General features: G+C 57.0%; 56 protein-coding genes (2 of these 56 cut by a window edge). 35 read left to right on the top strand and 21 right to left on the bottom strand.

The genetic code is table 11. The features are described 5' to 3' along the window. The 10 genes from BLV47_RS33550 to BLV47_RS36330 form a co-directional block, all read left to right on the top strand. A protein-coding gene (locus BLV47_RS33550) for a hypothetical protein (RefSeq protein WP_092320765.1) crosses the window boundary here: on the top strand, positions 1-377 show its 3' portion. The gene continues 43 nt to the left of window position 1, outside the view; the window shows 377 of its 420 coding nt (coding positions 44-420); its start codon lies off the left edge, out of view; it ends in the stop codon at positions 375-377. Next, complete coding sequence (locus tag BLV47_RS33545) at positions 364-903, top strand: hypothetical protein (protein WP_143038360.1); 540 nt, start codon at positions 364-366, stop codon at positions 901-903. The genes BLV47_RS33550 and BLV47_RS33545 overlap by 14 nt, the downstream gene beginning before the upstream one ends. Before the next feature lie 646 nt (positions 904-1,549). Then, on the top strand, positions 1,550-1,873 hold the full coding sequence (locus BLV47_RS35970; RefSeq protein ID WP_143038359.1) for a hypothetical protein: 324 nt from the start codon (positions 1,550-1,552) through the stop codon (positions 1,871-1,873). Positions 1,874-1,959: 86 nt separating this feature from the next. Further along, on the top strand, positions 1,960-2,550 hold the full coding sequence (locus BLV47_RS33535; RefSeq protein ID WP_092320762.1) for a hypothetical protein: 591 nt from the start codon (positions 1,960-1,962) through the stop codon (positions 2,548-2,550). 169 nt (positions 2,551-2,719) lie between these two features. Beyond that, positions 2,720-3,838: an AAA family ATPase gene (locus tag BLV47_RS33530; RefSeq protein WP_092320761.1), complete on the top strand. Its 1,119-nt coding sequence runs from the start codon at positions 2,720-2,722 to the stop codon at positions 3,836-3,838. An 11-nt stretch (positions 3,839-3,849) separates the two neighbouring features. Further along, entirely contained in the window at positions 3,850-4,668 is an 819-nt protein-coding gene (locus tag BLV47_RS33525) for a hypothetical protein (protein ID WP_092320760.1), read from the top strand. A 167-nt stretch (positions 4,669-4,835) separates the two neighbouring features. After that, positions 4,836-5,090: a hypothetical protein gene (locus BLV47_RS33520; RefSeq protein ID WP_092320759.1), complete on the top strand. Its 255-nt coding sequence runs from the start codon at positions 4,836-4,838 to the stop codon at positions 5,088-5,090. Further along, positions 5,087-7,048 (top strand): hypothetical protein, encoded by a 1,962-nt coding sequence (locus BLV47_RS33515; protein ID WP_092320758.1) that lies wholly within the window; start codon positions 5,087-5,089, stop codon positions 7,046-7,048. Before BLV47_RS33520 ends, BLV47_RS33515 begins: the two co-directional genes overlap by 4 nt. Before the next feature lie 167 nt (positions 7,049-7,215). Beyond that, on the top strand, positions 7,216-8,412 hold the full coding sequence (locus BLV47_RS33510; protein WP_092320757.1) for a DUF3150 domain-containing protein: 1,197 nt from the start codon (positions 7,216-7,218) through the stop codon (positions 8,410-8,412). A 67-nt stretch (positions 8,413-8,479) separates the two neighbouring features. Continuing rightward, the gene (locus BLV47_RS36330) at positions 8,480-8,623 is read left to right on the top strand and encodes a hypothetical protein (RefSeq protein ID WP_167365743.1); all 144 of its coding nucleotides are present in this window, start codon (positions 8,480-8,482) and stop codon (positions 8,621-8,623) included. 56 nt (positions 8,624-8,679) lie between these two features. Here the strand turns inward: BLV47_RS36330 and istB (BLV47_RS33505) are convergent, their stop codons facing one another. After that, positions 8,680-9,429 carry an IS21-like element IS1474 family helper ATPase IstB gene (gene istB, locus BLV47_RS33505; protein ID WP_062838242.1) on the bottom strand — a complete coding sequence of 250 codons (750 nt, stop codon included), beginning with the start codon at positions 9,427-9,429 and terminating at the stop codon, positions 8,680-8,682. Further along, positions 9,317-11,002, bottom strand: coding sequence for an IS21 family transposase (istA, locus tag BLV47_RS33500; RefSeq protein ID WP_062838241.1), 1,686 nt, complete (start codon positions 11,000-11,002; stop codon positions 9,317-9,319). The genes istB (BLV47_RS33505) and istA (BLV47_RS33500) overlap by 113 nt, the downstream gene beginning before the upstream one ends. 271 nt (positions 11,003-11,273) lie before the next feature. On the opposite strand from istA (BLV47_RS33500), the gene BLV47_RS33495 reads away from it, so the two are divergent. The 18 genes from BLV47_RS33495 (at position 11,274) to BLV47_RS33415 (ending at position 30,767) form a co-directional block, all read left to right on the top strand. Continuing rightward, positions 11,274-12,005 carry a hypothetical protein gene (locus BLV47_RS33495; RefSeq protein WP_092320756.1) on the top strand — a complete coding sequence of 244 codons (732 nt, stop codon included), beginning with the start codon at positions 11,274-11,276 and terminating at the stop codon, positions 12,003-12,005. A 128-nt stretch (positions 12,006-12,133) separates the two neighbouring features. Further along, positions 12,134-15,265: a PEP-utilizing enzyme gene (locus tag BLV47_RS33490; protein ID WP_143038358.1), complete on the top strand. Its 3,132-nt coding sequence runs from the start codon at positions 12,134-12,136 to the stop codon at positions 15,263-15,265. Then, positions 15,258-16,877 carry a radical SAM protein gene (locus BLV47_RS33485; RefSeq protein WP_092320754.1) on the top strand — a complete coding sequence of 540 codons (1,620 nt, stop codon included), beginning with the start codon at positions 15,258-15,260 and terminating at the stop codon, positions 16,875-16,877. Before BLV47_RS33490 ends, BLV47_RS33485 begins: the two co-directional genes overlap by 8 nt. After that, complete coding sequence (locus tag BLV47_RS33480) at positions 16,874-18,073, top strand: SPASM domain-containing protein (protein WP_092320753.1); 1,200 nt, start codon at positions 16,874-16,876, stop codon at positions 18,071-18,073. The genes BLV47_RS33485 and BLV47_RS33480 overlap by 4 nt, the downstream gene beginning before the upstream one ends. Continuing rightward, positions 18,066-18,704, top strand: coding sequence for a 2OG-Fe(II) oxygenase (locus BLV47_RS33475; RefSeq protein WP_092320752.1), 639 nt, complete (start codon positions 18,066-18,068; stop codon positions 18,702-18,704). Before BLV47_RS33480 ends, BLV47_RS33475 begins: the two co-directional genes overlap by 8 nt. Continuing rightward, positions 18,701-19,465: a hypothetical protein gene (locus tag BLV47_RS33470; RefSeq protein WP_143038357.1), complete on the top strand. Its 765-nt coding sequence runs from the start codon at positions 18,701-18,703 to the stop codon at positions 19,463-19,465. Before BLV47_RS33475 ends, BLV47_RS33470 begins: the two co-directional genes overlap by 4 nt. After that, positions 19,462-20,703, top strand: a complete 1,242-nt coding sequence (locus BLV47_RS33465) for a radical SAM protein (RefSeq protein WP_244169000.1) — start codon at positions 19,462-19,464, stop codon at positions 20,701-20,703. Before BLV47_RS33470 ends, BLV47_RS33465 begins: the two co-directional genes overlap by 4 nt. After that, complete coding sequence (locus BLV47_RS33460) at positions 20,678-21,004, top strand: hypothetical protein (protein WP_143038356.1); 327 nt, start codon at positions 20,678-20,680, stop codon at positions 21,002-21,004. Before BLV47_RS33465 ends, BLV47_RS33460 begins: the two co-directional genes overlap by 26 nt. Next, positions 21,001-22,152 carry a radical SAM protein gene (locus BLV47_RS33455; RefSeq protein WP_092320749.1) on the top strand — a complete coding sequence of 384 codons (1,152 nt, stop codon included), beginning with the start codon at positions 21,001-21,003 and terminating at the stop codon, positions 22,150-22,152. Before BLV47_RS33460 ends, BLV47_RS33455 begins: the two co-directional genes overlap by 4 nt. A gap of 22 nt (positions 22,153-22,174) precedes the next feature. Continuing rightward, complete coding sequence (locus BLV47_RS33450) at positions 22,175-23,161, top strand: ATPase, T2SS/T4P/T4SS family (protein WP_092320748.1); 987 nt, start codon at positions 22,175-22,177, stop codon at positions 23,159-23,161. Between the two features lie 3,282 nt (positions 23,162-26,443). Further along, entirely contained in the window at positions 26,444-27,571 is a 1,128-nt protein-coding gene (gene trfA / locus BLV47_RS33445) for a plasmid replication initiator TrfA (RefSeq protein ID WP_092320747.1), read from the top strand. Positions 27,572-27,936: 365 nt separating this feature from the next. Next, positions 27,937-28,272 (top strand): hypothetical protein, encoded by a 336-nt coding sequence (locus tag BLV47_RS33440; protein WP_092320746.1) that lies wholly within the window; start codon positions 27,937-27,939, stop codon positions 28,270-28,272. A gap of 17 nt (positions 28,273-28,289) precedes the next feature. After that, positions 28,290-28,955: a hypothetical protein gene (locus BLV47_RS36435; RefSeq protein WP_208605344.1), complete on the top strand. Its 666-nt coding sequence runs from the start codon at positions 28,290-28,292 to the stop codon at positions 28,953-28,955. A 76-nt stretch (positions 28,956-29,031) separates the two neighbouring features. After that, a complete protein-coding gene (locus BLV47_RS33430) occupies positions 29,032-29,262 on the top strand; it encodes a hypothetical protein (RefSeq protein WP_092320745.1) in 231 nt (76 codons plus the stop codon). Positions 29,263-29,303: 41 nt separating this feature from the next. Beyond that, on the top strand, positions 29,304-29,519 hold the full coding sequence (locus BLV47_RS35965; RefSeq protein ID WP_143038355.1) for a hypothetical protein: 216 nt from the start codon (positions 29,304-29,306) through the stop codon (positions 29,517-29,519). Between the two features lie 326 nt (positions 29,520-29,845). Next, on the top strand, positions 29,846-30,055 hold the full coding sequence (locus BLV47_RS35960; protein WP_143038354.1) for a hypothetical protein: 210 nt from the start codon (positions 29,846-29,848) through the stop codon (positions 30,053-30,055). A gap of 8 nt (positions 30,056-30,063) precedes the next feature. Further along, on the top strand, positions 30,064-30,324 hold the full coding sequence (locus tag BLV47_RS33420; RefSeq protein WP_092320743.1) for a hypothetical protein: 261 nt from the start codon (positions 30,064-30,066) through the stop codon (positions 30,322-30,324). A gap of 179 nt (positions 30,325-30,503) precedes the next feature. After that, the gene (locus BLV47_RS33415; protein WP_092320742.1) at positions 30,504-30,767 is read left to right on the top strand and encodes a hypothetical protein; all 264 of its coding nucleotides are present in this window, start codon (positions 30,504-30,506) and stop codon (positions 30,765-30,767) included. A 36-nt stretch (positions 30,768-30,803) separates the two neighbouring features. Here BLV47_RS33415 and BLV47_RS36325 read toward each other — a convergent pair whose 3' ends face one another. Both BLV47_RS36325 and BLV47_RS33405 read right to left on the bottom strand, forming a co-directional pair. After that, positions 30,804-31,736, bottom strand: a complete 933-nt coding sequence (locus BLV47_RS36325) for an EAL domain-containing protein (protein ID WP_167365742.1) — start codon at positions 31,734-31,736, stop codon at positions 30,804-30,806. A gap of 13 nt (positions 31,737-31,749) precedes the next feature. After that, the gene (locus tag BLV47_RS33405) at positions 31,750-32,583 is read right to left on the bottom strand and encodes an AraC family transcriptional regulator (protein ID WP_092320741.1); all 834 of its coding nucleotides are present in this window, start codon (positions 32,581-32,583) and stop codon (positions 31,750-31,752) included. Positions 32,584-32,814: 231 nt separating this feature from the next. Here BLV47_RS33405 and istA (BLV47_RS33400) point away from each other — a divergent pair, with 231 nt between their 5' ends. Continuing rightward, positions 32,815-34,500: an IS21 family transposase gene (gene istA, locus BLV47_RS33400; RefSeq protein WP_062838241.1), complete on the top strand. Its 1,686-nt coding sequence runs from the start codon at positions 32,815-32,817 to the stop codon at positions 34,498-34,500. Further along, positions 34,388-35,137, top strand: coding sequence for an IS21-like element IS1474 family helper ATPase IstB (gene istB / locus BLV47_RS33395; protein ID WP_062838242.1), 750 nt, complete (start codon positions 34,388-34,390; stop codon positions 35,135-35,137). Before istA (BLV47_RS33400) ends, istB (BLV47_RS33395) begins: the two co-directional genes overlap by 113 nt. Positions 35,138-35,260: 123 nt before the next feature. On the opposite strand, the gene BLV47_RS33390 is transcribed toward istB (BLV47_RS33395), so the two are convergent. The 3 genes from BLV47_RS33390 to BLV47_RS33380 form a co-directional block, all read right to left on the bottom strand. Then, positions 35,261-35,671: a TraR/DksA family transcriptional regulator gene (locus BLV47_RS33390; RefSeq protein WP_092320740.1), complete on the bottom strand. Its 411-nt coding sequence runs from the start codon at positions 35,669-35,671 to the stop codon at positions 35,261-35,263. 478 nt (positions 35,672-36,149) lie between these two features. Beyond that, positions 36,150-36,605 carry an ankyrin repeat domain-containing protein gene (locus BLV47_RS33385; RefSeq protein WP_092320739.1) on the bottom strand — a complete coding sequence of 152 codons (456 nt, stop codon included), beginning with the start codon at positions 36,603-36,605 and terminating at the stop codon, positions 36,150-36,152. Beyond that, complete coding sequence (locus tag BLV47_RS33380; RefSeq protein ID WP_167365741.1) at positions 36,602-40,882, bottom strand: RHS repeat-associated core domain-containing protein; 4,281 nt, start codon at positions 40,880-40,882, stop codon at positions 36,602-36,604. Before BLV47_RS33380 ends, BLV47_RS33385 begins: the two co-directional genes overlap by 4 nt. 310 nt (positions 40,883-41,192) lie before the next feature. Here BLV47_RS33380 and BLV47_RS33375 point away from each other — a divergent pair, with 310 nt between their 5' ends. Next, positions 41,193-41,564: a hypothetical protein gene (locus tag BLV47_RS33375; RefSeq protein WP_143038353.1), complete on the top strand. Its 372-nt coding sequence runs from the start codon at positions 41,193-41,195 to the stop codon at positions 41,562-41,564. A 306-nt stretch (positions 41,565-41,870) separates the two neighbouring features. Here BLV47_RS33375 and BLV47_RS33370 read toward each other — a convergent pair whose 3' ends face one another. Further along, positions 41,871-43,013 (bottom strand): extracellular solute-binding protein, encoded by a 1,143-nt coding sequence (locus tag BLV47_RS33370; protein ID WP_092320736.1) that lies wholly within the window; start codon positions 43,011-43,013, stop codon positions 41,871-41,873. 500 nt (positions 43,014-43,513) lie between these two features. Between BLV47_RS33370 and BLV47_RS33365 the strand changes: the two genes are divergently transcribed. Continuing rightward, a complete protein-coding gene (locus tag BLV47_RS33365; protein WP_092320735.1) occupies positions 43,514-44,158 on the top strand; it encodes a Fic/DOC family protein in 645 nt (214 codons plus the stop codon). A gap of 44 nt (positions 44,159-44,202) precedes the next feature. Here BLV47_RS33365 and BLV47_RS33360 read toward each other — a convergent pair whose 3' ends face one another. The 13 genes from BLV47_RS33360 to BLV47_RS33300 all read right to left on the bottom strand — a co-directional run bounded on the left by BLV47_RS33360 (position 44,203) and on the right by BLV47_RS33300 (position 54,965). Next, positions 44,203-45,279 (bottom strand): COG3904 family protein, encoded by a 1,077-nt coding sequence (locus BLV47_RS33360; protein WP_092320734.1) that lies wholly within the window; start codon positions 45,277-45,279, stop codon positions 44,203-44,205. Between the two features lie 95 nt (positions 45,280-45,374). Then, on the bottom strand, positions 45,375-46,532 hold the full coding sequence (locus tag BLV47_RS33355) for a glutathionylspermidine synthase family protein (protein WP_092320733.1): 1,158 nt from the start codon (positions 46,530-46,532) through the stop codon (positions 45,375-45,377). Between the two features lie 10 nt (positions 46,533-46,542). Next, a complete protein-coding gene (locus BLV47_RS33350) occupies positions 46,543-47,328 on the bottom strand; it encodes a DUF1190 domain-containing protein (RefSeq protein WP_092320732.1) in 786 nt (261 codons plus the stop codon). 21 nt (positions 47,329-47,349) lie between these two features. Then, positions 47,350-47,778: a DUF350 domain-containing protein gene (locus BLV47_RS33345; protein WP_092320731.1), complete on the bottom strand. Its 429-nt coding sequence runs from the start codon at positions 47,776-47,778 to the stop codon at positions 47,350-47,352. 11 nt (positions 47,779-47,789) lie between these two features. Beyond that, the gene (locus tag BLV47_RS33340) at positions 47,790-48,449 is read right to left on the bottom strand and encodes a DUF2491 family protein (RefSeq protein ID WP_092320730.1); all 660 of its coding nucleotides are present in this window, start codon (positions 48,447-48,449) and stop codon (positions 47,790-47,792) included. After that, positions 48,446-49,474, bottom strand: coding sequence for an ion channel (locus tag BLV47_RS33335; RefSeq protein ID WP_092320729.1), 1,029 nt, complete (start codon positions 49,472-49,474; stop codon positions 48,446-48,448). Before BLV47_RS33335 ends, BLV47_RS33340 begins: the two co-directional genes overlap by 4 nt. 60 nt (positions 49,475-49,534) lie before the next feature. Further along, positions 49,535-50,041 (bottom strand): rhomboid family intramembrane serine protease, encoded by a 507-nt coding sequence (locus tag BLV47_RS33330; protein WP_244169011.1) that lies wholly within the window; start codon positions 50,039-50,041, stop codon positions 49,535-49,537. Positions 50,042-50,133: 92 nt separating this feature from the next. Further along, entirely contained in the window at positions 50,134-50,838 is a 705-nt protein-coding gene (locus BLV47_RS33325) for a PspA/IM30 family protein (protein ID WP_092320727.1), read from the bottom strand. Then, the gene (locus BLV47_RS33320) at positions 50,839-51,453 is read right to left on the bottom strand and encodes a YjfI family protein (protein ID WP_092320726.1); all 615 of its coding nucleotides are present in this window, start codon (positions 51,451-51,453) and stop codon (positions 50,839-50,841) included. A 162-nt stretch (positions 51,454-51,615) separates the two neighbouring features. Further along, positions 51,616-51,927 carry a hypothetical protein gene (locus tag BLV47_RS33315; protein ID WP_092320725.1) on the bottom strand — a complete coding sequence of 104 codons (312 nt, stop codon included), beginning with the start codon at positions 51,925-51,927 and terminating at the stop codon, positions 51,616-51,618. A 185-nt stretch (positions 51,928-52,112) separates the two neighbouring features. After that, positions 52,113-52,601, bottom strand: coding sequence for an RDD family protein (locus BLV47_RS33310; RefSeq protein ID WP_167365739.1), 489 nt, complete (start codon positions 52,599-52,601; stop codon positions 52,113-52,115). Between the two features lie 131 nt (positions 52,602-52,732). Further along, positions 52,733-53,311 carry a DUF922 domain-containing protein gene (locus BLV47_RS33305; RefSeq protein ID WP_092320723.1) on the bottom strand — a complete coding sequence of 193 codons (579 nt, stop codon included), beginning with the start codon at positions 53,309-53,311 and terminating at the stop codon, positions 52,733-52,735. A 28-nt stretch (positions 53,312-53,339) separates the two neighbouring features. Then, complete coding sequence (locus tag BLV47_RS33300) at positions 53,340-54,965, bottom strand: SEL1-like repeat protein (protein ID WP_092320722.1); 1,626 nt, start codon at positions 54,963-54,965, stop codon at positions 53,340-53,342. Between the two features lie 185 nt (positions 54,966-55,150). Between BLV47_RS33300 and BLV47_RS33295 the strand changes: the two genes are divergently transcribed. The 3 genes in view from BLV47_RS33295 to BLV47_RS33285 are tightly spaced (at most 10 nt apart) and all read left to right on the top strand, a layout consistent with a single transcriptional unit that may run on beyond the window. Beyond that, a complete protein-coding gene (locus BLV47_RS33295; RefSeq protein WP_092320721.1) occupies positions 55,151-56,113 on the top strand; it encodes a DNA replication terminus site-binding protein in 963 nt (320 codons plus the stop codon). A 10-nt stretch (positions 56,114-56,123) separates the two neighbouring features. Then, positions 56,124-56,663 (top strand): tetratricopeptide repeat protein, encoded by a 540-nt coding sequence (locus BLV47_RS33290; protein ID WP_208605343.1) that lies wholly within the window; start codon positions 56,124-56,126, stop codon positions 56,661-56,663. Position 56,664: 1 nt separating this feature from the next. Beyond that, on the top strand, positions 56,665-57,269 hold the 5' portion of the coding sequence (locus BLV47_RS33285) for a hypothetical protein (protein WP_092320720.1). It continues 523 nt past the right edge of the window; 605 of the gene's 1,128 nt are visible here — the first part of the coding sequence; its start codon is at positions 56,665-56,667; its stop codon lies off the right edge, out of view.

Here is a 57,269-nt window from a genome sequence, read left to right as displayed (position 1 = left end):
CCAACGAGAGCCGCATCGCGGCGATCAGAGGTCGCTTGATGGATGCTGGGGCAGCCTTCATGCGTACTTCGATAGCGAGCCAGCTGCCTGCAATGGTGGCGAGGAAGGCCAACGAGTGCCTCGAAAAGCATGATCCGGCAATGTTCGGTTCGTGGTTACGACAAGCACCTGTTGGAAGTCCTGGCACGCAAGAGGGGGGCATGTATTGGTCATTGGTCGATGCATGCATCTTCTTCGGAGACGCAATCGGTACCCGCTGGACATATCTCACTCAAGAGGGGAGGTCGCAATACCTCGCCTGGGTAGAGATGTTCCTGGAGGAAATCAGCTCAATCGTGGATGTTGCAACTGCGGAGGTGTGTGATGCGAAGCTCTGAAATCGCTGAGCGTTATGCGCAGCGTGCCGTCAACAAACGTCGGCAACTTGAAGAGAAGCAACGCCAAGAACGACGCATGGGTGACTTTGCGCTCGTTGGATACCTTTCCGAAGGTGCCCACTTGGAGTCCGCACTTCGGAGCTTGTCTCATGAAGAGCGGATTGGTTACATCCTGAAGAACAGCGAGATGATCGCCAGTTCAGATGGAGCAGAAGGGATACATATTGTATGGGGTCCAAACCGTGCAGTATTAACCCACCGTTTGCTTACTCTGGAAATGCGTCGGCAATTCAACAATAAACACTACCTGAAGAGTTGGTGGCGAGACACCATTTTCAATGGCCGTCATGCTATTCGACACTCCATGGTAGAGCTACTTGAGAAACGGGTTAATGCCCGTCGTGAGCAAGCAAAGCAAGGCGTCTTGGGAATCGATCTAACAGTCGAGGAAATTGAAGCCGAAGCACCGCAATTCCTAGTCGATGGCGACATTGGCAAGGAGGAAAAAGCTCATTGGGAATTCTGATGTAGCTATAGCAGGTCCCTAATCTCCAGAATCCTCTGGGGATGCCGGAAAACAACTTCCGGCGGGACGCCTCGGATGTTGTCAAACCTAAAGCGCGACGGCGTAACGAGGAAATGCGATGAACTTAGTTCAACAATTGATGGTTGCGATCATCAGCGTTGTGTTAGGCGCAACTTCCGCAGAGGCTTTCAAGCCGCTTACTGGCCAAGAGCAGCAAATACTGTTCTGGGTTAGCATGGGTATGCTGGTACTGATATTCATAATGGCTGGTCTGGAGTCTCGAAAGAAGAAGCCAACCTTACGACGCAAACTGAAGACGCGAAAGCGTAAGAAGGGTAAGCGTCGTGCACGTGGTCCGTAGTCGGTGATTGATTCGCAAGAGTTAATCATTATCTATAATCCCAGGAGGGAAAACCATGTCCATCAACTTCGTTTGCACATTGATACTGCTTCTCGGCGCTTTTGGCGTTTGGATGTATGTGGAGTGCAAAAAGGGTCAGGTGTAATGGTTGTGCATTAGCGCCTTAAAACGCTAAATCTGTAGATACACCCGCCAGGGCAGTCATTGCCCTGGGCAATGATTGTTCTTGGCGGCTTCCGACTTGTCGGAAAACAATAAGAAAACAATCTCACGGGGTATATCACTATGAAACAATTAGAATCTTTTAAAAAATCAGTAAAAGCGCAATTAAATGCAATTTTACTAAGTAGCTACATCATGTTCGGTGGCGACAAGCCACTTCCTAAGCCATTGGTTAAGCCGTTGTACTTAGTGAGCATGGTTGGTTACAACGCATTCGGTGTTCTTTCCAATCTCGCAAGGGTTCTCAAGGTCTTAGGCCTTGTACGTTTGACGGGTCTGTTTGTTCCATTCAGTTTATTGGTAAGTGCAACTGCCTTTAGCTATCGAGTCGCGTATGCGGCTTTGGTTGTTGAGGTAAAACACCACAAATTAGCAATCAACGTGTAATCCACCCTTCCGGGTGAACTCGCCCGGACTACAGCCGGGCGTTTATGAAAAAACATCTCCCGATCTGTAGCGGGTAGGAGAGTCACATGAAAAACGTATTTATGGATGGTAAGAAAGCAGCAATCCAAGGCGTAAGCCACATGGATAACCCACACCAGTTTGGTTCCGAAGCCTACGATGAGTGGGCAAAGGGCTGGTTGGTAGGGGATGACCCGATCGTCTACGGACATCTGGGTCCGGTACCGGAGTATGTGGAGCAGCACGGCGCACTTGTGGCGCTGGTTTGCGAAGCAATGAAGGTCGACCCCTATGAAACACCATGGGAAGCTGGCCGCCTGGCCAGTCACAATGGTGCATCGCTTGCTGACAATCCCTATGAGCCGGAAACGGTTGATGGGGAAGAATGGGATCGCGGCTTCGGTCACGGCTCCCTGGAAAATGTCAGCAAGTCCGCACTGGTTGAAGCGATGGATCTTCCTGGCCTTCCAACCGTGCAAATCCGCCCCCATCGGTCCTTCTGGGCCGTGCTTAACAATCTCCAGATTGCGCGCTCGCTTTCCGTAGGGGAGCTTGCTCAATACATCGGGATTGGTCAGGACCGCCTCGTGGCGGCGATGACTGAGTACGGCTTTTATGACTCGGACGGCATCCCGCTGAACGAAGTTGTAGCTGCCTAAACCTGGCCCCCATCTGGGGGCCACTTCCTCCCTCCTAGTGAGCTGGACCAAACATCCGGCTCACGCCGGGTGTTTGTTCGAGGTCACTGATCTCAACCACACCTGGCCTGCGCCCAGGTGTTCAAACCTAAAAATTTGCACTGCGCGCAGCAGTAGCGAGGAAATACCCATGACTAACGTAAACACCACCACCAACATCACCGTTGAAGAAGTACAAGCTGCACTGGTTCAGGAGTACACCTCTCAGAAGTTTGAGAAGGTGATGGTTCACGAACTCTTTGGTCTGTCTCAACCGCTTCCGGGCTTAGAGCAGCCGATTCCTGTTCCTGTTGAGCGTCATCCGCTGGCCCCCAAGGTTCAAGATGGCTACGTCTTCAATGAGAAGCTGCTGCGTCGCACCCTGCTGTCCATGCGTACCCGTGACTCGATCATGTACGTTGGCGACAAGGGCACCGGCAAGTCGTCGTTCGTTCAGCAACTGAATGCCCGCCTGAATCGCCCGGTAATCAACATCAACGCCGGCCCCGGTGTTGACGAGTCCTACCTGGTTGGTTGCAAGACCATCGAGAACGGCAGCGTAAAAGCTGTAGACGGCGTGTTGAGCTATGCCTACCGGCATGGTCTGACCTGCCTGATCGACGAAATCTGCACGCTGCGTCCTGGCGTGCTGGTGAGCATCAACGACCTGATCCAAGGTGACGAAGTGGTAACACTGAAGCACCACGGTATCGACCCGAGCCTTGATCCCAAGATGCTGATGGGGCTCAACAACGGTATGACCCTCGTTCGCCACCCGGCCTTCCGCCTCTTCGCTACCGATAACACCGGTGGCAAGCAGCAGAAAGATCCGCGGTTCTCTGGTGTAAACAACCAGAACAGTGCCGTTCGCAGCCGTTTCACCTCGATGAAAGTGGGCTTCATGCCTGCTGACAAAGAGTTGGCTGCACTGACCAATACCCTGAAAGGTGGTGTGGTCGAAAACGTGCATCTGGCGATGATGGTTGAGTTTGCCTTCCGCTTCCGTAGTGCTTTCGAAATCGGCGAAGCCTTCGACAACATCTCGTTCCGCGAGCTGCGTCGTTGGGCTCTGAAGATGGAAGTCTACGGCTGCATTCATGAGTCATTCATGGATGCGATCTACGGCAACATGGAGCAGTCCGATCAACTGCTGGCTGAGCATCTTTTCGAAGAGACCTTTGGCCAACGCCTGATCCTGGACGATGTGTACACGATGTCCTGTGCTGACCAACTCGATGCAATCAAAGCCATCACGGCCGCGGCTGCCTAAGGGAGGTTGGTATGTTCTATCTGGAAAACGCATCACGGAGGTTCTTTCTCGGCTTCATCGAGAAAGATTCCTCCGTCTTCACGGCTGTTGAAGGCACTCGCGAAAAAGGTGTGTGCAGCAAAGAAGAAATGCTGTGCGCCTCACCTGAAGATGCTTGGTATCAGCTCAGTGCTCTGGTGTGCCGGAAGCGGGCAGAGGGGTTCATCCCCGCTACCGTAACCAGCATCAGCAACTACGTCCCACCAACCGACGTGTTCATGGATGCGTTCGTTATGGAGTTCACCGGGGTGTATGTGCAGTTCAGTGAACTGTCTGATGAGCAGCTCGCTGCTGGTATTCGACGCTTGCAGGAAGTCCATGCCGCTTTAGGGCGCAAGGATGTCCGTTTGGCTGTAACCGACAACTCGTTCGAGCTCGCTTCGAACGGGGCGTCGGTGAAGGTCTGCAAGCTGACCCAGCAAGAGTGGGATTCGATGCCCGCAAGGGCTAAGGACCTCTTCGGTGACCGGAAGTCGATCGATTCCTCCACCCTGCTTCCTTCGGGGGCTGGGAATTGGTGGTTTGGTACTCAAAGTGGGGTTCTGGATATCTACCTTCGCGCTTTCTTGGGCGAGGTGTGGAATGCCGGTGCCCGTTTCACCGCTAGCGGTGATTTCAACTGGGAGTTCCAACACAAGAAGCCATTCGACGTGGACGCTGTTTCACGCATGAACTGGTATCAGGATGATCCTTCGCTTCTCAACCTACTGAATCAAAGCGGCCTCTTGGGCGGCGTCACCCTCGTGGTGAAGCCCGCCCCGGTGGCAACTGGGTTCGAGCTGTTCCTGTAATCCGTACCCCCTTCGGGGGGTACACCCTCCCTCCTAGTGAGCTGGACCAAACATCCGGCTTACGCCGGGTGTTTGTTCGAGGTCACTGATCTCAACCACACCTGGCCTGCGCCCAGGTGTTCAAACCTAAAAATTTGCACTGCGCGCAGCAGTAGCGAGGTAACACCATGAAAGCTCTGACCAATTTCGCAAAGAACCTGATCGCAAAGATTGACGCTGCCCTGGACTACTTCTGGGTGGGGATCGTTCTGTATCGCATTGAGCGCAAAGTTTCCGAGCTGTACTGGAAGCGGGCTGCTTATGTTCAGGACTATCACGTCCATGTCTTCTTCAAGGTTCCGACCCAAAAACTGGAAAAGCTGCGCCACCAGGCAAAGCGTCACGCGCTTCAAGCTCAACTGATCAAGGAGTCCTTCAAATGAATGCTGTCGTAAAACATCGGCCGCGTTCGGCCAAAGAGCAACAAGACGGTTGGGCCAGCTTCCTTCGGGTGCTGGCGCGTAACTCAAAGCTGAAGTTCCGCATCGGCAAGAATGTGGGGCCAAGCACTGATGGCAAGACGATCAACCTGCCGGCACTGCCGGCAAACCTGACCCCGGAAGACCTGGTGCTGTTCAAGCGCTTTGGTTATCACGAGGTTGGTCATTGCATGCACAGCGACATTGAACACTTCATGGCCTTTAGCAAGGAGCACGGCAGAAATGCTCAGTTCATGCTGAATGCCCTGGACGACGTGTTCATGGAGGAAGCGCAAGCGCGATTCTCCAAAGTTGCTGAACGGACTTTCCGTGAAGGCATTGCACTGATGGTCGAACGCAAGATTTTCCGCGACGGTAGCGCCTCCCCATTCGAAGCCATTTGCTGCTATGTGCGTACTGCACTGGGCGCTCGCAAGTGGCCTGAGTTTGTGGGCATGCGTGACATCGTTAAAGAGAACTTCGATAAGCACTTCGGCGAGCACGCAGATGACCTGCGCGCGACCCTGGATGAAATCCTGTTCCGTGAGTTCCCGAACGTCCGCAGCACTAAAGACGCCGGCATGCTCACCCTTCGCATCCTCGCGATGCTGAAGCAGCAGAGTCAGCAACAGGAAGAGCCCAAAGACAAAGAAGAGCCAGAGGAAGATCAGGATCAGTCGAAAGACGATTCTGAAGATTCCGAAAGTGATTCGGACAGTTCAGAGGGTGACGATGAATCTGAAAGCGATGAAGGCGGTGATGCTGGCGACGAAGAGCAATCTGAAGGCGACAGCGACGACGATTCGAATGAGGGTTCTGGTGAGTCCGACGACCAAGACGGCGACGATAGCCAAACTGGCAGCGGAAGCGGCTCCAATGGGGACGAAGATGCTGATGGCGAAGAGGGTGATGATGCTGGGAACGGGAAACCGTCTCTGGCTCAGATCCTCTCCGAGGCACTCGAAGAAGAAGTCGAGGAAGGCGAAGTGTGTGATGTACGCAAGTACATCGAGCAACTGGCTGAGGACGTGCGGTATGGCGATCATCCTGATTATCAGGGTGAGATGCCGGTTCCGGACTTCGAGATTGATGGTGAGCCCGTAAGTCAGCAATCGACTCGCGGGGCTGGGAAGACCGATCTTGTTGAGGGGATGCTTGTTTGCCCTATCGACAAGGAGATCTCGAACGAAGTTAGCAAGGGCATGGACCGCAAGTTCCAAGTCCTGGCGACCAAGCTCCAATGCCTGCTGATGTGCCAAGACGAAGCGGATGTGCAAGTAACTCGCCGCGGTCGCATTGGGGAAAGCAACCTCTATCGCTTTGCTCTTGGGGACACCCGTTTCTTCGAGCAGGTTGATGAGGTAGAGCGGGTGGCTGCTGCGGTTTCGATCGTAGCTGACCTTTCCGGCTCGACCTGCACCGCCGATGCCAATGGCGTAACAGCGTTCAGCTCTATCCAGAAGTCGCTGATGATTATGGAGAAGATGCTGGATCAACTGGGCAACCCGCGAGAAATCATCGGGTTTGCGCCGTGTACCGGTCAGTTGTCTACGGTTGTTCGTACCTTCGGGGACGATCACCTGACGGCGATGGGTCGTATCGGCGGTCTGAGCCACGTAGTAGGGGGTGGTCACACCCCTATCGGCGAAGCTGTGTTCAGCGCAACCAATCGCATCCTGTCTCACCAGGCTCAACGGAAAGTCATGTTCGTAATGACTGACGGTGCGCCGAGCAATGTCGATCTGGCTGTTGAACATACTCAGGCTGCGCAAGCAGCCGGAGTGACGGTGGTGTATCTGCTCATTGGCTCGGCCGTTCGTTCGGACTGGCTTCATGATGCAGGCATCCCGTTTGCCCATGCTGTAAATGCTGACGAGCTCTGCCCAGTCCTGCTGGAGCAAGCACAAGCGTTGCTTATGTAAGTCAAACCCACCCCCTTCGGGGGGTGGTTCCCTCCTAGTGAGCTGGACCAAACATCCGGCTCACGCCGGGTGTTTGTTCGAGGTCACTGATCTCAACCACACCTGGCCTGCGCCCAGGTGTTCAAACCAAAAAATGCACTGTGCGCAGCAGTAGCGAGGCAACAACCATGACTAACAAAGTAATTTCCGCAAACACCAACGAAGACCGCGTAGTAATCATCAACCTGGCTATCAGCGCTTTGGCGACTGAGCGTCAAATCGATCTCGATCACCTCGGGATCAAGGTTGAAGAACTGCCGGAAGCAAGCAAGAAACTGCTGCGGGAGAAAATCTTCTCTCAGGAGTTTCTCCGCAACTACAGCTACATCCGTGAGCTGGCAGAGGCGGCTGTTTCTGCTGGCGGGTCGACCAAAACCGAGCTGGGTGCCGTAACAAGCTTCAGCGAGGCAATTGGTAAGGTCCGCGTACTGCGCGATCTGAAACAACAGTGGGAGGAACGTGTTCGACTCGATGAGTCGCGCTACGACGCCATGTGTGCTGAGCACACCCTGGCTACCTCCCAAGCAGCTATTGCGGCTGGTGCTGATCCCGTCCAGGTGAACATCCTGGTAACGGCGATTCAGGAAAAGCAGCCGCGTTGGGAAGAGGTAAAGAGCAAGCTCAAGTTCAACTACACCGCCACTCCGGTGTCGCTGGATGAAAGTGAGTTTGACGCTGATCTGTTCGAAGCGCAGCGCGACAGCGTTGTAGCGATCAGAGATGGCGTCCTCGGAAGCCTTGTGCAGTTCGTCTGCAAGGAGGCCAAAGAGATGCTGGAGAACCTGCAAAAGCAAGAAGCGAAGAAGGGCTCGATCAACCTGCGTGTAAACCCGCGCACCGTTGCTCGCGCTCGGATGATGCAAGAGAAGCTCAAGTCTCTGGCGTTCATTCACCCGCTGATTCGCCCGCTGCACACCGAGATCGCCGCGGTCTTGGATAAGGTCAGTGACACCGACGCCCTCATGGGTCGGGATTACCTGAACTTCAAGGAAATCTGCGTTGCCCTGTGCGATCAGACCTTGGTGCATGAGCGTCTTCAGAAGGGTATCCCGCTGATCAGTGTGGCCACTCCCTCGGCTTCACAAATCGCAGCTAATGCAGTCGCCGCTGCTATGCAAAACATCCAGTCGGGTGTCGCGCAGAGCACCGCTGTAACAGTGGCTCCGGCAGTGCAGGCAACTGCATCTGCTCCGGTCGCTGCTGTTGCTGCAACCCCGGTTGCGGCTCAAGCAGCTGTACAGCCCGTTGCCCAAGCTCCCGTTGTCGCGCAAGCGGCCCCGGTCCAGCAGAAGGCTCCGGAAGTGCAGGCTGGGTTCTTCCTCTAACTAAATCTCAACAAACCCTTACGGGCCACCACGCCCGTAGGGGAGTGGTGCGCTCAAGGAGTGCATCATGCAAAAGCAAGTTGATCTTTTTGGCTTCGACACTGTTGGGCTGAGCTTCAATGAGCAACAGGAAGTGAGGGCCGTAACTCGGAAACCATCGGTAACGGTGGTGATTGCGGATTTCGGTGAACGTGACCGAGCGTTTCGCTAATACGTGACCGGTGCTTCCACCCCGGTTGCGCGGGTTCTGGATTGTAATCGCATCGGTCACGATGCGGCTTGTTCCTCGGCTTTTTTTCGGCGCAGCGACTCGCCTTTCATCGTCAGTCGGTAGGCGTTGTGCACCAGGCGGTCGAGGATGGCATCGGCCAGGGTCGGGTCGTTGATCCAGCCGTGCCAGTGCTCGATGGGCAGTTGGCTCGTCAGGATGGTGGAGCGGCTGCCAGCGCGGTCGTCGATCACCTCCAGCAGGTCATGCCGGGCTCCTTCCTCCAGCGGGGCTAGCGCCCAGTCGTCCAGCACCAGGACGTCGACCTTTGCCAGCTGTTGCAGGGTACGGCCGAAGCTGCCGTCGCCATGAGCGATGCGCAGTTGTTCCAGCAGGCGCGGGGTGCGCAGGTACAGGGTGCTATAGCCCTGGCGGCAGGCCTGGTTGCCCAGGGCGCAGGCCAGCCAGGTTTTGCCGGCACCGGTCGGGCCGGTCAGCAGCAGGTTGTGCTGCTGGCGGATCCAGTCGCCACTGGCCAGGGTGGCGATCAGACGCTCGTCCAGGGCGCGTCCGGTGCGGCGGTCGAGATCTTCCAGGCAGGCGTTGGCGTACTTGAGCTTGGCCTTCTTGCGCAGCCGTACCAGGCGCTGGTTGTCACGCCAGGCCAGTTCGCGGTCGAGCAGTAGGCCGAGGCGTTCATCGAAGCTCAGGCTGTGGCTGGCCGGCAGCGTCCATTGCTCTTCCAGGGCGCGGGCCATGCCGTCCAGGCGTAGCTGGTGCAGTTGATTCAGGGTGTGTTGCGGCATCATCGAACAGCTCCTGTTGCGGGGGTTGGTAGTAGTCGGCGCCACGGACGTTCTCGTGGTCGCCGGGTAAGGTCGTTTCGGCGGCACGCTGGGGCAGCGGCTGTTGATCCAGGCCTTGCTGGAGCAGGTTGCGCACGCTGCGCCCGGTGAAGGCGCGCAGGTGTACGGCACGTTCGGCAGCGGCTTCCAGGCGTGCATTGCCATAGCGCCGGGCCAGCGAGAGCAGGCCGAGGCAGGCGCGGTAGCCCATCTCCGGGTGCGGCTTGTGGGTCAGTTGGTGATCGATCAGTTGGCGCGTGTAGGGGCCGATCCGCGCGCCCCAGTCGAGCAGGCGTTGTGGCGTCCATTCGCGATGCGCCTGGTGCGCCGCGGGCATGTGCTCGCGCTGGGTACTGTAAGCGCCGCGTCGCCCCAGCAGCAGGTGGCTGGCCACCCGCCGGTTGCCATGCAGCACTTCCAGGGTGTGTGCCGTCAGTCGCACGTCCACGTTCTGCCGGGCCAGGGCGGAGGGCACGCTGTAGAAGCTGCCATTGACCTCGATGTGGTAGTCGATGCTGACCTTGCAGCGCTTGAAGGTGGCGACCTCGTAGGGATGCACCGGCAGCGCTCGCAAGGCCGGGCGATCCAGGCGCTCGAACCAGTCGCGCCGGCAGCCATCGAGCCGCTTGAACGGGCGCCGATTCAGATCCTCCAGCAGCTCGGCGATGGCCTGGTTAAGCGCATGCAGGCTGAAGAACTGCCGATGGCGCAGCCGCGCCATGATCCAGCGCTCGACCACCTGCACCGCCACCTCGGCCTTGGCCTTGTCCTGAGGCTTGCGTGGCCGTGCCGGCAGGATCACCGTCTGGTAATGACGCGCGCACTCCAGCGTGGCCCGGTTCAGGCCCGGCTCGTAGCGATCCGGCTGGGCGACCAGGGCGCGCGGATTGTCCGGCACAACCATTTCCGGCACGCCGCCAAAGTAGGTCAGAGCCTGGCCCAGCGAGGTCAGCCAGTCCACCTGGGTTTCGCCTGGCGTCGCGCAGGCATAGGTGTAATTCGAGGCGCCCAGGGCGGCGACGAAGATGTGCGCCCGGCGCACTTCGCCGGTGGCCGGGTCGACCACCGGCAGCGTCGGCCCGGCATAGTCGATGAATAGCTTCTCGCCCGCACGGTGCAGCTGACGCATCGAACGTTTGAGCGTCTGGGCGTAGCGCCGGTAGTGCTCGACGAACTGGGTGTAGCGGTAGGTCGGCTGGCCCGCATGCGCGGCGAGATATTCCTCCCACAGCAGCTGCAAGGTCACGCCCTTGCGTCGCAACTCGCGGTGGATGCTCAGCACATCGGGCAGCACTCGCTCACCGCGCGGCTTGTTCGTCGACGTCGGTGCAAACAAGGCGGCCGCCAGCGCGGCCTCGTCCATGGCCACCAGCGCCGGCCAGTCCAGCCCGGCCACCCGCGCCGCCGCGATGTACTTGCTAACCACGCCCTTGGACAGCTGCAAGGCACGGGCAATCTTCTCGTGGGACAAGCCGGCCTCAAACTTGAGGCGCAGACATTCTTTGATGTTTCGCATGGCTACTCGCGGCGCCGCCATCTTCCTCTCCCGAAATCGGTCGAGGATGGCGGCGCATCAGGTCATGCGCAACGAAGGGGAAGGCTTTCGCTAAGTCGTGACCGGCGATTTCGGTAAGCCGTGACCACCTGTTTCGGAACAGGCGGAGAATCGGTCACGTTGCTACCGAAATGAGCGGTCACGATCAACCGAAACGGCCGGTCACGGTGCTCCGAAATCCGCATACCTACAGGCCTGCAATTCTGGCTGGTACCCACACAAGGGGCTCCATCCTGAGGTCATTGCACGCTACATGGGAGAGGGGAGTGGCGCTCCCAGCTGCCCAGGGTTCAAAGAGCTATGGGCAGAGCAAGCCAAGGTATCCTTCGACGAGGATGGGGTTACCCGATATGCGAATAACCGCCGACTCAAGCGGCTGACTCGCGCGAAAGCCAAGGCCGCCGGAGAGGTTGTCCTGCTGGATGAAGAGCTGTACGCGACCAACTATGAAGGCTTCTTCGATGCGGTCAAGACGGCAACGCATGTCCGCGTAGCAGAGGGGAACCTATTCGGGTGCTCGGTGCGTCAGCGCTTGTGGTTCTACGACCGGCTGGACTTGCAGCCGGTATTCGCGGAAGGCCTGGACCGTCACGACTGCGAGGCCTCGATCATTGCTCACTCGCTGGCCGGCAATTACCACTCGCTGCGGATCAGTGACAAGGACATCTGGTCATTCGTCCGGCGCAATCCAGGTCACCAGCTCACCCTCAAGATCATCGATGCGCTGACGGCTGTCCGTACCGATAGGTCGGTTTCACGCGGTCAGGGATTTTCCATCCTTGAGTCAGGACTTGAAGTCTCCTTCAAGTATGAAGACCTGATTTTCTGGGCATTGGCTGCTGACCTGCCGGATGACATTGAGCGACTGGTTCTGGCGACACCACAGCTCACTCTGACGCTTAACTCAGCGGTATTCCTTGATCGCATTACCCCTAGTGCAATGGCCTTTCAGCGGATATCGAGATCCCTTGAGGCGAAAGCGTGAAGCCCCGAGGGTCACATGCACTTGCGGCAGGCCTGGCGCTTTCTGTATGCCTGCCGGCCCATGCGTTTCCAATTCTGATCGCGGGGGTAGGCACTGGCTTGCTTGGAGCTGTATTCCTCCCGCTCGCATTGCTGCTTGCACTGGTGCTGGCGCTGCTCTGGAGCCGGCCGGCGAAGAACGGGGCGGCGTTTCATCCGCGACTGGTCACACCTGTTGCTTGCGGGCTGGCGGTATTTGCCACCCTGGCGGTCGTAACGCCGAGCTGGAAGGAGAAGGCTGTTGAAGCCCTAGCTGTAGAGGCAGAGCCCTCTTCGGCGGCAATTACGGTTCGATTCGAGTATCTGGGGAAGGAAGAGCAATCCCAGCTTTCCCAAGCGATGGATGCTGACTCTTTCATCCAAGGCGTGATCGATCGTCGGCTAGAGGTTTTCTGGCTCGACAAGAGCAGAGTGAGCCAGTTCAGGGATATGCCTAATCGGTTCTCTATCGAGGACGTTAGCGAAGACCCAACAGCACTCACGCAGGCTATTGAAGGCTCGACCAAGCAGGTTGTCCTGATCGATGACTCTGGTGCTCTTGCCGGTTCAATTGCGCGCGATATCGCGCAGCACTTTGATGTTGATGTGAGATTTCTCGCCGGCGGCACGAATGGCTTGAATGAGGCGCTTTGGGCTAGTTGGCAGCTGTCCGATACCCAAGGTTCATTGGAGTTTGGAGAGTGGCAGCAACACCTTCGCGGCAACCCGGACACCGCAGTGCTGTCGGTTGTGGTTCCAGATGAGTTTCAGGTCGACGGCTGGATTCATGGCGACTACGGACTCCCGATAGGAGCCTACCTGGCTGGCTTCGACTATCTGACCAAGCAGCTTGAGGGGCGATCAGTCCTCATCTCCGGGGCAGAAAATACGTTTACCGGCCATACCTGGCTGCTCGTAAGAGCGATGCGGGCCGCTGGGCTGGATGTTAAGTACATCAGGCCAGAGCCAGGCGAGCGTCTGGTAAAACCGCCTTACGTGAGCCCATATCAAGGCTCAGACACAATCATGCCCCTGGACGAAGCGCTGCTCATTGGCGAGATGGTTGGAGGGGTAACCTTTCTCGACTTTCAGGGCGCAGGCCATGCAAACGACGATTCGCTGTCCTCCGCCACGGTCGTGCGTATCGGCGCAGATCGGGTGGCTAAGGGCGAGCTTGGCCCGGCAATTCAGGCCCTAAACCCGGATGGCGCGAGATTCATCGGGGTGGCCTATGACAAAGCAAGCCTGTACCACGCTGTCATGGCCGGCGAGATGGTTTCGCGAAGCGGTGGAGTGTGGCTTGGTGTGGCCGTGCACCCTGATGCTCTTGACGGCGACTACCACCCACTCACCCTCGATTCCTCGGCGTTCAGATTCCTACTGACGGGCTCGACGGTTGTCATAGCGCAGGTAGGGGCTGCTCTCATTTCTATCGCGGGCGATAGCCCTGAACCCGCGCTGTTCTTTGCCTGCATGTTGGCAGGGCTTGCCCTTGGCATCAGGGCGACGTTCCTTCGGTGGGCGGCAACCGGGCTTGCAATGCTCGCTGCCCATTCAACTCTGCTGGCAGATAGCTGGATTCTATCCAGTGCCCTATCAGCCAGCCGGGCCGTTGGCATTTGCCTGGTGGCATTTTCAATCGGTGCGCTTATTTCCAGGGAGATGAGATGGCATGTGCGTCAGCCAGATCAAGCTCTCCCACCGAAGATCGCCCTTCTGCTGGAAGCGCGGAAACTAGGTTTCAGGATTCCCAAGACGACGGTCATCAGTCGGCAATCAATCTCTACCGGGAAGCTCCCCCTGATCAGCACAAGAAGACGGCTGATCGTACGGTCAGCAGCCCGCTCGGAGTCTTCTTCATACCGATCAGCTGGCCTTTATGAGTCAATCAGGCTTCCTGTTGGAGGGGACCTCTGGGCGGCGGTAGATCGTGTGCTGGCTGCCGAAGAACAAGAAGATGCGAATCCAAGCTGCTTTGTTCAGCCCCTGATCTCGGAGGGGATTTTTGGTGTGCTGATGTTCGGGAGTGGTCCGGACGCGCACATGGTCTTGGGTGAGTACGGGCTCTCGGACAGTGTTACAGCCGGCCGCGGGCGGGCGCGCAAGTTGTCTCTGCCGATCTGGTCTGCTCGAACCGCAGACGGCTACTGGTCTGCTCCTGTGAATGCCTTGCTAAGACTCAACGAGAGCCTAGGAGCGACAGGAATTGAATTTGCCATCACTGAGTCGGGCGATCTGACGCTGCTGCAAGTGGTGGTCGACACCAATGGGCGCGAGTCACTGGGCCGTATCAAGCGAATGGCCAAGAAGCGTGTCGCCTTGGCGGCATCTCATGCTGACCCGCTCACTGCGGCAGCCATGGCGGCGATGGCAATGGGAGGCGAGCAAATCGCGGTCGGGAAATGCCGTTTCGTGCTTGAGCAACCGCTGCGCCGAGTCATGCACGCCTTTGCCGATGATTCAAAGCACCTACTTGGTTGGTTCTCGCCGGCGATGTTCTTTAGTCTGCCGGCAGATCAACTTGAGGCATTGTTTGATGAGCTTGACGCTGCCCGCGCAAGGTATCGCCGCGTATCCACATTCGACCTTACTGCTGGAGACACGGAGCTGATGGAGCACCTCCGAGCAGAGCTGGCCAATGCACAGGCGATTTACGGACGCTTCAGCCGCCTTACAACCCTGGCTGTCGAGATAACAGGGGTGAGGCTTGCTCGCAAGATCGGTGAGCCTATCACCCGCGTCAAGGCGCGCTGCTCGGAAGCGTTCGATGCTGAGCTGAACTGGATGGCCCCTCTGTTTGCTGAGTTGCTGGTGCGCGGTCTTTGCGAGCCAGCCTGCCGAACCATAGGCACTTCACTTGGGCAGGTGCCCCCTAAAGGGGCGCTTGAGATCGGCAGCGCGAACGGGGTCGTTACGATCAAGGAGCTGTTCGAAGGAGTAACGCTCGAATCCGCTTCAGTTTGGAATGTCCCGGCATCTGGCTTCAGGGCAACCCTTAGTTCGTCCAGCAACTTCATGCCTGGTGACGCGCTGCTGATCGAAGACACAGACATCATGTACCTGCCGCAATTGGAGCAGTGTTCTGCCGTCGTTTCGATCAATGGTTCCGCGTTATCTCACCTGATGCAGCATGCCCGCCGGCTTCACATCCCCTACGTTGTTGGCGCTGGCATTAAAGGTGGTGGCCAGTTCAAGCAACGAGAGGTGGTTATCAAGCCCACCGGGGAAGTGCAGCATGCATAACGCCCTCGACATGCTGAATGTGTGCATAGCTCCAACAAGGCTGTGCAACCTCAGCTGTACGCACTGCTATGTCGACCCGGCTCTGCTTCGCGACAAGAGCATGATGAGTGAGGAACACTTCCGCGCCTCGTTTGATCGCATAGAGGAACTGTTCCGGCGAGACGCTAAGGTCAGCAAGATCAACATCGAGCTGCTAGGCGGTGAGCTAACCATGATGCCGCTCGAATACTGGCGCAGAAACCTCCCATGGGCTCTCGACAGAATGGCTTCATGGGCAAACATCTATGACGCAGAAGCAGCGCTGATTTGGTGCACCAACCTGATCTTCAAGGATGAAGGGTATGTCGATCTGCTCAATGACATGGGCAGGGCCTATGGGTATGGCTTCGATGTGTTCGTTCCCTGGGAGCCTGACACCAATCGTTTCCTCAAGAACGACAAGCTGTTGCCCCGGTACTTCAAGACCCTCGAAGCCCTGACAGAGATCAGCCGCAAGACGCTCTGCATTACGATGAGCCGGGGCGTCATCGAGCGCGGCCCTCAATTTATCGTCGATGAGTTCGTGAGCCGCGGCATCACTGACATCACCTGCGACATGCTCTATCCGGCAGGCAGCGGCAAGGCGTACTTCCTGAAGACATGCACCTACGGTGAGGTGTCGCAGTACATCCTGGAACTCAAGGATCTGCTCCCGGCGCACTGCACGATATCGCCGTTTTTGGAAATGGAAGAATCGTTCCGGTCCTTGACCCACTTCCACTATCCAGGGAACGACACCTATGACCTGGAAATCGAGCCTGACGGGCTGGTGACGTTCAATTCCTCCTACACGGCGGATGAGGCGGTTTTCCCAACGGAGCCGCTTTCGGTGACTGATCCGGGGTTTGCCCTCAAGGCAATCTTCAACAACTCACCTGAGTTAGTCCTACGGCACACCATGCCCTACAAGGAGTGTGAGGGGTGCCGCTATGCAGTCGTCTGCTCTGGAGGCTGGGCATGGCACAAGGGGCTAGATCACAACATGTCGAGCCTCATTGCGCACGGCGATTGCGCGGGGCTGCGTAAGGTATGGGATGCCGCCACCGCGGGCACGCCTGAGGCAGACCGAAGCGTCTACCTGGAATCGAAGCGCCGCATGTACCAGCGCGGCTCAGCAATCAAAAAGGTATCAGCGCGCAACGAGCCGATCCGGGAGTCGGATTTCGTCGATGACTATGAAACCTACTTCAGTCAATTCGACGGCTACCGGGAAGTGGTCATGTCCACCGGGAAGCTCTTTGGTAAGTCCTGGGTCGAAAGGCTTTTCTTCTACGACGCAATTGGTTGCCAGGTCCGGGCGGATTCAGCTTGGTACGCGCTTGCCGTTGCCGAAGGCGGGCAGGAGCTATTCAGGCATATCTGCTACCGGAACTTCCAGCAACTCAACTTCGACGATTCCCTCGTGGTTGACGTGCTTCGATCAAACCCCGAGTGGAAGCTTGCCAGGCAGATCCTCAAGGCCATTGAACTTGCAGCAGCCGGCGAAGATCCGGGGGCTGCATTTGGGGCCGGGCATCACGAAGAAGCCATCGAGCTGGCGATCAGATCCGCAGTACAAGGGGGTGCACAATGAGCCCGAGACCTTTCACCCTGCATATCCGGATGACGAAGCACTGCAACGCCGACTGCTCGTATTGCAGTAGCTTTGAGCAGGTAGACACCGGGCGCATGTCTCCGGAGAGCTTTGAGAAGGCAGTCCAGTTCATCTTTGGTACCGCCATGAAGCGTTTGGGGGTCTCGCCCACTCACATGACTGCCCAGTATCTGGGTGGAGAGATTCTCACCTATCCGATTGCCGACCTCACCAGGTGTGTCTCCTACTTGCGTGATACTGCCGCCCAGCATGGCATGGGGTTCATGGATGGATGCCAGAGCAACCTCATTGGCTCAGTTGCGAAGGTCGACGGCCTATACCGGCTGTTCAATGGGCGAGTCGGCACCTCGGTGGACTCCCGTGGGCAGAGCAGAACTGTCCAAGGCTCGGCGGAGAAGTACCGCCTGATCTGGCAGGAATCGGATAGCTTCCTTCGAAATAACCGAAGCACCCCCGGCGCGGTTTTCGTCCTCGATAAGGATGGCCTCGAAAATGCTGAGCACGAGGTAAAGCGGGCTCTACTACAGGGCCGCGCAATAACCCTCCGGCCGGTTTTCCAAGGAGGAACCCCCGGTCAGCAACTGCTCGGCGCGGAAGATGCCAGGGCCGTATTCATGGCTGCCTTTGAAAAATGGTTCATGGCCAGCCCGATCATCATTGAGCCGTTCTTCAGCATGGCTCAGCACCGACTAGAAGAGTTGTCTGGGAACGCTTCCAGTATTGGCACGGCCTGCGCTTTTCAGTCCGATTGCACGAAGAAATCGCTTTCCCTTGAGCCGAACGGCGACCTCTACCTCTGCCAGGAGATGGCGGATGCGGGCCTTTTCCGAATCGGGAACGCGGTCACCGGCGAATGCGATCTCGACACTGTTGAGGCTCTCGGTAGTCGTAGCTCAAATCTGCACGAGGATTGCCGGCAATGCCCCTACCTTGCCACCTGCCAGGGAGGGTGCATGTTTGAGGCTGTGCAGCAGGGAAGGGGGCTGTCCGGCAAGAGTTATCACTGCCTTAGCTGGAAGGCCCTTTTTGCGAGCATTGACGATGGCATCAAGACGTTCGGTGCTGGCGCAGTTAGAGAGTGGCTGCATCGCCTCGACGTGCGGAACCGTAATGCCCTGAACGACGGGCTTGCAAAGCTCAATCAAGTGTCGCTGGAGGAATGCGCGGATGCTTAATGAAATCTACCGGGACGGTTTCTACGTCACGAGCATCCCCAGAGAAGAAGCTGATCGGCTTTTGGCCCTGGTGAAGGCGGATACATTCCTGCCGGATAGACCCGGCAACCCTGCCATTGCCGCGTGGGAGTCAGACAACCCCTCCCACAACAACAACGTGCCTGTTGAATACATGGCCTTCATGGAGGCCCTTGGGTCTGGCCCAGACATGGAGCACTTGCGGTGCCATATGGGCGCTTTCTCACGAATCAATGTGATGCTTCAGCGCGGCAAAATTGGCGACTCGATGAGCTGGCACCACGACTCTTACGATCCGATGCACGTCGTTTGCATGCTGTATCTCAGCGAAGACACATGGGCTCCTGACGACGGCGGTGAGCTTTGGATAGGGCATGGCGACGTGGACGAGAAGGGGTTTCTTCTTGATCCAGGCGCGGTCGAGGTAAAGGGCCGGGTTCAGCCAAACCATGGCACCCTGGTTTGGTGCCTCAACACGAATCCGCGATGGGTTCATTCAGTGTCGAAGATCGTTGCTGACAAGTGTCGCTACTCCCTCATCGGCCAATTTGGCTACCGGGAGAACGTACTGCGATCAAACATTCGTTCGCGATACGGAGACACTTGGCGTTGAGTTCGTCGACGGTAATCCCACTGAAGCGGTTTGAATTCAGTGCAGCCATAGCGAGCGCCCCGTCAGGCATATCTGCCTGGGATCTGCTGATGAGGGTTCTCGGAACCCTGCATGACTCCCTATATGCGGTGTTGAAGCCGGACGTGCTGATCATTGGTGATGACCCGGTAATTGGACTCCTGATTGCCCTACGGGTATCCAGCGAAGGTGGGACCGCCATTCTGACCCCGAGCGGGTTATGCAAAGAGGACTGGCCTTCTGCTGATTACGGTGCCATTTCAAATTCCGAGGCTACTTGCTGGACTCCAGAGATCGCCTTGGAACTGTCCAAGTGGCTCGGGCCTGGGTTTCGCGAGGCCACTTTGGCTCGCGCTGTAACAGGTCTAACGGCAGCATGTGCTCGCACTGAGCGCGTACATCTCATAGCTGACGCGATGATTCAGACCAGTTCAGACCACTGTCGAGGGATATGGGGCAAGAAGCCGTTGTTCCCCGTTGCTCTGAATGAGATCCAAGGCCCTGTCCATCCACTGTGGACATTCATTCGCCGAGACTTGCCTGTATTGAGGTTCAACCGCCGAGAGATGGAGTTGCTGATGCCATCGAAGGTGATCCTCACCACGCACCCAAGCAAGTTTGTTGAGCAGTCATCGGCAATGACGAAAGCAGGGCTTTTCAGGGAGGGGCGGAATTATCGCGACAACTGGGAGGCTGAACGACTTGAAGACTTTCGCCATGCGGGGCTTATGACACTCCAATGATGCCGGGTATCTCCACTAGCGGTGTTGCAGGCCGCACAACCTTCCTGTTCCAGATCAACGTGACTCGCCGTTGCCAGTTGAGATGTTCGCACTGCTACATCCTGAGCGACAAAAAGGACACATCCCCGGACATGACCGAGGAAGAGTTCCTTCATGTGGTGTCAGGCATCGTCGAGCACATGAAGGCCGACTACAACTTCTCAATGCGGTACACCTACGTGGACATCCACGTCATCGGTGGCGAACCGTCGATGCTCGGTGTGGATTTCTTCAAGTCTGCGCTGCCCAAAGCCAAGGCGATGCTTGCTGAGCTCCCCCAGGAATTTTCATTCTCCATCGTTACGAACCTGGTCACCCGTGAGGCTTTGGAGGTTGCACGCCTCTTCGATAAGGTGTCGACCTCGTACGAACGGTCCACCCGCTTCAATAAGCGGAAGCAGGAAGAAATCTGGCGCTCAAACGTCCAGACGCTGATGGCCGAGTCCAAGGATCTTGCCATCCCAGGCCCTAAAGACTTCAGCGTGACTACTGCTCTGGTTCGCCCAGTGGTCGAGGCCGGTACGGGAATCATCGAAGAACTGACAGAACTTGGTTTCACCAAGATGCACTTCGGGTTCTTCATCCCAAGTGGTGATGGGGACATCAACGCCAAGCTGGTTCAGCCCAAGCATTCGGAGACTGCGGCGTTCTACATCAAGGCACTGGACTGGTACTTGGAGCACCGCAGCAACGAAGAGCTCTGGATCAATCCCTGCGAGTCGTGGCTTGAGGCCGTTTACCGGAATGTCCCGCTCGATGACGTTGTTTGCCCTATCGTCCACGGTGCCTTGGATATCGATTCTGACGGCAGGACTGTCAGTTGCATTGAGAAGGGTGGCACCAACGACTACGTGAGCCACGGGAACATCTTTGAGAAAGCCGAGAAGCAGAACTCTGACGGGACTGTGACCATGGAGTTCGTCCGCGGCATTCCGGAAGTGCTGACCTCCCAGAGCTACCTGAAAGAGGTTGCAAGTGCTCGCCGCCTCCCACTGCCATGCAAAACCTGCGACGAGCGCCATCTCTGCCAGGCCAACTGCCATGTTCTCCATGGCCAGTGGAACGGCGAGGGGGAATGTCCAGGCTTCAAGACCTTCATCAAGTACGCACGAAACCTGGTCGAGAACCATGGCGTGCTGCCCCGATCGGCGATGAAGGAAAAGGAGTCAGAGGTTGGGAACATCATTGCAATTGGCTGACGAATCTAACAAAGGGCCTGGCTTCTTCTCGATCTTCCCCATTCTCTGGAGGCTGGTATCGAGGGCAGCCAAACGCCTGTCGAACCCGAGCACCATCGTCGCTACTGAGCGAGGGGCAGGCCCTAGCGGCGAGAAAGATGAGGCTCTTGTCGAACTCGAAGAGCGCCTGATCAGAAACCCTCATCAGGCTCAACTTGATGGCAACTCAGCCGCGGCGAAATCCCTCAGCGATGGCGACCTAATTGATCAGGTGGCCCGCGGGAGCATTTATCTGCCGGCGAAGGATAAGGCGAAATCATGACCATCCTAAGAGCCCCGGCCGGGGCCCCTCAGACCATCGAGAATGGCTATTTCGTCTTCACGCTGATGCCGTCGCTGTTCTGCCAGTACAACTGCAAGCACTGCTACCTGTCGAAGGAGCAGCGCGCTGATCCCACCACTATGAGTCTTGATGACTTCCGGACAGCGTGCCTGAAGATCCATGACTTTTACGAAGAACAACGCCCTGAGCGACGGGTCATCATCGCCTACAACTACGGCGGCGAACCCACATCGACCGGGGTGGACTACTTCAAGGGCTATGTCTCCGTCATGGCCGAGGTTTTCCGCCCTGAGTTCGGGTATGAAGTGCGGCACGTAATGCTGACTTCGCTGCTCGGGGTTGACCTGGATGTGTGGGCTCCGGTTTGGCACGACCTCTGTGATGGGTATATCCAGACCTCCTACGACGGGGAAATGCGTTCCTCCAACTACGTGAGGAAGTGGGAATCGAAGGTGCGCGAGGCAATCTCGCGTGGACTGAAGGTCGCCACCATTTCAGTCGTCAACTCGGACATGCTCCGGATGGGGCCAAAATCCACCTTGGAATACCTGGCCGATCTTGGGGTGACTGAGACTGGCTGGCTGCCCTTCATGCTGAATGAGCAGAACGATGTTAGGGGTAAGTACGATGTTCTTGCCCCGACCCTATCAGCGTTCAATGACTTCATGATCGAGCTGCTGGATCACTGGTACGACATGAAGCACCGAGGCCTCGATGTGCCCGAGATCGGCGAAGCGCACTTTGCTGTTGATCGGTACCGGGGATCTGCTCAGGCCAACATGGCCGGCCAGACACTCTTCATGCTGCCTGATGGGGAAATGGTGCTCCCCAACTACAAGGACGGCTGGAAGGAGTATCTGTACTCCTTCGGTAACATCCTGAACGCGGAAAGTTCGTTCCGCGACATTCTCTGCTCCCCGCAGCGGCTTTCCTATCAGCGCCGCCAAAGTACCCGTAATGGGAACCCCGAATGCCTTCACTGCGAGTACAAGAACGCCTGTCTCTTGGAGTTCGCAAAGCCCAATAAGCCCGACGACGAGTGCTTTGGGGCCAAACGATTCATCGCCCACGCCATTAGCCGGAACTCGGTAGATCCGCTGCTTAATGACGAAGTGGCTCTTTACTAACTAGGGATGTGATTGATCAGCCATGACCGATATTCCAGCCAAGCCCACCAACCTGTACCTCACTTCCAACTTCGTTGAGACCACTGACAACAACGGTGTTTATAGCCGTATCGCGTGCGAAGGTACCTGGAAGGACCTGTTCGAAACCACGGTGGCCGAGAAGAAGAAGGCTGACCGGAAGAAGTCGTCTGACTTTACGATCGAATGGAACGGGTCACGCTATCGTTGCAACTTGGCTGACTCCTATCACGGCTACGGGCTGACCATGCGTATTCTGCCGGCCGGCGCACCGTCGTTCCGCGAGGATCTGAAACTGGATGCGAACATCGTCCTGAGCCTCCTGAAGGGGACCGGCTTGACTCTGTTCGCCGGCCAGATGGGCTCCGGTAAGTCCACGACGATGTTTGCCGCTCTGGAGCGGATGGACAAGAAGGAGCGCGGCCCGATCGGCACCGTTGAAGACCCCATCGAGGGCTTGTTGACCGGGCCTGGCGTCATCCAGCGCGAGGTTGGCACCCACGTTGACTCTTTCGCGCAGGCGATTAAGGACTTCGTTCGTCAGAACCGGCACACCATTGCCGTCAGTGAGATTCGCGACCCTGAGACAGCCAACGCAGCCTTGATGGCCGCCTCGACCGGCCACTCCGTTGTTGCAACCATCCACGCGGATAGCGCTCTGGACGTATTCCCTCGAATGCTGGCGCTGGTCGATGACAAGCTCGCGAAAATCCTTCCACGCACCATGCGTGGGATCTGGTGGCAGCATGTCGTGCGATTCGGCGATTCAGATCGAAAACCTCTGCCAGTCTACGAGTCGCTTGAGGTGACCAACGCGGTTCGGCAGATTCTTGAAGCCGGCGTCGATAAGCTCCCGCAGCTCGGGAATGAAATGCAGCGGCAGAGCAGGAAGTCTATGGCTGAGACCGCTATGCAGTTGGTGGCTCAGCGTCTTGCGACTCGTGACGAGGTGGCTGAGTTCATCAACCGCCGCGGCCGGATCAATGAATGATCATGCCAAGGTTTTCTGGGTAGTAAGTGTGGTTCCCAGGCCCAAGGACTTCAGGCTGTATTAGCGGTTCTGAAGCTGATGCAGGAGGGCAGGGCAACGGGCTGATTGATCTGACGCGTGGCACCCGGCTGGTGGATGCCCCGCGTGCCTATTGCTTATCACACCTGTACCTGAGACTTCGATAAAGCGGCCCGGCGCTCCGGCCGCAGGGTCGCCATCGAGCGTGTATCGAAGTTTTGGGTACACCTGGCTGATGCTGGCCGAGCCTGTACCTGAGACTTCGATAAAGCGGCCCGGCGCACTGCCCTCATGGCTTCCCAGCGAGCCTGAATCGAAGTTTGGGGTACACCTGGCCGCGGCTGATCACACCTGTACCTGAGACTTCGATAAAGCGGCCCGGCGCACTGCCTTCATGGCTTCCCAGCGAGCCTGGATCGAAGTTTGAGGTACACCAGCCTGCTGCCGATCACGGCTGTACCTGAGACTTCGATAAAGCGGCCCGGCGCACTGCCCTCATGGCTTCCCAGCGAGCCTGAATCGAAGTTTGGGGTACACCTGGCCGCGGCTGATCACACCTGTACCTGAGACTTCGATAAAGCGGCCCGGCGCACTGCCTTCATGGCTTCCCAGCGAGCCTGGATCGAAGTTTGAGGTACGGCGGCCGGCTGCCGTTCATAGCTGTACCTCAGACTTCGATATATCGCCCCAGCGCACCCCCCGCTGGGCCTCCAGCGCCATGGATCGAAGTTTGAGGTACACCGTCCATTCTGCCGATCACGGCCGTACCTGAGACTTCGATAAAGCGGCCCGGCGCTCCGGCCGCAGGGTCGCCATCGAGCGTGTATCGAAGTTTTGGGTACACCTGGCTGATGCTGGCCGAGCCTGTACCTGAGACTTCGATAAAGCGGCCCGGCGCTCCGGCCGCAGGGTCGCCATCGAGCGTGTATCGAAGTTTTGGGTACACCTGGCTGATGCTGGCCGAGCCTGTACCTGAGACTTCGACAAAGCGGCCCGGCGCACCGGCCGCAGCGCCGCCATCGAGCCTGTATCGAAGTTGTGGGTACACCTGGCTACTGCTGATCACACCTGTACCTGAGACTTCGATATAGCGGCGCGGTGCACTGCCCGCAGGGCTTACCAGCTGGGCTGGATCGAAGTTTGAGGTACGCCGGCCGGCTGCTGATCAGAGCTGTACCTGAGACTTCGATAAATCGCCCCAGCGCACCAGCCCGCTTGGCCTCCAGCGCAATGGATCGAAGTTTGAGGTACACCGGCCATGCTGCCGATCACGGCCGTACCTGAGACTTCGATAATGCGGCCCGACGCACCGCCCGCTTGGTCGCTATCGAGCCTATATCGAAGTTTGAGGTACGCCACCATAGCGCAGGCCACGCCGTACCTGAGACTTCGTTAAATCAGTCCAGCGCACCGCACGCAGGGCCGGCAGCGACCCTGCATCGAAGTTTGAGGTACAGCGGCCTGATGCCGAACAAGGCTGTACCCGAGACTTCGATAAACCAGCCCAGCGCACAGCCCGCTGGGCCTCCAGCTCCCTGTATCGAAGTCTGAGGTACAGCGGCCGGCTACCGATCAGAGCTGTACCTGAGACTTCGATAAACCAGCCCAGCGCACCGCCCACTGGGCCTCCAGCGCAATGGATCGAAGTTTGAGGTACACCGGCCATGCTGCCGATCACGGCCGTACCTGAGACTTCGGTATATCAGTCCAACGCACCGCCCGCTGGGCCTCCAGTCCCCTGCATCGAAGTTTGAGGTACAGCGGCAGGCTACCGATCAGAGCTGTACCCGAGACTTCGATAATTCGGGGCAGCGCACCGCCGGCTGGGCCTTCAGCTCCCTGTATCGAAGTTTGAGGTACACCGTCCGGCTGCCGATCAGAGCTGTACCCGAGACTTCGATAATTCGGGCCAGCGCACCGCCGGCTGGGCCTTCAGCTCCCTGTATCGAAGTTTGAGGTACACCGTCCGGCTGCCGATCAGAGCTGTACCCGAGACTTCGATAATTCGGGCCAGCGCAACGCCCGCTGGGCCTTCAGCGCCCTGGATCGAAGTTTGAGGTACACCGTCCGGCTGCCGATCAGAGCTGTACCCGAGACTTCGATAATTCGGGCCAGCGCAACGCCCGCTGGGCCTTCAGCGCCCTGGATCGAAGTTTGAGGTACAGCGGCCGGCTACCGATCAGAGCTGTACCCGAGACTTCGATAATTCGCGCCAGCGCACCGCCCGCTGGGCCTTCAGCGCCCTGGATCGAAGTTTGAGGTACAGCGGCAGGCCACCGATCAGAGCTGTACCCGAGACTTCGATAATTCGGGGCAGCGCACCGCCGGCTGGGCCTTCAGCTCCCTGTATCGAAGTTTGAGGTACACCGTCCGACTGCCGATCACGGCTGTACCCGAGACTTCGATAAACCAGCCAAGCGCATCGCCCGCTGGGCCTCCAGCGCCCTGTATCGAAGTTGTAGGTACACCTCCCTTGTGCTCGCCGCGCCGTACCTGAGACTTCGATAAATCAGTCCAGCGCACCGCACGCATGGCCGGCAGCAACCCTGTATCGAAGTTTGAGGTACGCCGATCTGCTGCTGAGCGCGCCTAAACAATAAACCTTATTTAAATCAGCAAGCTACGAGGCGGCGGAGAAAAGTAGACACAGCTTTCACACAGGCTGCACACAGCTTATCAACAGAAATAAGTGGCTTTACACACAGAAAATCGAAGGCCTAGGTACAGGCTCGAAGAATGGGGTACGCCTGACGTAGGCCTGGGTACACAAATCGAAGGATAAGGTACAGCTTTCGAAGGCCTAGGTACGTGAAACGTCGATCTGGGTACAGGATATCGAACGCTCAGGTACAGGCATCATGAGCGCAACCCAGGCGGGCCGCAGCCTGCAAGCGGGTGATAAGACCCTCTAACCAGTGCACTAACCCGATCTATAACCTGCTTTTGATTCACCTGCTCTAGAACCAGAAAATAAAACCTGTTTGTAAAGCTCTTAACCCACGCGTCGCGAGAGGCGAAGCGTTGGATGGTGTGTATAACTGAGAAGCGTCAATCCTGACGGGCTATACAGCGCTGTTGTACCTCAAACTTCGATGCCTGTACCTGAGAGTTCGATGGTCGTACCTTGAACTTCGCAGATCCAGCCTATCTGGATGGATGCTGAGCCCCATTTAGAAGAATACGTTCCTAAACCTACATTGAACGTGGTGGTATGGACATATAACCTTCGTGGTCAGGAATTGACCAACCTTCTGAGACGAAATCATGACAGCCACCGCAGAGCTGAGCAAAGAAGGAGAAAGGAAGCTACGCACCACAAAAGAGCTGGAACAACTCCAGGTCCAGGGCGTTCTGCCCTACTTCAACCCGACCATCTATGAGATGGCTAACCCAATTGTGCGTTCCGCACTTTTCGGGCTCTCAAAAACCAAAGAGTACCACCAGGACTGGGTAACCACGTTCTCTGTTGGTGGAGGTTCCATTGAGCAACGGGGGCCGTCACTAAACACCGAGCACGAAGAGTTGTGGGCCAGGCTGCTGACCTACGCCAGAGGCACTTCGCTGACCAAAGGCATTCATGTCCGAATTATCGACCTGATCCGCGACCTGAACTACAGCACGGGCGGACCTAACTTCGCTCGCGTTTCAAGGATGCTCAGTGATCTTGAGGCCGCTACGGTACGTATCTCGAACAAACAGGCACTCAAGCGGCTTTATGAGTTGCTGACGGACAAGAACCTCAGCAAACGCGCTGATGGAAAGTTTCTTGTCGATCTTATCCGCAACCGCTATAGCGAGCACCTGAAGGCTATTCAGGCTGCGTTGGCAAGTGATAGCACTGAACCAGTCTTCATTACCCTGCGCTTCATCGAAAGGAAAACGACACACCCAGCCTCAGGGCGAGAAGTCATCAGTCTCGATCCAATGACTTGCCTGTTCTTCGATGGTGTCAATACGACTCTCATCCCGTACAAGGTGCGCGAGAAACTCAATCCGATATCTAGGCGGTTGCTGACGTTCATCGGGTCTCACCGCGCTGGTGTGTTCCGGATGCGCCTGCACTACTACTTCTTGCTGGTTGGCTACGGCAGCGACTACTCGAAGATGGAGCGGAAGTTCAAATCTGCGTTCATCAAGACCTGCACTGCCCTTGAAGAAAAGGGATACATCAAGCCAGGCTGGGGCGTCGAGCGCAATGAAGATCACGACTGGATGGTGTTCGGGCTCCAGATCGGTGATGCCGCCCGCGTGAAAGAGGCGATGGAAGAGTACCTTTCTGATGATCAAGGTGAGGAATCTGCCCCCTTTGATCTGTCAGGCGAGGAAATCACCGATGTCGTGTTGGAGAGCGGTGACCTCTTCGAAGCCGTTGTACCTGAATCTTCGATGTAGATCTCCAGGGAAATTAAGGCCGAAAGCTTGTGGCCGTCATCATGTTGATGTTGCTTCTGGATTCATAAATATCATTCCCCTGAACAACAACCTCGACTACCTAACCCTATCGTTACTCAGTTGTACCTGAGACTTCGATTTAGATAGCCATCGGTATCACTGCATCTCGGTCATCAAGCCTATAGCGACCAACTCTGCTGGGTTCTGGGAATTGCTAGACGGTTCGTCGCACCATCACAAAATAACTCCCCTACGGAAATTGATGGAGCCGGGATGGTGGCACGCGACGGTACCATCGATGATGGGCTTGATTTCTCGCGGGCAATGATTGGCTGTCCCGAGTTCGCTGCTATAGGAAACCCAAAGTGAGCAAGTTGTTTGCGGACACCCAGGATCTCGCAGATGCGCTAGTGGCGCATGGTGTCACCGTAGTCGAAATTCAACCGCACAATCCGGAAGACCCTGAGCAACCTGATCTCATTTGGCTGAAGCGCTATACGGATGGTGGCATGTGCGAAGGGGAATATCTCTTCGTCGGTGAGTCTCGTTATAAGGACTCAGACAGGGTAGATCTTTGGGTGAGACACAAAAGTGCAGACGTTTGCGGTGGCCATCCTACTTATTGGGCAAATCTCATTCCGGCTGGTAATGCCGAAGCCATCCAGACGCTCATCAATGAGCACTGGCCGAAGGGCAATTAGTTCAAGGAGAGGCATGCATGAATAGCAACTCAGATAAGGAAATATCATTCCAGCCGCGAGTTGCGGACTGGCTAAATGACTGCTTTGGTCAGGAGATTGCCGCGGATGTAATTGAGCGCAATCATCGGTTCCTGGAAGAAGCCCTTGAGCTTGTGCAGGCTTGCAACTGTTCGGCAGATGAGGCGCACAAGTTAGTAGACTATGTTTTTGGTCGCGATGTCGGGGATAAGCCTCAGGAAGTCGGTGGTGTTCTCGTGACTCTGGCTGCTCTTTGTGCTGCTCAAGGCGTGGATATGCACCAGGCAGGTGAGGTTGAGCTGGCGCGAATATCGCAGCCTGAAACGGTCGTGCGTATTCGTGAAAAACAAAAACGTAAACCGGCCATGTCGCCCTTGCCTGGCAGTTACCCTGACCGCGAGAGTATGAGCCAGCCCTCTACGCTGCGATATGTCGTGGCCAAGACCATCGGTGGCTATACCCGTGGGAGCAAGGACGAGATCGAAGTCATAGGCGTTTACGATGACGAAGAGGTCGCAGCCAAGGTTCGCCTCATCTCTTCCGCCCAGATTTTCGAGGTGGAGATGAACACTCTCGCAGCTGGATTGCTTGCTAATGCTGGCCAGTTGTTTGGAAGCGACAGCATCGGTTTCCAGCTGATGGCGTCAAAGCTGACGGCCAAGTAATGGGCTGAGTCGCAAGCTGGTCAAGGGCATTGGCTCGAACACCGCGGCAGTCAAGAGTTAGGGATAACGTCACGCCATGAACAAAGCACGTCGCAAGCAGCTGGCTGAGATTGCCGAGCTCCTGCAAGAACTTCGTGACCGCATCGAGCAGTTGCAGGATGAAGAGCAGGAAAGCTTCGACAACCTCCCTGAAGGTCTGCAACAAGGCGAGCGCGGCCAGGCAATGGAGCAAGCCGCCGAGCAGATGGGCACAGCCCTAGACTCGATAGACGAAGCAGTGCAGGCTCTGGAAGAAGCCCAGGCATGACCTGACACCGCTTCAAGGTGATAGACAGGAAGCCGATCCTCATGAGCGTAAAGAGCTTGAAACAAGTCGCTCCCTGCCCGCGCTGCCGGGGCATGGGTGGCTGGTACGAAAAGCGTGTGTGCAAGTACACGCAGATTTTCGAGGCTGACGGCAAACCTTTCGATGCTGGGGATATGACCCGTGTGCGCGGAGGCGATCGCCGCTACTGCAACGAATGCAATCGTGACATAACCGAACAGGTTCAGATGGTCGAGTAAAATGCCAGTGCCGCCGAAACGTATGGCGGTCAGATCGACTTCATAGGAAATACAGCGTGAATATCGTCTCTGGTTTTGCCTTTCTATTGTTCCTGTTGGGCCTCGCACTCGCAGTCGTGTATCTGGTTGATGAGCACATGGGCGCTTTGTGGTCGGCCTACTGGGGTGCGATCGGGCTATTTAGCGGCTATGCACTCTTTCTCGCAGGATGGCTAATCACAAAGCACATACGGTTGCGATTACGGAGGAACCTAAGTGCCTAGCCGATTGAACCAGTCCGCCAGTGGCAATACTGGCATCTGTAGTAACTGATACAGGAAATCCTCGTGGACGAAAACATTGCCCAGGCAATTAGCGTTTTGCCATTCTGGCTAGCAGTAGCAATCATTGTGCTTGGTTTGATGCCCACAGTGGCGATTGCTGCCCGCGCCCCACAGGTCAAACCAAAGCTGATGTTGCGGATTGGGGCGGGCTTGGGTTTTCTGGCTTCGGCATACGCTTCGCTCAATGCAGCTTCGCCATTACTGATCGGATAGATAAAGAAATGACAGGTACCGGCGGTACGTTCTACTTCGTGATCCATCCACGAGGTGATCGCTCAGAAGTACAAGTGATCGACCTGGCGAGTTGCGCTAGAACCGAACGCATTGAGTGGCTTGCGGTAAATGATCAGGACTTCTACGAGCGCGATTTAGCAATCGCTCATGCTCGTGGTTTAGCTCAGAAGTTTGGGCTCCGTTATGTGCCGTTTGAGTCTCGTTACGACACGGAACTGAACGAGTCTCACAGCCTTACCCTGGATTAACGACAGTAGTAAATCCCGCGATTATCCCGGCATACATCGCCGTTTGACTTGGGTCTGCCTAAAAGCGCAGTGAGAGCTGCACCGCTTCGGCGACACTGAAGTCATCGAGCCCAACCAATTCAGCAACGATCTTTTTTCCGTCATCCAATCGGCGGGATCAAGTAATAGGGACGCACTGCATGACCGAGCTTGAACAAACCATCATTGAGAGCGCTCAGAAGGAACTGGTTGCAGTCCTAGCCTTCTACAAGGAAAAAGCCAGTGGTATTGCGGCCCAAGATTTTGATGAGGCATGGCAATCCTACCTGGGGCACTTCCATGGCATGAATGCTCTGGTTGCCATTGCGCATCAAGCCCATAGCGGTCTTAGCCCGGAAGCTCGGACAGTGCTTCTCAAGATTGAGGAAGAACACGGCACCGCATATCGCGCATTAGCAAACTGATATAGGTGACCACCGATGGCTGCCGATATGCGCGGATCAGAGATGAACGGGTTTTCCGAACAACCAACCCTGAAATAGATCAAACCCGAGTTGGCGAGCCATCGTGAGGTTCTCAGCGCTCTCGATACCCTCGATCACGACGAGCTTGTTCGACGATTTACAGCTGGCTACCAGGTTGGAAACCTTCTGCCGGGTCTGCTCGCACATCAGGAGGCGTTCGAGTGTGGTGCAACTGAACTTGCAGCCCCGGACGTAGCTCGCCTCAAGCATTTCATCCTGGTTGAAGCCATCGCCGAGATCATCGATCACGATCTCTACGCCGGCGTCACACAGCCGGTGGAGTGATGCATCGAGGTCACCCGAATCGACCTCACCAGATTCTGTGACTTCCAGCGTGATTCGCCCGTAGTACGGGCCCATGCTGACCACTCGGAGGACATCATCAACGTAGTCGCTGTTACACAGGGACACGCGAGAGGCATTGAGCCAGACCTTGCTGCCGGGCGAAGAGGCCAAGAACAGGTTGGCCTGCTCAAGCACCCAGCGATCAATTGTTGTGATGCTCCCCAGGCCTAGTTCTCCGACCCGGTAGCTGAGGATTGTAGTGTCTCCGTCGCTGTCGAGACCTATATCTGCCGCGCCATCGTACAGCGCGTAGTTGCCGCGCAACTCGCCGAGGGCGTCACCTACCGTACGCGCGTTGCGAATCAGATAGAGCAGCTCGCCAAATACATCGAGCCCCTGAAAGCCCCCGAACTGCAGGCCGAATAAAGGGTTGCCTGAATGGCGTTGACAGATATCCAGGAGCGCGCAGTAGCGACGGAAGGCAAAGATGCCTTCGGGGTGCTGCAGGCTGTCTTGGGGCAGTTCTGCAAGTCGCAGCATCTGCACTGGATTGAGCCCCTGCATTATGGCGAACTCGGCAAAGCCAATAAGTCCTAGCGCGCGGACGAAGGGATTAACGGACATGGTTATACGCCCCTTAGGTGGACGAGTCGGCGGCTGGCACGGATAGCAATGAGCGCTGCCACTGTTGTGGGCTGATGCCGTTCCAGCGCCTGAAGGCGCGTGAGAAGGTGCTGAGATCTGCATAGCCCAGAAGCGCGGCCAACTGAGTCAGGTTCAGCGATGAGTCACGCAGGTAGCGCGTCGCCAGGGCCTGTCGCGTGTCGTCCAGCAAGGCCTGAAAGCTCGTGTCCTCTGTCTGCAGATAGCGCTGCAGGGTGCGTGGGCTGACCTGCAGATGCTCGGCGACCCGCTCGATGGTGACCTGGCCAGCGGGCAGCCAAGTGCGAAGAAGCTTCTGCACGTAATCGGGCAATTCCCGCAGGGTAATTCGTGCCAGTACATCGAGATGCTCCCTGGCCAGCTGGCAGAGCCGCTCGTCTGCAGTGCTAAGCGAAATATCCAGCAGCGCCTCGTCGAACACCCAGGCATTGTCCGGGCTGTCGAAGCGGGGCGTAATGCCCAGCAGGTGGCGGTATGCGCTTAGCTCGGCGCCGGGGGCGTGTCTAAGCAGCAGGCCTCGCGGCTTCCAGGCGTGCTGTAGCAGGCTGCGCAGCAAATGGGCACTTATCCCTATGGCCAGCTCTACGGTCTGGCGGACTGAATAGGCACCGCCATCCGTCACTTCATACACCAGCCGAGCGTACCTGCCGTGGCGCTCGAGGCGCAGCTCGGCGCCGTTGCTGTGAACGTGAAAGTAGCGCTGTAGCGCCTGCAGTGCTTCGCCCACCGAACCGGCATTCTGAATCGGGTACAGCAGATTGCCCAGTGCCTGAGCCCCCTGCCGTAAACCAAATTGCAGGCCGAACAGTGGGGCTGCGGATTTCGGAGCACCGTGACCGGCCGTTTCGGTTGATCGTGACCGGTCATTTCGCTAACGCGTGACCGCTCATTTCGGTAGCAACGTGACCGATTTTCCGCCTGTTCCGAAACAGGTGGTCACGGCTTACCGAAATCGCCGGTCACGACTTAGCGAAAGCCTTCCCCTTCGTTGCGCATGACCTGATGCGCCGCCATCCTCGACCGATTTCGGGAGAGGAAGATGGCGGCGCCGCGAGTAGCCATGCGAAACATCAAAGAATGTCTGCGCCTCAAGTTTGAGGCCGGCTTGTCCCACGAGAAGATTGCCCGTGCCTTGCAGCTGTCCAAGGGCGTGGTTAGCAAGTACATCGCGGCGGCGCGGGTGGCCGGGCTGGACTGGCCGGCGCTGGTGGCCATGGACGAGGCCGCGCTGGCGGCCGCCTTGTTTGCACCGACGTCGACGAACAAGCCGCGCGGTGAGCGAGTGCTGCCCGATGTGCTGAGCATCCACCGCGAGTTGCGACGCAAGGGCGTGACCTTGCAGCTGCTGTGGGAGGAATATCTCGCCGCGCATGCGGGCCAGCCGACCTACCGCTACACCCAGTTCGTCGAGCACTACCGGCGCTACGCCCAGACGCTCAAACGTTCGATGCGTCAGCTGCACCGTGCGGGCGAGAAGCTATTCATCGACTATGCCGGGCCGACGCTGCCGGTGGTCGACCCGGCCACCGGCGAAGTGCGCCGGGCGCACATCTTCGTCGCCGCCCTGGGCGCCTCGAATTACACCTATGCCTGCGCGACGCCAGGCGAAACCCAGGTGGACTGGCTGACCTCGCTGGGCCAGGCTCTGACCTACTTTGGCGGCGTGCCGGAAATGGTTGTGCCGGACAATCCGCGCGCCCTGGTCGCCCAGCCGGATCGCTACGAGCCGGGCCTGAACCGGGCCACGCTGGAGTGCGCGCGTCATTACCAGACGGTGATCCTGCCGGCACGGCCACGCAAGCCTCAGGACAAGGCCAAGGCCGAGGTGGCGGTGCAGGTGGTCGAGCGCTGGATCATGGCGCGGCTGCGCCATCGGCAGTTCTTCAGCCTGCATGCGCTTAACCAGGCCATCGCCGAGCTGCTGGAGGATCTGAATCGGCGCCCGTTCAAGCGGCTCGATGGCTGCCGGCGCGACTGGTTCGAGCGCCTGGATCGCCCGGCCTTGCGAGCGCTGCCGGTGCATCCCTACGAGGTCGCCACCTTCAAGCGCTGCAAGGTCAGCATCGACTACCACATCGAGGTCAATGGCAGCTTCTACAGCGTGCCCTCCGCCCTGGCCCGGCAGAACGTGGACGTGCGACTGACGGCACACACCCTGGAAGTGCTGCATGGCAACCGGCGGGTGGCCAGCCACCTGCTGCTGGGGCGACGCGGCGCTTACAGTACCCAGCGCGAGCACATGCCCGCGGCGCACCAGGCGCATCGCGAATGGACGCCACAACGCCTGCTCGACTGGGGCGCGCGGATCGGCCCCTACACGCGCCAACTGATCGATCACCAACTGACCCACAAGCCGCACCCGGAGATGGGCTACCGCGCCTGCCTCGGCCTGCTCTCGCTGGCCCGGCGCTATGGCAATGCACGCCTGGAAGCCGCTGCCGAACGTGCCGTACACCTGCGCGCCTTCACCGGGCGCAGCGTGCGCAACCTGCTCCAGCAAGGCCTGGATCAACAGCCGCTGCCCCAGCGTGCCGCCGAAACGACCTTACCCGGCGACCACGAGAACGTCCGTGGCGCCGACTACTACCAACCCCCGCAACAGGAGCTGTTCGATGATGCCGCAACACACCCTGAATCAACTGCACCAGCTACGCCTGGACGGCATGGCCCGCGCCCTGGAAGAGCAATGGACGCTGCCGGCCAGCCACAGCCTGAGCTTCGATGAACGCCTCGGCCTACTGCTCGACCGCGAACTGGCCTGGCGTGACAACCAGCGCCTGGTACGGCTGCGCAAGAAGGCCAAGCTCAAGTACGCCAACGCCTGCCTGGAAGATCTCGACCGCCGCACCGGACGCGCCCTGGACGAGCGTCTGATCGCCACCCTGGCCAGTGGCGACTGGATCCGCCAGCAGCACAACCTGCTGCTGACCGGCCCGACCGGTGCCGGCAAAACCTGGCTGGCCTGCGCCCTGGGCAACCAGGCCTGCCGCCAGGGCTATAGCACCCTGTACCTGCGCACCCCGCGCCTGCTGGAACAACTGCGCATCGCTCATGGCGACGGCAGCTTCGGCCGTACCCTGCAACAGCTGGCAAAGGTCGACGTCCTGGTGCTGGACGACTGGGCGCTAGCCCCGCTGGAGGAAGGAGCCCGGCATGACCTGCTGGAGGTGATCGACGACCGCGCTGGCAGCCGCTCCACCATCCTGACGAGCCAACTGCCCATCGAGCACTGGCACGGCTGGATCAACGACCCGACCCTGGCCGATGCCATCCTCGACCGCCTGGTGCACAACGCCTACCGACTGACGATGAAAGGCGAGTCGCTGCGCCGAAAAAAAGCCGAGGAACAAGCCGCATCGTGACCGATGCGATTACAATCCAGAACCCGCGCAACCGGGGTGGAAGCACCGGTCACGTATTAGCGAAACGCTCGGTCACGTTCACCGAAATCCGCACTTGAGCATGGTGGGGCCCTGTGATGAGTTCTAGCTAGAACGCCGAAGGTGTTTTTCCTGAAGTTCCCGGTACTGCATTGCTTCGAAACAGAGCGTTGCTGCTGGATTAAGGAGCAGCCTATCTACCCCGATTTCCAAACCGGTTGACTCGCAGTAGCCGTAGTCACCTGCACTTAGCCGCTTGATGGCAGCCGTAACAGCTGCGAGGTCCGCACGAAGGCGGTCCAACAGCCGAATACCTACAGAGTGCTCGTACTCAAGGGCTGCCTTGTCCAGGTCATCGCTAACGCGCTCCTGCACCTGCATTCCCTTAACGTGGTCTGATATCCGCTGCGATAGATCCGCATGCTTCTCCAGGAGCAGCTTCCGGAAGAACTCCGTTTGCTCGGCCCCCATGTATTCGCCCTGGGGGAGGGGATTAGCCGGCTTTTCTACGTGCATCTACAAACCCTGCGCATTCGTTGAGTCGGCTAGCGAGATTAACGACAGAATCAGACCCTTCAAGCCAAAACGGGGTCGCGAAACACGTGTTCACTCAATGAGCCGAAAAGGCGCGAGATAGTGCGGGGGGGGGGTAGGAGGGGTTGGCAGACAACGGGGATGCCCAGAGGGGTATCCGCGGGGCGTGGTGATTCCAAGGCCGTGCCAGGCAGCCCTAATCAAGAGGCCTGTCCTTGTATAGGGACTGCATCAACTTGAACACCCTGCCGGCCCAACCTGACACACTGTGCCGGAAAGGCCTGAAAACCCTGCTGCACAAACTGACAGGTAGAAACCCTAAAGTGAGCGCTGCGAGGTGCAAGGCAATCGGCTAAATCGTGTCTGAAAAAAGCCCAGCGCGTGGCTGGGCTTAGGAGATATTGGGTTGAGCCAAAATAATTGGCCCGATTTTAATTACTACGGCTTTTATCAGCCAGCGCTACCTAGCTTGATCAGCGCTATGAATTTTTTGGCTTTTACACTCAGGTATTATTTTCAGCAATGACGAATAACCTTTTACTTGAGCAATATCCCGTGGTGATTTTCTGTCCTCCATCACCGGACATGTGTTAGCACCAGCTGACACCAAGTAAGAAACCGTATCGTAACTATTATTAAAGGCCGCCCAATACAAAGGGGTATTTCCACCACCCTCAGGCTTATTTATGCTAGCGCCATTACTCACTAGCATTTTAACAATCTCTGTTTTACCCATCATGCTTGCATATGTAAGCGGAGTCCATCCATCAGCCAAATATTCATCAGGGGACTTATTTGAATGCAGCCAAGCAGAAACATTGGCAACATTATTTGCCGATATATCATCCATTAAAGACTGTTCACCATTACACCCGACCATCATGCAGGCAGCGAGTAAAATAGTTAATATTTTCATTTATTACTTGCCTCGAATTGAGATAGCTCAGCCGGTATATCTGTTGAGTTTAGCGGGATAATGTAGTTTTTTCCGCCCTGAGCTTTGGCAGCATCAGCACCTAGCACTATTACGTTCCAAGGGCTAATGGTTGATTCGTCAGAGAGACCTGCCGCAACTAAGGTTTCGCTTACGCGACTTGCACAGTTTTCACTTGCAATTATTCCACTTGCCGCATCAGGCAGCCTGCTGCTTTTATATTGCTTTAAGTGTGCGATAGCTGCTGCATCCTGCGCAGCAGTTGTCTTTATCACAGTAACGACTGTGTTGCGACGCGGAGCCTCTCTTAACAGATAAGACCTAGTACTACTGCCAAGCGCAGTACCATTACCAAAACTGTAAACTCCTGCTCCAGTTACAGCTATGGCCGTATGACCAATCGGATTATCTTGTGTAGGCCCGTTATTTATCACGGCTATATCTAGGCCAAACGGATCAAAAAAACTGAGCGGATTACCGCCTACATAGCCGTAGGTATTCAGCCCTCCGTTGAGCCCAATCGGATCACTTTCGACGTACCGCCCGGTGTTGGGGTCGTAATCCCGGAAGTAGTTGTAGTAGAGGCGGCTGTGCTCATCGTAAAGCTGGCCGGGGAAGCGAAGTGCTATGTCAACCGCCACCCCATCACCATCTACGTCCTGGTTGGGCATCCCAACACCAAATGCATCGCTATCCCAGCGCCATTGAGGCACCTGGGCGTCATTCGTAGCAAGGCGTGGGGTGTTCAGGTGATCGCTGTGCAGGTAGAGCTTCTTCAGGCTCGAAATCGACACACCATCGGATGAGTACGCAATGTCCAGGGCTGCCAGCGGCATCCGACCCAGCCACACGATGTACTGGGATTTGACCTTGTTGCCGGCCGCCCCGTACTGGGAATACCCGAGCAGCTCACCTGCCTGCCCGTAGAGATAGGTCCACGTTGTGACAACCGAGCCACCGGCGTAGGCCTGCTTCACGGTGCGCTGGCCAAGTGAGTTGTACCGGTAATCTGCAATCAGTTCGGACCCATCAAAAACCTGCTTCAGACGCCCTTGTGCGTCGTAGGTGTAACGGATGCCATCCCGCTGCCTCAAAGTGTTGCCAGCGGCATCTCTTTCCACCGTCACGCCATTCAACTTTGAAACCCGATTGCTGTTCGATGCTATCTCCAGGGCCTGGAACTCATCATCCCTAGGTGGTTCGATGCTGAATGTGGTCGTCCTGGCCAGGCGGTTACCGTTCCCGTCGTAGCTGTAGGCCTTACGAACATCTCTATCCGCTTCCACGATCAGTCGGTCCAGAGGGTCGTACTGATACTCTGAGGACTCGCTGGGGCCCTTGCCGATGAACGACAAATTCCCATTCGGATCGTAGCCGTAGGTAGTAAAGGTCTCACCTGTCTGCTGAAAGGTCAGCCGGTAGTCTTGGTCATACGTCCGGCTTAGGTGTAGGCCATTACCCCATGCCAAGCTTCTCACCGGCCCAAAGGGGAGATACTGAATGTCTGTAGCAAGCGGAACAGGGGCTCCTGAACCAACGGAAAGGTCAACACCTGTGACACGACCAGCATTGCGCCTGTAGTGCACGCTAAAGCCTGCCGGGTAATCGATTCTGGTGATTTGGTTCGAGCCGTCGTAGCCGTAGCCGACAGCCTCATCAATCGTGCGCGCCAGGACAGGAACGGAACGAATCTGCTCAGTCAGGTTCCCGCGCGGATCATACTGATAGCCGATTAGGCCGCCAGAATCCTGAATTGCTGTCAGGCGACCAACCCCACGATTTCCGTCATGAGTCATGTCATAGGACATCTGAACAGACAGGGTAGGGGTGGCGGGGTAGGAGACTGACTTAAGTCGGTTCAAAGCATCGTAGGTGAAAAGTGATACTACTCCGCGAGCATCAGTTTTCCGAACGACGTTCCCTGCATCATCATGCTCAAAGGTAGTTGTGCCACTATCCGGGCTGATCAGGCTGACCAGATTCCCAAGCCCGTCGTAGTTGTATTGAGTGGTTACACCGCGTGCGTCAGTAACCTTGTTGATCTGATTGTTTGCGTTATACGAGTAGGCAACATTGCCACCCATGGGATCAGTGGTATTGACCAGTCTATTGAGACCGTCAAATGCATTCAGCGAGACAGCCAGATTTGGATTAAGGACCGAAGTCAGGTTGCCGCTCCCATCATACTCGAAATGGTGCGTCTGGCCTGACCCACCTGTGCTCCTAAGCACCTCACCTAGTTCACTCAGGAACTTGCTCTGTGTATAAAGCAGGTTGCTACTGTTGTCGTAAATCTTAGTTTCTGTCCGATTTCCTGCTGGATCTACAGAATACTCAATACGACCACCATCAGACCTTTCAACCGTTGTTAGATAGCCATTTTGGTTGTAGCTGTAACTCAGCCACGCGCCGTCAGGTTGAACAAACTTCGTCACCCGGCCAGCCGCATCGTACTCATAGCCTGTGTCGAATCCATCGGACTCCAATCGCTCAACCAGGCCCTGAGGTGAATATGTCACTCTCGTTACGACCCCATTTGAGTCTGTGATCTGACCTGGATTCCCCTGGACGTTATGGTCTGAAAAGTATGTCTTCTGCCCGAGCGCATTGGTTATGGTCGAGAGGTTACCAACCTCATCATATGCGTACGAGAGGGTGTCATTGACATCTGTGCGAGGCCCATCGACCGAGATGAGGCGCGATGATGAGTCATACGCATAAGTTGTAGTCCTCTGCCTACCAGAAGCGGAGAGGGCGTCCACTGCTGTGCGACGTATGAGATTGCCATTTTGGTCATAGGCGAATTCGAAACGTGTCGCTGGCGTCTTGATCACCGAGGGCCTTCCAGGTGAGTGCCAAGTCGTTTCTACTTTGAACTGCTCAGGAAGGCCGTATGCGGATGTCTTTGAAACTTCCTCTCCCGCGCTACCTCTTTCGTATTTTGTCACCACGCCAAGGTTGTCAGATTTAGATACGAGATGACCTTTTTCATCGTACTCAAACGAACTATTTACATTGGGGCATCGACCAAACCTTTCACCTTCAATGCTGGCGACTCGTCTAACTCCGGCAACAGATACAAAGTTATAGGTATCCATCGCTCCTAGCGGACCAGTCACTACCGTCCGCTGAACATCATAGTTAGAGGTGAACAGTGAAGTCCCATCAGGCCCCTGGCTTGAAACTACACGCCCGCTACCATCGTATGCCCATGACATTACCCTGGCACCACTCGTATCCGTTATGCCAGTCAGATGCATCGGGAAGTTTGAGTCTTCGTAGTGGTACTCTTTGGTCTTAGGGCTCTGCGACGTGGTATCGACAGCCTTGATAAGGCGACCTTGATCGTCGTACTCATACGCGATATTGATCGGGCCAGCGCTCAGGCTTATAGGAGACCCGTCAGCCTTCTCTGTCACGGTAAGTGCTCGACCGCCGTTATTCTGAACTGTAATCGCATTTCCAGATCTGGAAATTACATCAGTTCCATATTTTGAAGCCTTACTGACAAGCAAACCATTACTGCCAAACCTGTAGGTCACATTCCTTTTTGACCGATACTTCCACCCTGCATCGTCTTTTTCCAACTCACCAAGTTGTGCGCCAGGGCTTGAGATCATGGTTCCATTTATTTCAAACCTTTCCTCTACACCGTCTTCAAGCTGAACTAGGACGCTTTGCTCGGCTTGTATTACCCTCGCGGAGTAGGAATGTCTCCACCTACCATCGCCACTGTTGTAGAAGCGTGCAAATGTCAAAGGTTGAATTCCAGCAGTTGTGAAATCAACTTCGCTGTGAAACTTATTACCAGTTGCAACATTTATAGGATTGCCTGGGAATGGGCTCAGGCCAGGTTCAACCTCGCATGTTGAACCAGGGTCACCTTTCTGAACCGCCAGATCGCCGATGCGACACATTGGCTCATCGCCTGTTTCAACAACCTCGTATCCGGCAGGGCACCCCTTTACTTCAGAAATCCACTTCTCAAACTGCGTGAAAGGTTCTGAATCTTCAAGGTTGTAGCCGCTATATAAAAAACCGGATGCCATACATCCGGCCCCAAGTTCTGGATCAACATATGCCGTCGCTTCTGTGTACTTCTTGAAGCGAACAAAATCATTGTCGTTTGCATACGGCAGCGCTAACTGACATGCCTGCCCAGCATCAGAAGCCTCTCCGGAGAAAATGCCTGTGTATTTCAGCGTGATCTGTGGGAGAAGGTCAGTATCTGCATGCGCAAGGCTGGCGCATGAAATCAAGCTTGCTCCAATCAAGCTCAGGGCAGGGCGCTGCAAGCACATGGACCTAGTGCTTGGCTTACCGTGTGCGGCATACGCTGTACCGGATGCCTGAGATTCAACCTGAGGGGAGGGTAGAGCCGGCTTGCTCAAAGGCATGAGTGCTTCCTGCATCAATAAAGTCGGCGAGAGATTACCGGGATGCAGAACACCATCAAGCCAAAACGCCCACGCGAAAGCTAAGCCCCGGATTGGCATGAGCTATTCGCACACCAGGGGAAGAGCTAGGATGAGGAAAACCAACAAGACCAAAGCGATCGGGAGTTCGTCGATGAGAATGGCAATGATGGCAGGCGTGATGGTCGCAATGACCTCGGGGTGTTCAGATAACAGCGCTGCCGATAGTGCAAGGAACCAAGTTCAGTCTTTGCTGGAGTGCTCTATGGCATCCAAGCTCGTAGGACAGGTGCCGAGCATTGACCCGATTGCCGATGAGGTAAATCGAGTAGTGGCGAAAGCCGGGATTGAGGTCCGTCATGCTGAAGTGAAGGAAATGCACGACCGCATTAAGGCCAGATGGGACCTGAAGTCGAAATCCCGACACGATCAGGACGTATTGCTTGTTGGCGTCTATAATTCTGATCTGTGTGTTGCTGCCCATGGGCACAGGAAGATTACCGTCGAAGAAGTTTCAATCGACTAGCTTGGAACAAAGTCGAGGCTTCTGTTTAAAAAGGACACTACCGAACCCTCGCCCTAATACTTCCGATTAGTAGGGTAATCGGAAGTGATAGGCATATATTGCCCACCCCCTACTTGTGACTTTTATTTTTGGGAAGTAGAAATTCTTTCACTAGGGATTGACGCTTGGACTTAAGCTTGATCCTTAAAGTATCAATTCGTGGTCGTCGCATGAAGCAATCCTGATAAACGGCACATTCACAACCATGACTATAAAGGGGCGCAATTGCGCCCCTTTCTATTAGCCCAACATAAGCATGCCGTTTGGTTACGACGATTCACCGACCCCAGGCTTCTCTGCACTTGCAGTCTTCGATTCTGGTTCAGAGTTATTAACCCGCTCGCTGAACTCCGTCCAAAGATGAATCAGGTTTTCCTCAAGCGCCGGCTTAATGGTCGGCGGTAGGAATACCGGGACCTCGGTCATGCTCAGCGGCTCAATCACGCCATCAGTCTCCAGCTGCTGCGCCGCGGTGATGCTCGGACTGTTGTAGGACGTATATTCAGCGTTCCGCTTCGCGATGTCAGGCGTAGCCATGAAGTCGATGAACTTCTCGGCCAGCTCCTTGTTCTTGCTGCTGGCAGTGATCACCATGGAATCGATGTACAGCGCAGTGCCTTCAGCGGGCAGGAAGAACTCAATGTTCGCACTTTCCTTCGCCATGGTTCGCCCGTCACCCTCCCATACCAGCGAAACGCAGTTCCGGCCAGCCGGCAGGTCCTCCAGGTAGTCCGATGCATCCACCTTGCTGACATAGGGTGCGAGGTCGTTCAGCCAGGTCCCAAACTCACGAACCTTCCGCTCCGAGACATGATCCAGGGTGCGACCCTTGTAGTGCATCAGCATCGCAAAAACGTCGAGGTGACTGTCGATCACCGTGATTCCGCACTGAGCCAGGCGGGGCATGTTCTCCGGTGAGAAGACGACATCGAGGCTGTTGGGAATATCCTCAACGCCAAGGGCTTCTCGCACCTTGGGCGCGTAAACGGCAACGCCAATACGGCCCCACATGTAAGGGACTGCGTGCTGCCCGCTTGCATCCTTCGCACGCATCCGGGCCGACAGGATCGCCTGTACATCCTTGAATCCCTGCATGCTGGATGTATCGAACGGCTGCACTTTGCCCGCCGAGATCAGGCTTCCAAGCGTCACCGAGTCAGGGACAACAACGTCGAACTGGTTCGAGTCGATGGCATCCATGAGCTCACCATGCTCTACGTACGTCTCGTAATGAACGGCAACGCCATGCTTTGCCTCAAACGCAGCAATGGTGTCCTTGTCTATGTAGTCGTTCCAGTTGGCGACATTGAGAACAGGAACCCCAGTCGAAGGCGGTGTACCCGCCTGCGCGGCCTGGGCCACCGCTAAACAACACCCCGCCACAATTCCGAAAATTCGTGTGAGTTGCATCAGTCACTCCGCTAAATGCGTGATCACCGGCTTATAGGACTCGGAACTTCCTAATCCGAGCGACGACCTGTGATAGCACCCTCGCCCAGCGCCAGCACGCCAAAGTGCCCTCATGAAACATCGATTTCCCAGGACGCCCCGTTCTGACTTGTGCAACCATCAGCTGGTGATCGGCTTCAGCCCGCAGCGAATCGAATCGGGGCCGTTACAGTGGGGATGTAGCCGCAGTGGATTAGCGCCGGCTATCAGTAAGAGCTTGAAATGCCGGCTCTCGCTGACTACATTGGCCTTAGCCACCGCTAACTAGGTTTCGTGATGATGATTGCTTGCACCCCGCATCAAACAGTCCGACAAGCGAACGTCGACCATGTTCTCGCAACGAGCAACCTGGAAAACGCCCGCCCTAGCCCATTTTTGGCTGGGAAACTGTCCGACTACCGGGATGGCAAGATCACGCCGGCTCAACTGGTAGCGATGGCCCGTTCCTTCTACGGATGTAAATGACCACCCTTCCCGCCCCTAGCGACCTCCACTACTACCTCGCCGGCTACTCCGCAGAAGACGATCCATACGTTCAAGACAATGGCGTCCTGACCAATCTTGGTGGTTTCACCGACACCCAATCGCTGTCAGCTTTCGAGGCTGACCTTGCCATGGCTCGCATGTTAGAGCTGCAAGAAGCGCCGATCCCCGGAAGTTTCGACCTCGATCACCTCTGCGCTATCCACCAATGGATTTTCCAGGACGTGTACCCGTGGGCCGGAAAAATCCGAGTAGTGGATATCGGCAAGAATCAGACCCGCTTCCTTCCACACTCCAGAATCCCTGATGCCTTTCGTTCAGTGCAGGAACAGATCCTGAAGACTTCGTGCTTTGCTGATCTCGCCGGCGACCTGCATGCATTTGCTTCAGAGGCCGGGCGTGTCCTGGGGCAGATCAACATCATCCACGCCTTCCGCGAGGGTAATGGTCGTACCCAGCGAGAGTTCTTGAAGATGCTCGCTGAGCGAGCTGGTTTCAAGCTGTGCTGGGGTGGCGTTTCTGACATGGCCATGCGGCATGCGTGCATCTCGGCCGAAGACGACCCTGAATGCAAAGACCTCGCACGCCTAATCAGGATCAGCGCCGCCCCCATTAAGGCATAGACCCTATTGGATGATGCTCCGGGCCGTCATCCAATGCACGGCTCCTACCTGGCCGGAGCCGTGCAGTTAGTCACGAAGGCCTCAACCTTTGAGATTACTGGGGACAGGTCAGCAGTTGTCCCGTAAGCAAGCATCCCATCTGCGCCAAAGACAAACCCAACTGAACGCTCTTTCAGCAGAGTGATGATGTCGCTACGACTCAGCGTCCTGCCCGCGGACACCATAGATCCCGCTTGATTGATGCTTTGGGGATCATCGGCTTTGCGAACGGGGTAGATAGTCTTGGTGCCGACCTTCAGCGCCGACCAGGTTGCCCATTCATGCTTATTGGCTGTGTCTTCAGGCGTACTGACGAAGCCCCCGACAAGCATTACCTGCTGCTGCGATCCGCAGAAGAACAGGAAACGGCCGAGTGGACCGCCATTGTCTTGTTCGACCGAGAGATACGTCGCTCCTTGAGCCTGCTTGAGTTCTGCGACAGCGCTACTCAGCCCATTCGTGGCGATCTGGAGCTCGATGGCTTGTTCGGTGGTTAGCCAGAACATCCCATCAGGACCAGCACTAGCCGAAACGGTGAAGGCCAGAGGATCTACCCCCATGCCTTTCAAGTAGGCGACCAGGAGGCCACTTATCTTCTGCGTCTCACTGCTGGAGATGGCATCTGGGCCGGATGCATAGAACTGGTGCACACCAAGTTGCTGATCCCCGGCCTCGTAATACCGGTGAATCCCTCCGACAAAGGCATAGGCACAAGCGCTTGCACATTGCCCGGCCTTTCTCATTGCCCCGTTGTCGAACTGAGCTATGCCCGTTGAAAGGCCATGCTTTCTGATGGTCTCCCCGAGCAAAACGCCCTCTTGGAGGGAGCCGCCTGGTGAGCTAAAGAGGACAATGCCTGAGTCGGTACCGGTATCCTTGAGGAAGGCCGCGAGGCGCTCGGCATCGCCCGCCTCGATCAGCCCAGACGCATAGATCCTGGGCAGCCCAAGGTCATGCGTCACCCAATGGAATTGCTCGGTGGTGTCGTGCTGCGGGATGGAGAAATCCAGCGCAGATGCGCCGTGCGAAGCGCCTATGAGGCTGGCGGCCAGCGCCAGCCGAGAAGCTATGCGTCGAATCATTAGACCCTCGGAAGTCCATTTCACATTGGGCAATCATGCCCTATGTTGGCTGCGCGATTGCAACATTCCTTGCAGCGCAGCCATGGACAGCGGGGTCAGTCCAGGATGATGTGAGGGACGAACCTGGATGAATCCTTGGTGATCAGGCTGTCATCCTCACGGATGCCTATGCCGGCCGGCTGATCGCCGACGACCCACGACCCGATGAGGGTGTACGAATCACCGAACTGCGGAAGCGGACTGAACTCCTGCATGATGTAGGGCGAATCAGTGTATGGACCGTCCTCTTTGACATGATCGCCACTCTGGGTACGCAGCTCGATGTTAGAGCCTTCCCGAGAGAAGAAGGGTTTGCGCACCCATCCCGCCGGCACACTCCGTCCCGGCTCCCGGTCGAAGAAGGTGGGGAGAAGGTTCGGATGCCCCTTGTTGAACTCCCACAGCAACGGCAGCACAGCCTTGTTCGACAGAATCGCTTTCCAGGCAGGCTCAATGAACTGAGTTTCTGATGTCGGGATTGCCGGCCCAAACTCTTCCTGGAACATGAACTCCCACGGGTAGAGCTTGAACAGGTGTGGAATCCAACGGTTTTCCAGGTCTGTGAAGCGGCCCGCCGCTGATAGCCCGATGTCCTCGATGTCGATGTGTCGAGTTTCAATGCCGACCTGGCTGGCGATGTCGCGCAGGTAGTCTGTGGTGCCTTTGTCCTCTTCGCTTCCCTTGACCGAAGCAAAGTAGAACGGAGAGGTCACCCCAAGCTCCTGCATGGCTTGGACAAGCTTTTCGTGGATCGAGTTGAACTGGTCTGCGCTCTGAGGCAGGAGCCCTTGAGCGATGCAGTCCTCCAGCCAGAGCCACTGAAACGCCCCGCCCTCGTACAGGCTGGTCGGGGTGTCGTAATTGAGTTCGAGCAGTTTGGCAGGCCCTGCCCCCGTATAGGCCAGATCCATCCGGCCATACAGGTGCGGGTGCCCTTCTTTCCACGAAGTTCGGACCAGATCCCAGTACGCCTGTGGGATGGCCAGCAAACTCAGCATGCTCTCGCTTTCGACAACGCGACCGACCAGATCCATGCACATCTCATGGATCTCTTTGGTGGGCTCTTCGAGGTCTTTCTCGACCTGGTTGAGAGTGAACTGGTAGTAGTTCCGCTCATCCCAGTAGCGCTCACCGCCGATCGTGTGGAAGCGGAAGCCCATTGCTTCTGCTTTTGCCTGCCACCCTTGACGCTCTTGAAACTGAATCCGCTTCATCTAGCTCCCCTTAGCCGCCGAACGACGACCGGCCACTGCTCATGCCCCATCCACTGCGCGCGGCACTTTGGCTACCAAATCCGCCGCGGCTACTTGTGCTTGCCACAGTAACGGGCTTGCTGCTGATTGCGGTCGGACGCTTCAGGGCGCTCGTGATGCTTGGCTTCGAAGCGGTCGTGTAGCGTTGGCCAGAGGTCACCTGAACAGAACGCTCGAACGATTTGCCGGCGCTGATCTGGCGGGAAAGCGTTGAGCGGCTGAATGCCCCGCGCGAGTCACGGTGCACGTAGATCGGCTCGCTGTAATAGCGTGCTGAGCCATTGCCGAGCATCTGACCGAGCAGGAGGCCGGTCAGGAGGCCGTCGTTACTCGACGCGACGCCGGCCGCCGCTGCTGACACTGGAGCAGCAACGCCTGCCAGTGAGCCGCCATTCATTGCCGCTACCTGGCTTTCGGGGAGGCTGTATTGAGCAGCGATCTCGAAGCCGCCGAGCTTTGGCATGAAGAGCCCCTCGGAGGTAACAGCGCAGTAGTCCGGCACAAAGTCAGCTTCGCAGGACTCTTCGTCCTTGTAGGCCGGCGCGATCTTCTTGTGCTGTGCCAGTGCGGCCATGTACGCATCGGAGCAGACATCGACGGGCAACTTGTCGTCGACGCACTGCTGAACGCTGTCGTAGGAGTTTTTCACACTGCCGCTGATCATCTTCTCGGCCGGCTCATTGGGCTGAGAGCATGCAGACAGCACCAGCGGGATGGCCGTGACCATGCCCAGCTTCAACTGTGAACTTCGTTTCATAAGGCTCACCTTCCCTGTCAGTTACGCGGCCGATGGGGTCATGCAGGCAGCGTTGAGCATCCCGATGGAGATCGACACCGCAGCCACGTAAATCGCCGCCGCCAAATCGTTGTTCTTGATACGTTCCGGCAGGTCTTTGATTACACGGCTCACCACGTAGAAGGCGGCAAGCTGCACCGCACCAGCGATGAACGACCATACAACGAAATCGAGCAGGCTGACCGAGTTGGCGATGATGTTGCTGGTGGGCAGGGCGAAACCGATGATTGCGCCGCTCAACGCGATTGCCGCAGCCACATTCCCAGATCGGATCAGCTCATACTCACGGTGCGGAGTAATGCGGGTGTAGACCACCTTGAACGCGGCCAGGAGGGCGATCGCTCCGATCATGTAGACCAGGAAGCCAACCAAAGCCGAAGGGGCCAGGGACAGTTGAAGAGCTTCAAGCATAGGAGTTCCTTTCAGTAAGAGACCGTGAGGTCGGATTGGAAGAGGCTGACGCCAACCGATGTGGTCAGCGTAACGGTGCCCTCTTCGTCTTCTTCAGCAGAGAACAGCAAGAACTCTCTGCGTGAATGAAGTTCGGTGTCCCGCGCATAGAGCATCGCGTGATGCTTGATCCCGTAGCGCTGGTCAGGACTGGTGACTTTCTCTTGGTAGGCGACCAGCTCGGTCTGGCCTTCCTCGGTGCCCCATACCCGTTCGAACTGGCGATCGCAGTAGGAATACTGCGGCAGCCCAATGGGGCTATCCGGTCCAGCCAGGCGCGCGAGCTCGGACTGTGAATTGACCACATCAGCGCTCACGTAGCTGAAAAGGGTCACTTCCTCGACCGATCCATCAAGGCCACCGGAGGTGTGGACCTGAATCCAGGTCTCGTCGTCATCGAGGTAGAAGCGATGCAGGAAGTGCCCATGGCCCAGCTCGATCTCGCCAGACGACCAGACGCACTGGACGCCGGAGAACGCGGGCTGGCAGAGATGCGGCGAGACGGTTTTATCCAGATCAGGATCGATGGATACGCGCTTGCCATTGGCGAGGCCCAGCGCTCGGGTCTCCAGATCGGGGGTTGCTGCCTTAGGCGGGGCTTCGAACCCCATCACACGACGAAGCCAGCTCATGCGAAATGCCCTTCTTCGATACGCTGGTCAGCGATGTAGAAGATGACGCCACCCTTCACCGGGGTAGAGTTCGCCGGGTTGATCGCCGGAGCCTCAGCATCAGCGGCCTGGTACCCGATCAGCACGGCATTGAAGTCATTCTTCAGGCTGAGGTAGAGATCACCGACCGTCGAAGCGAACAGTTGCGGGAGCTTGTAGGAGAACTGAGTAGCTCCCTCCCCCACGCAAAGCAGTTCGGAGAAGACCTTGGATGAGCCTGGGTCTTGGGCGGCACGTACGAGCATTTCCGTCGCCATGCTGGACGTGCATTCCAGCTTGGGTGCGTACTTCCGCGCCAGTTGAGCCGAAGCGCTCGACTCGAAGTGAGCAACGACATGCCCGACCGGGTTCAGCGCATTGATGGTCAAAACCGTGGCAAGGGTTTGCTCGTCCGAAGAGGTGTGCACGAGGATGCGTTCTGCCCCGCGCACTCCAGCGCGGATCAGCAAGGATTCGGAGCTAAGGGACTCGCCTCGCACGAAGTCGACAACGCCATCCATTGGGTTCTCTTCAGCAGCAGCATCTACGAGAACAACCCGGTCATCACTCGACGCATCATCCTGCTGAAGCAGCTCAATAATCTTGTCGCTTTCGCCGCCAACCCAACCAACAACAACGGTGTGGCCAGTACGAGCAGAGAAATCACCGCGCCCCTTCATATTTCGTCTCCATAGTTCGATCACCAAATTCGTCACTTTCGCGATCACAGCAGTGATCAGGGCGATCCCGCCAAGCATTAGCCAGACCGCATCAAACACGCGCCCGCCTGCACTCTGCGGGGCGAGGTCACCGTATCCGACCGTAGCGGTGGTGGTGATGTAGAAATAAATGAATGTCGCCGGCTCCAGCAGATGCTTCTCGCCAGCCAAATAAAGGCCCAGGTAAGCAATCGATGCATGGGCGGCAATAACCAGCCCGAGCGCAAACCAAGTTAGTTTTCGCCAGACGTTTGCGAAGATTTCTCGGAGAAGTAAAAACACCGCCATATCGGCTCCTGTTCTAAGCCTTGGATTTCCTGATGGACATTAACGGCTGAGTTGCTGTCTTCAAGCCGATTGGGTATTGCGGCGGGGCGCGTGGAGATAGGCCGCCAAGATGCCAGCCAATGCGCCGGCAATATGCGACTCAAAGGAGACCCGAGACGCCGGCAGGAGGCCAAAGACCATGCCGCCGTAGATGATGAAAACCACTGCGGCAACACCAATGCTTTTCCAGTTACGCTCGAAATAAGCCCTGCTCAGCAGGTAGCCCCAGAGGCCAAATACCCAGCCGCTTGCACCGATGTGAATGCCGGTACTGCCAAACAACCAGACCAGGGAACCACCCAACAGGATTATCAGCAGGCTGGCATTGACGAACCGGCTCATTGACGATGCAGCAACGAGCGCCCCCAAGACGGCAAATGCCGCAATGTTGGACCCAAGATGCCCGAATGATTGGTGGAGAAAGGGAGAGAGCACTATCCCGAACAGCCCGTCCTTGCTTCGCGGAATCAGGCCGAACTGCGAGAGCTGATGCCCTGTAATAGCGTTCACGATGTGGATGAACACCATTGCCGCAGCAATGGCTATGACAAGCCGTATGGCGTTCCTCACCAGATTGCCTCCCTTTCCAATCGAGCGGGGCAGAGCCCCGCTCGATTCCATCACTTCGAGCGGTTACGCAGACCTTCCAGCACCGACTTACCACTAGCGCCGGCCTGAATGATGTTCGCTTCGCGCAGCTTCTTCTCCAGATCATCACCGGTGGCAATTGCCGCCATTTGCTCTTCTGCTTCCAGTTGAGCGGCAGTTTCCTCTTGGCGGGCATTGATGCGGGCCAAAGTAGAGGCGGCAGTAGCCACCTTGCCGTTTGCAGCTCCGCCGGCGCGGCCCACTGCCACCTGAGCCTTCAGAACGCTTTCACGAGCACGAACCCGGTCAACCTGACGACGCAGCGCCTGGACGTTTGCGCGGGCTTTCGCGATCTGTTCGTTCATCGTGGCAACCTGCTTACCGAAGTCGGTGGCCTGGCTCTGCTCTTCGTCGCGCTGGTTAGTCAGCTGTGCAATGCGTTCAGCGGCCTCAAGGGCCAGGCCTTCATTGCCAGCGTCGAGGCAGGCAACCGCATAGCCTTCCATTTCCTGGATCTTGGCGCTGAGCTCAGTGACTCGATTCGCAGCCAGCTTTTCCTTGGCCATGATCTTGGTCAGCTCTTGCTCGGCAGTGCTCAGGGCATTGCCCGCATCACGGATCTCTTGATCGAGAATGCGAAGCTGCTGAGTCTGCTCCAGGGCTTCACCGATCTCGTTTGCACCGCCGCGCAGGGCGGTGAAGAGGCGCTTAATCAGGGAGGGTTGAGTGGCGCTCATTTAATTGCTCTCCTGCACAAACATGTCTTGGAAGATTTCAGTGGCACGCTGGATGTTCTCAACCAGCGTCTCGATCTCGGTGATCACGTTTGCCAAGCTCGAACCAGAGCTCAGGGCACCGAAGATCGAATAAACGTCCTCGCCGCTCGGGAGCGTTTCCAGGCCGATCGAAGAGAGCGGCAGCAGGTCACGAGAGCGCAGCACTGCGGCATTGAAAGCAGCCAGGTCAGTAACCTCACCGGCTTCAACCAGGATGGTGTCGACGATGATCTGCTCGCCGGTGACTGCGATGAAGATCGGCAGGCCGCCCAGCTCGTTCATCGAGAGCTGGATGGTTTGATCGGCACCCTCGACGACGGTCAGGCCGGCCTTGCCGCCGCTGACCAGCTCGTGTGTGGACAGGGCTTCAGCCAGTTTTGCGATGTTCCAGTTTTCCGCGTGCATCACTTTCTCCATTTTGATCCCGTCAGCCTCAACAGGGTGACGAAGCTTTAGTTCGAGCATTCCAAGAAGCCCCGTGTTCTCCGGTAAAACCCAGACTTCCTTGGGGACAAAGCCCAGGACTCTCAGCTTTGCTCGCTTCTCCCGCATGTAATCGGTCGATGTTTTCCTCATTTGGCTCTCTCGCCGACTTCCGCTATTGGTCTGAGGAATAAGCTATCACTGTGAGCGGCTTTTGCAACTCACAGTGAGTGTCTAACAGTGAGAAATGTCACGCTTCGGAACGATTGGGGCTGAGCACCCACAGCCCGACATCAAGCCGGGCCTGATGCGGGGCTAGAACGCCATGCTCGCCATTTTGCGAAGAAGCTCCATCGGGGCGACGGCATCTTGCCCGCTGAACGCCTCAAGAATGCCTGGCGTGAAGGTGAGCTCACTTCCATCAGGCGTCTCAGCATACTTTTGGAGGATATGCAGAGTTACCCGATCGCCATCGGCATTGAGCAGGCGGACGGACTTCCGCTTCAGCTGCTCAATAAGCGCGGTCATTTGTTGATGCTCTTCCGCGGAAGCACAGCGCAGAACCAAGACGTTGCCCTGCTCCTGAATCTTCGGAGACCGACGACTTCTCTTGTTTGGAACGGTCATTTGCGTATCACCAGACTTCATGCGTCACGGGATGCCCTTTTGAATTAGCCGTGACAGGTTCAAGAAGTCGCTTTATTAGCACGCACCGACGACCAGGGCACGCCAAGTGGCATAGCCAGACTTGATGCTTGAGGTGAGCCCCATCAGCGATGGGGCGCAAGAACTCTTTGCAGGCGGGGAGTAGCTCAGGCCTTGTCGAGGCTCAGCGGCTGACCGGCTGACACCGGCTCAGTCTTCGGGAGGTCAGTAGCTGGGGCATTGGCCGAAAGAACCAGGCATCCAGCCACAAGGTCATGCAGACCTTGCTTGCGCCTTGTGAGGCCTGCCATCAGGTACCCGATACCCAGAGTCAGGATGCACAGGACACGAGCAAAGTACCGGCCAACCGCTCTCAGATGAGTCACGCGCTGACCATGCTCGTCGGACACCTTGATCTTGAGGGCAATTTTCCCCGGCGTGCCTTGGAAGCGAGAGGTCTCGAAGCCGACGTAGTAGGCCAGCGCCACCACCAAATTGATCAACTGTACGACAGCCGAAATTTGGTTCTCATCGACTGTACCAGTGAGCGCCAGGATGAAAATCAGACAGAACACTATGGCGAAGATGAGTACGGATAAGATCACTGCATCGATAATGAATGCAGCAAGACGTAGCCAGAAACCTGCGTAGACCATTTGAAACTCCGTTTTATCTATGTTGGCAGTGAAGAGAGTAACGCCAGAGTACCGACGGCGATGACGCCACATGCAGTCCCTGACCATTGATTCTTTGGGGAGATCGGCAGTTGACTCAGACCTGCCCCCTGTCAGCGCCTGACCGCCTGCTGATGTAAATCCACACGATCGTCCAGGTAAGCACCCTGCGTCTCACCATGCCTCGTATCGCGATCCATGTCCCGGTCCCGCTGGGTGATATTTGAGATGAGCGCCTGACTGCCCTGATTGAGAACCTCTTTCGTCCGGTGGCAGCTCACCTTCGTCCGGAGATTCGTCATCCGCTTCTCGATGGTCTCAGCGGTATAGAGGCCGTTTTTAGCATGCAGCATCTCGTGTGCGCGCAAGGCCCCGAGGAACCGCTCCCACTCAGCCCGTGCTTGTCGGGACAGCCGCGGCCCTGGCCTGAGCTTCGGCAGCACGATCTTGACCTTCAGGAACACCTTCGGATCGCGAACCTCGCACCCACCGTCCGGGGTTTCCACCGTCGTATAGGTGGTATCGAGCGACCACACCGTGACACCGCCAAACCCCTTGTTGCCGGTGCGAATGGGTGACTTCTTGGCCATCGACCGCTTGATCTCGGCAATCGTGCTGCCGGTCACCTCGTAGTGTTGAAGCTCGAAGTCGGTAACCGGCTTGGCCTTTGCCTGATGACTGGCAAGAAGCATGAGCACGAGAGGAAGCCAAGGCCTCTTGCTACGCACTTTCCGCCCTCGCCCTTCCCTTCATCTTCTTCATCCGGGTGCGAACCCAAGACTGCTGATTCTTGTACGCCTTCCGGTCGCCTGCCCCTGACTTAATCTGGGCCTCGACGATCTTCAGGTAAAACTCAGCACACTCCCCGTCGCCACACTCCACCGGGCCCTTGAGGTAGGACTTAGCTTCCTCGTACTGCCCTACCTGAACCGCCAGCACAGCCAAGTGATATGAGGCCGTCACGTCGCCGGCGGCGGATGCCTGCTTGAGCAGATCAAGCCCCTTCTGTCTTGTGTCCGCGCTCTGGTAAAGGCTGATTCCAAGATCGCAAAGCGCAAATGGGTAAGCATGCTCTGCCGCGAAATGGAGCAGTTCATGGCCCTTGGCCGGGTCTGATGTCATGCACTGGTGTGCCACGTAGTAGGCCGCCATGGGTGATCGGGCTGCGCAAGAGCGATACAGGCGATCAGCTTCGTTCAGATATGGCTGGCGATTGGTTGCCTCATAGCACCGGGCAAGGCCGACGCACGCTTCATCGATCCCGGCATCAATAGCGTTTTGCAGGATGCCGACGACAACCTTCCTCTGCTTCTCGTCCGGGGGCAGCTCGGTGAGGAAGTTGAGGTACGCCCGCGAAGCCCATACGGTCAGCTCTTTGAGGTCTTGGGGCATCTCTCGCAGGAAGCGCCCCGGCATCTGACCGATCATATCGAGCGACTTTGCATCCGGGCTAACGTGATAAACGCGACCGTTGGCGGTATCCACCGCCATTCCGCCGAGCAGACCAACCAACTTGCCACCTTCACCGGCCGGACCTCTGATTTGGTCGCCGAGATTCCAGGTTGAACTGCCGCCGCCCTCTTCCCTCAAGACCGCAAAGGCGTGTCGAACGGCACTGATACTAGCCGTTGGCATGTTGCCTGATGCGCGAGCGAGGCGTGATAGAACCGCGCCCCATCCTCCCCTGATGCCAGTGCCATTGAGTGAGATACCGAAGCGATTCACCGGGGTTTCGTCCAGAAGTTGGAAGCTCCAACCGCAGGGGTTGACGATGATGTCCTGTGAGAGGTGATCCAACTCACTGAAGTGGCATGAATAGACGGGAACGCCGGACTCAGCCAGGCGGATAGCCAGCGCAGCCTGCTGCTCACTCTCCGGGGATTCCACTTCATTGACCGGGTGAACCCATATCACCAGATCGGCACGGGAACCTTCCCCGGACACAGCTTGATCCGGGGTAACCGGCTTTGCCCTCGACAGCGCCAGCTCGGAAGCCACACTCCCGAAAGATGTCGGCGCTTCTTCATCAATGAGGGTTAGGAACTCGATTTGCCCAGAAACACCGAGGAAGTCGTTTGCGTAGCTGAGCCAGCGGCCTCCGTCCAAACGGAACAGCGGGTCGCGCCCCAGCACCAGCACCCGCAGCTCTTTCTGAGCTGGATATGCTTGTCGAACCACATGAGCTGCCAGCGCAGCAGGCGCGATGAGAGAGGCCGCTTCCTGGGAAGAGGTCTTCACCGTGCTCGAAACGCCGGCTTTACTCATGCGCTCTTGGAGTGCAGTCCACCAGGCCTTCGCAAGGACACCAAGGTGGTCAGATTTCTCGAACGACGACGCGAGACTCAATGGACTGCTCCTGTGCAAAAGAACGTAGTTTTCCAAATGCCCCTGATCGGTCAAGCGAAGAGCCTGTTCTCAAACCGAATCACCGGCAATCGTCATGGTAACGGCCACCATTGAAGCCATGCCTTCGAGTCCGGGCCGTTATCATGTATTGAACCCGTACAGTGGATGCACGCCAGGAGATATCGATGTCCATTTACCTAAGCCCCGCCCAGGGACACAAGGAGCTGGTCGAACAGCTTCGAGAGGGATTGGACAAGCTGAGGCTCTTGCTTGAGCAGCCAGGCTGTATCCGTGTGGATGCCCTCTTCCCCCTTCCCCTCAGAAAAGCGCCCTCCGTCCCGAAGCGTGAGCGCATCTCGGTAATGACCATGAGCGACAACGAACTCCGAAAAGAGGCGATCGATGCGCTCACTGCGATGTGGCTGCGGCCGGGACAGCATCCGAAGGAATCCCTCCGCATTCCCGGTGCCTGCGCGATCAGCCGGGCGGCGATGGATCAGGTCAACGCCTGTAATCAGATCCGTATGGAGATGATCAACCTGCTGGCACCGGTGAGCACCGAAGATCGGCGGGTAATGTGGCGAGCGCACCACAACATCTCCAGCTACCAGACACTCAGGATGATTCCGACCCTGAGCGACCCGCTGCGCATCCGCTTTTACTGGGATATTGGCGACTCCATCACCCGCTACACGGCAGGCGAGCTGGTGGAGCTATGGAGCCAGAAGCTGATCGATCTGCAAGGTGATGTCTGCTCAAGCCGGCAGTGCGAACCAGACACCCTGAACTTCAGACTGGCACTTTCGATTGAACGTCTCTCGATGTTGCCTTCAAATGAGCACGTAGCAGTACGTCGGATCTTGCCGCCACATGTGAGAGCGAGAGTTCAGGATGGGGGGAAACCCTACATCACCAATGCTTCCGTCCCATTTGTGTACGAGTTGTCATGCCTGCCGCCTTCAGTGAAGCCATTAACGGACTATGACCCTGAAGCGCCGGTTACGCCCAAGAAACGATCGACAAGGGCCAAACTGATGACAGAGCCGTATATCGACGCCATGAATGTGTTCCGCTACCTGGACCAGTCAGCGTCGAAAGGCCCCGTTGTCAGGGAGAGCACCCGAAACACCAGGAAGCGCCCAGTTTAGAGAGAGAAACTTGCACACTCCGCACCAGCGCCGCGAGGGCACCGCTGCCCTTGCAACCTTGACTGCCGATCTGGCCACCGGCGACCAAAAGGTACAGAGCAAGGCCTACCAACAAATCCTCGACTTGGCAGAGCAGGGAAATGCTGAAGCCATGTACCAAGTAGCCCGCTGCCTCCGGCAAGGCCTTGGCGTCGCGACGAATGAAGATCGCGGCGACTACTGGCTCCGTAGAGCCTGCGCAACGAATCCAGCATCTCTCCATGCACTACTGGTGCTCGGGATGCAGCACTACCTGATGCAGCGTCCTGAGTCGAATCCCGAGCAAGGCCTCGAAATGATTGAGCGGGCAGCTGCGGCCGGACTTCCGATTGCGGTCGTTAAACTGTCAAAGCTGTTTGAGAGCGGCGGTGCAATGTTTGCCCCTTCCGTGCTCAAAGCGTACCGGGTACTCGCCAATGCATGCGGTGAGCGCGCGGACCAGAGCGTGATCGATGCCTATATGGACTTCGTACAACGTCACGCGCCTATTACCAACTTGCTGGATTCCTGACATGTACAACACGCAACGCGCAAGACTCACGGCCAACAAGGCTTTCAAGCTGACCCCTGAAGAGGGCAATGCCATTCTTGCGCGGGCGTACGGCTATTCCTCATTCGACAGCATCAGCGGGGTGATGGGTGAGCCGGTGCCTGGGCTGCACATCATCCACACCCCGGCTGAGATTCTGGCCAAAGATCCAGCCCACCAGATGATCGAGTTCGTGCGAATGGCCACGAACTTGAGCCTGCCAGGCCTGCCAGTCGTGACAAAAGGACTGGCCCCGCGCGATCTGGTGGCCTGCATGTTCAACTTCACCAATTTCGACGCCCTGGTTGGCTACGCCCGCTCCGAGCAGATTGACCCTCACTCCGGTGACATGGCCATGCTCTCGAAGTTTGAGCAGCGCCACGGCATCAAGGCCAGCGGCCAGATTCTGTGCGGCCGGAAGTACCACGGGCACACCTACGTGGTCCGCCAGGATGCCGAGGCCTTCTCGCACTACCTCGATCAGGAACTCTGTCTCACCAACCGTGAGGGCTTGCAGGTCGTTCTGGTGCGGACGCGGCCTGACGCGGATCGCCGAATCAACAACTACTCCCGCGAGCACACCGTGTT

The sequence above is a fragment of the Pseudomonas saponiphila genome, assembly GCF_900105185.1.
Lineage (GTDB): Bacteria > Pseudomonadota > Gammaproteobacteria > Pseudomonadales > Pseudomonadaceae > Aquipseudomonas > Aquipseudomonas saponiphila.
Note: the sequence above shows the minus strand (reverse complement) of the source record. Positions and strands in the feature narration are given on the sequence as shown.

Coding starts and splice junctions, on each gene's coding strand:
- BLV47_RS33465 (WP_244169000.1), top strand. CDS start 19,462: ATGATGCCGGGTATCTCCACTAGCGGTGTTGCAGGCCGCACAACCTTC.
- BLV47_RS33310 (WP_167365739.1), bottom strand. CDS start 52,601: ATGGTCTACGCAGGTTTCTGGCTACGTCTTGCTGCATTCATTATCGAT.
- BLV47_RS33430 (WP_092320745.1), top strand. CDS start 29,032: ATGAACAAAGCACGTCGCAAGCAGCTGGCTGAGATTGCCGAGCTCCTG.
- BLV47_RS35965 (WP_143038355.1), top strand. CDS start 29,304: ATGAGCGTAAAGAGCTTGAAACAAGTCGCTCCCTGCCCGCGCTGCCGG.
- BLV47_RS33475 (WP_092320752.1), top strand. CDS start 18,066: ATGCTTAATGAAATCTACCGGGACGGTTTCTACGTCACGAGCATCCCC.
- BLV47_RS33335 (WP_092320729.1), bottom strand. CDS start 49,474: ATGGCGGTGTTTTTACTTCTCCGAGAAATCTTCGCAAACGTCTGGCGA.
- istA (WP_062838241.1), bottom strand. CDS start 11,002: ATGGCGGCGCCGCGAGTAGCCATGCGAAACATCAAAGAATGTCTGCGC.
- BLV47_RS33495 (WP_092320756.1), top strand. CDS start 11,274: ATGGGAGAGGGGAGTGGCGCTCCCAGCTGCCCAGGGTTCAAAGAGCTA.
- BLV47_RS33510 (WP_092320757.1), top strand. CDS start 7,216: ATGACTAACAAAGTAATTTCCGCAAACACCAACGAAGACCGCGTAGTA.
- BLV47_RS33330 (WP_244169011.1), bottom strand. CDS start 50,041: ATGGTGTTCATCCACATCGTGAACGCTATTACAGGGCATCAGCTCTCG.
- BLV47_RS33450 (WP_092320748.1), top strand. CDS start 22,175: ATGACCGATATTCCAGCCAAGCCCACCAACCTGTACCTCACTTCCAAC.
- BLV47_RS33520 (WP_092320759.1), top strand. CDS start 4,836: ATGAAAGCTCTGACCAATTTCGCAAAGAACCTGATCGCAAAGATTGAC.
- BLV47_RS33365 (WP_092320735.1), top strand. CDS start 43,514: ATGACCACCCTTCCCGCCCCTAGCGACCTCCACTACTACCTCGCCGGC.
- BLV47_RS33485 (WP_092320754.1), top strand. CDS start 15,258: ATGCATAACGCCCTCGACATGCTGAATGTGTGCATAGCTCCAACAAGG.
- BLV47_RS33315 (WP_092320725.1), bottom strand. CDS start 51,927: ATGACCGTTCCAAACAAGAGAAGTCGTCGGTCTCCGAAGATTCAGGAG.
- BLV47_RS33325 (WP_092320727.1), bottom strand. CDS start 50,838: ATGAGCGCCACTCAACCCTCCCTGATTAAGCGCCTCTTCACCGCCCTG.
- trfA (WP_092320747.1), top strand. CDS start 26,444: ATGACAGCCACCGCAGAGCTGAGCAAAGAAGGAGAAAGGAAGCTACGC.
- istB (WP_062838242.1), top strand. CDS start 34,388: ATGATGCCGCAACACACCCTGAATCAACTGCACCAGCTACGCCTGGAC.
- BLV47_RS33360 (WP_092320734.1), bottom strand. CDS start 45,279: ATGATTCGACGCATAGCTTCTCGGCTGGCGCTGGCCGCCAGCCTCATA.
- BLV47_RS33420 (WP_092320743.1), top strand. CDS start 30,064: ATGACAGGTACCGGCGGTACGTTCTACTTCGTGATCCATCCACGAGGT.
- BLV47_RS33385 (WP_092320739.1), bottom strand. CDS start 36,605: ATGAAAATATTAACTATTTTACTCGCTGCCTGCATGATGGTCGGGTGT.
- BLV47_RS33305 (WP_092320723.1), bottom strand. CDS start 53,311: ATGCTTCTTGCCAGTCATCAGGCAAAGGCCAAGCCGGTTACCGACTTC.
- BLV47_RS33295 (WP_092320721.1), top strand. CDS start 55,151: ATGTCCATTTACCTAAGCCCCGCCCAGGGACACAAGGAGCTGGTCGAA.
- istB (WP_062838242.1), bottom strand. CDS start 9,429: ATGATGCCGCAACACACCCTGAATCAACTGCACCAGCTACGCCTGGAC.
- BLV47_RS33370 (WP_092320736.1), bottom strand. CDS start 43,013: ATGCAACTCACACGAATTTTCGGAATTGTGGCGGGGTGTTGTTTAGCG.
- BLV47_RS33530 (WP_092320761.1), top strand. CDS start 2,720: ATGACTAACGTAAACACCACCACCAACATCACCGTTGAAGAAGTACAA.
- istA (WP_062838241.1), top strand. CDS start 32,815: ATGGCGGCGCCGCGAGTAGCCATGCGAAACATCAAAGAATGTCTGCGC.
- BLV47_RS33535 (WP_092320762.1), top strand. CDS start 1,960: ATGAAAAACGTATTTATGGATGGTAAGAAAGCAGCAATCCAAGGCGTA.
- BLV47_RS33340 (WP_092320730.1), bottom strand. CDS start 48,449: ATGAGCTGGCTTCGTCGTGTGATGGGGTTCGAAGCCCCGCCTAAGGCA.
- BLV47_RS36435 (WP_208605344.1), top strand. CDS start 28,290: ATGAATAGCAACTCAGATAAGGAAATATCATTCCAGCCGCGAGTTGCG.
- BLV47_RS36325 (WP_167365742.1), bottom strand. CDS start 31,736: ATGTCCGTTAATCCCTTCGTCCGCGCGCTAGGACTTATTGGCTTTGCC.
- BLV47_RS33415 (WP_092320742.1), top strand. CDS start 30,504: ATGACCGAGCTTGAACAAACCATCATTGAGAGCGCTCAGAAGGAACTG.
- BLV47_RS33525 (WP_092320760.1), top strand. CDS start 3,850: ATGTTCTATCTGGAAAACGCATCACGGAGGTTCTTTCTCGGCTTCATC.
- BLV47_RS33515 (WP_092320758.1), top strand. CDS start 5,087: ATGAATGCTGTCGTAAAACATCGGCCGCGTTCGGCCAAAGAGCAACAA.
- BLV47_RS33545 (WP_143038360.1), top strand. CDS start 364: ATGCGAAGCTCTGAAATCGCTGAGCGTTATGCGCAGCGTGCCGTCAAC.
- BLV47_RS33375 (WP_143038353.1), top strand. CDS start 41,193: ATGAGAATGGCAATGATGGCAGGCGTGATGGTCGCAATGACCTCGGGG.
- BLV47_RS33480 (WP_092320753.1), top strand. CDS start 16,874: ATGAGCCCGAGACCTTTCACCCTGCATATCCGGATGACGAAGCACTGC.
- BLV47_RS33355 (WP_092320733.1), bottom strand. CDS start 46,532: ATGAAGCGGATTCAGTTTCAAGAGCGTCAAGGGTGGCAGGCAAAAGCA.
- BLV47_RS33345 (WP_092320731.1), bottom strand. CDS start 47,778: ATGCTTGAAGCTCTTCAACTGTCCCTGGCCCCTTCGGCTTTGGTTGGC.
- BLV47_RS36330 (WP_167365743.1), top strand. CDS start 8,480: ATGCAAAAGCAAGTTGATCTTTTTGGCTTCGACACTGTTGGGCTGAGC.
- BLV47_RS33350 (WP_092320732.1), bottom strand. CDS start 47,328: ATGAAACGAAGTTCACAGTTGAAGCTGGGCATGGTCACGGCCATCCCG.
- BLV47_RS33390 (WP_092320740.1), bottom strand. CDS start 35,671: ATGCACGTAGAAAAGCCGGCTAATCCCCTCCCCCAGGGCGAATACATG.
- BLV47_RS33320 (WP_092320726.1), bottom strand. CDS start 51,453: ATGAGGAAAACATCGACCGATTACATGCGGGAGAAGCGAGCAAAGCTG.
- BLV47_RS35970 (WP_143038359.1), top strand. CDS start 1,550: ATGAAACAATTAGAATCTTTTAAAAAATCAGTAAAAGCGCAATTAAAT.
- BLV47_RS33455 (WP_092320749.1), top strand. CDS start 21,001: ATGACCATCCTAAGAGCCCCGGCCGGGGCCCCTCAGACCATCGAGAAT.